The organism is Bacillus paramobilis (assembly GCF_038096195.1).
GTDB lineage: Bacteria > Bacillota > Bacilli > Bacillales > Bacillaceae_G > Bacillus_A > Bacillus_A mobilis.
On record NZ_CP151108.1, the window covers coordinates 1118884 to 1176554 of the forward strand.

Consider the following 57671-nt stretch of genomic DNA (forward strand, 5'->3'; position numbering starts at 1 on the left):
TTGTGAAAATTTACCGTTTATTCGCTTCGTTTTCGGGCAAACGCCTTTACTTCTTGTAGCTCTATACTGCGCGAGTATTGTTAGTATATTGATGGTTTGGGAAAGGCGAGTGTCGAAGAAAATTATGTTCATAGCTTCGGGTATATTTCTTTTTGTTTGTACATGTCATTATGTATATCCGTATTTTCGAGAAAGTGGGAGTGTGACATTTCTTGATGTTGGACAGGGAGACGCAATATTAATTCGCCTCCCGTATGACAAAGAGATTTATCTTATTGATACTGGTGGAACAATTCGTGTAAATAAGGAAGAATGGCAGCGGAAAAAGCATGAATTTTCTGTTGGAAATGATATTTTAATCCCTTATTTACAAAAGGAAGGGATTAAAACAATCGATAAATTAATTATAACGCATGGAGATGCGGATCATATAGGTGCTGCGCAAGAGTTATTATCAAATATAACTGTAAAAGAAGTTGTATTTGGCCGAAAAGAACAAGAGGCGGTATTAGAAAAAGTGTTAAAGAAACAGGCATTAGAAAAGGAAGTGAAAATAAGTGAAATGGGGGAAGGGGAGAGTTGGAGCGTAAATGAGGCGGAATTTTTTGTGTTAGCTCCAACAGGAAAAGCAAGGAGTGAAAATAACGCTTCAATTGTAATATGGGCAAAATTAGGAGGGTTAACGTGGCTGTTTACAGGTGATTTAGAAGAAGAAGGAGAGAAGTTTTTAATAGCGACGTATCCAGATTTACGGGCGGATGTTTTAAAGGTTGCTCATCATGGGAGTAATACGTCATCTATAGCGCCTTTTTTGAGCGCTATACAGCCTGATGTAGCGATTATTTCTGCCGGTGAGCGTAATAGGTATGGGCATCCTCATAAGGAAGTTATAGAGCGCTTTGAGAAGATGGGGATTGAAATATGGCGTACGGATAAACAAGGCGCTATTTCCTATGTTTTTAAAGCGGAACACGGAACCTTTCGTAGCAAAATCACATATGATGAAACACATAATAGATAAAAAAGAAGACTGCCAGTAAGCAGCAGTCTTTAAGAACCGATAAATTTAATAACAGTTGCAATGATGAAAAGTGTTGCGAAAAAACCAAATGAGACGATAAATCCTACCCCTGAATCAATAGCGTCATTGCGTTTACTTTGAACGTTTTGTTCAAAATCATTCATTTAGAATCCCTCCCCAACATTCCACTTTAGTATAAAATATTGTCAGAAAAAAATCTACAATTTCCAGTGTGAAGAGAAATCGAGCGTTCTTACTACTTTTAGATCATGAAGGAACGTGAGTTTTTTGTTTCCAAGCATGTTAACAGTTGGCACTTATACTCGAATTTTTATTGTGAATAATAAAGGGAAGGTGATTACCGCACACCAATAGGAAACCCGGGACTTATTGCGTGGCGTTTAATATAAATAAAGGGACGGGTTATACAGCCTGTTCCTTTGTACTTGTAAAACGAAAGCTAGGGCATTAGTATAAATATATATTGCCAAGTTAGGGAGTAGGAAAAAGTATGAGTGATGTACATAAAAAGATTAAAAAGAAGCAGTTTGCTCCGTTGTATTTAGTGTATGGAACGGAAGCGTTTTTTATAAATGAAACGATAAAGCTTATTACAACAGAAGCGCTTGAAGAGGAAGATCGCGAGTTTAATGTTGTGACATATGATTTAGAAGAAGCGTATTTAGAAGATGTGATTGAGGATGCGCGTACGCTTCCTTTTTTTGGAGAACGTAAAGTGTTATTAATAAAATCACCACTATTTTTAACTTCACAAAAAGAAAAATTAGAGCAAAATATAAAAATTTTGGAAGAATATATTGGGGAGCCTTCTCCATTTTCTATTCTTGTTTTTGTTGCGCCTTACGAAAAACTGGATGAACGAAAAAAAATTACAAAACTATTAAAGAAAACAGCGGACGTAGTAGAAGCGAATGCAATGCAAGTGCAGGATGTTCAGAAGTGGATTGTTGCTCGTGCAGATGAAGTGCATGTGCATATTGATAATGCAGCTGTTAGTTTGTTGTTAGAGCTTGTGGGAAGTAATGTAACGATGTTGGCGAAGGAGATGGACAAGTTAACGTTATACGTCGGTATGGGCGGAGAGATTAGCCCAAAACTTGTTGTAGAGCTTGTGCCAAAATCGGTTGAACAAAACGTGTTTGCTTTGACAGAAAAAGTGGTAAAAAAAGATATCGCGGGTGCGATGCAAATTTTGGATGGATTATTTACGCAGCAAGAGGAACCCATTAAATTGCTTGCATTATTAGTAAGTCAATTCCGCTTGCTGCATCAAGTGAAAGAGTTACAGCAGCGTGGTTATGGACAAAATCAAATTGCGTCTCATATTGGTGTGCATCCATATCGTGTAAAGTTAGCGATGAATCAAACGAAGTTTTTCTCTTTTGAAGAATTAAAAAAAGTGATTATAGAATTAGCAGAAGCTGATTATAGTATGAAGACTGGAAAAATGGATAAGAAACTTGTGCTTGAATTTTTCTTAATGCGGTTAAATCATATGTGATGAAACAAAAAAGTTCACGTGCTTAGCACGTGAACTTTTTTGTATATAAAAAAACGATCCAAATGGATCGTTTTTTAAACGCCTTACGCGTTTACTTGTTTCGCTAAGCGAGATTTTTGACGAGCTGCAGCGTTTTGGTGGATAAGACCTTTACGAGCTGCTTTGTCAAGTTTTTTAGAAGCAGTTTTGAAAGCTTCTTTAGCATTTTCAAGATCGTTATTAGTAACTAAAGCTTCTACAGTTTTAACAGCAGAACGCATGTCAGACTTGATAGAAGCGTTATGTGAACGACGCTCTTCGCTAAGTTTAGCGCGTTTGATAGCAGATTTGATGTTTGCCATACTTTTCACCTCCCTGGTGCAATCGAATGACTCGATTCTTAACATAGAACAAGTGATATTCTATCAAACGGTGAAGAGAATTGCAATAGTATATCAATGAAATTTCACGTAAAGGAAAGAATGACCTTAAATAACTTTGGGAAATCTAACGATATTTACTATGAATTACGGAGGAGATACGATGAAAGAACCATTAGATTTAAGTAAATATAGTGTTAGAACTGACCTTGCTGTAGAGGCACATCAAATGCTGCAAGAGAGTCAAGAAGAACAAAAGGGGATACAAGGGGTTATTGTAAAAGAGAGGGAAGAAGAAGGTATTACCATTACGAAAGTAACGATTGATGAAATTGCCTCTGAATCGATGGGTAAAAAACCTGGGAGTTATTTAACGCTTGAAGTACAAGGTATACGTCAACAAAATACGGAACTGCAACAAAAAGTAGAGCGTATTTTTGCAAAAGAATTTTCTTATTTCTTAGAAGAGGTTGGTGTTACGAAAGAAGCGAGTTGTTTAATTGTTGGTCTGGGGAATTGGAATGTAACGCCAGATGCGCTTGGGCCGATCGTTGTAGAAAATGTATTGGTAACGAGACATTTGTTTCAATTGCAGCCTGAAAGTGTAGAAGAAGGGTTTAGACCTGTTAGTGCAATTCGGCCGGGGGTAATGGGAATTACAGGAATCGAAACGAGCGATGTCATTTATGGAATCATTGAGAAGACGAAGCCAGACTTTGTCATTGCAATTGATGCATTAGCTGCCCGTTCTATTGAACGAGTAAATAGCACGATACAAATTTCTGATACGGGAATTCATCCTGGATCGGGTGTTGGGAATAAGCGTAAGGAACTTAGTAAAGAAACATTGGGTATTCCTGTTATTGCGATTGGTGTTCCGACTGTGGTAGATGCCGTTTCGATTACAAGCGATACAATTGATTTTATTTTGAAACATTTTGGACGGGAGATGAAGGAAGGAAACAAACCTTCCCGATCCTTGTTACCAGCTGGATTTACATTTGGAGAAAAGAAAAAGTTAACAGAAGAAGATATGCCGGATGAAAAGAGCCGAAATATGTTTTTAGGTGCTGTAGGTACACTGGAAGATGAAGAGAAGAGAAAATTAATTTATGAAGTGTTATCTCCTCTTGGCCATAATTTAATGGTGACTCCGAAAGAAGTGGATGCTTTCATAGAGGATATGGCAAATGTAATAGCGAGTGGTTTAAATGCAGCCTTGCATCATCAAATTGACCAAGATAATACAGGAGCATATACACATTGATGGGAAGAGACGATAATCATTTAAGCCGCTTTTCGCTTTTGTGTATATGTAGTGCGGCCATATGTTTACTTATGATAATAGCAGGGGTGGCACTTGCTAATCATGGTTTGAAAAGTATGAAAGGTTATCAGCAAATGTCGTATGAACAAATCGCTCATATGACAGGAACAGAGGGTGCGGGTGCAGAATCAGAAATTTTGGGAGGTTCGTTTTCCGTTACCGAAAAACAAAAGCAATTAGAAAGCTTAAAGAGTTTTAATGTTGTAGAAGGAATTGGTATGGCAATAGCAAGTGCTACTTATGAAGTAACAAAGTTTGGAACGGATATAGTTATTGGGAAAGTGAAAGAGATTTTTAGTTAAGGGTAGCAAGAAGAACGGTTGTCTTACCATTTTGTACGACAGCCGTTTTTTAATTTGAAAAAGGTTTGTCTCTTATGGTTTGTTCGCATAAGATATAGATAGAATGATTTGTATTGTAAGCAGCACGAGTTTTCATTGAATCTTTGCTGCTCTATTGATATAATCAGTGCTAGTGTATATTGGCGAGACTATTAGGAGTTGAGAACATAGATGAACAAAGAAGAAAGAGCAAAAAGACAGTCCAAAATCCGTAATTTCTCTATCATTGCTCATATTGACCACGGAAAATCAACGTTAGCAGACCGTATTTTAGAGAAAACAAACGCGTTAACACAACGTGAAATGAAAGCTCAATTGCTTGACTCTATGGATTTAGAGCGTGAGCGTGGTATTACAATTAAATTAAACGCAGTACAGTTAACGTATAAAGCAAAAGACGGTGAAGAATATATTCTTCACTTAATTGATACACCAGGACACGTCGACTTTACGTACGAAGTATCTCGTAGTTTAGCGGCTTGTGAAGGTGCAATTCTTGTAGTGGATGCAGCGCAAGGTATTGAGGCGCAAACGTTAGCGAACGTATACTTAGCGCTTGATAACAATTTAGAAATTTTACCGGTTATTAATAAAATCGACTTACCAAGTGCAGACCCAGAACGTGTACGTCAAGAGGTAGAAGATGTAATAGGTTTAGATGCATCAGAAGCTGTACTTGCTTCTGCAAAAGCTGGTATTGGTATTGAAGATATTTTAGAACAAATCGTTGAAAAAGTACCAGCACCAACAGGTGATTCAGAAGAGCCGTTACAATGTATGATCTTTGACTCTTTATATGATCCGTACCGTGGTGTAATTGCTTATATCCGTGTTGTAAATGGAACGGTAAAAGTTGGCGATAAAGTACGTATGATGGCAACTGGTAAAGAATTTGAAGTAACAGAAGTAGGTGTATTTACACCGAAGACTACGCAACGTGATGAGTTAACTGTAGGTGATGTAGGATTCTTAGCAGCATCGATTAAAAATGTTGGTGACACACGCGTTGGTGATACGATTACACATGCGAAGCGTCAAGCTGCAGAGCCGTTAGCAGGTTATCGTAAATTAAACCCAATGGTATTCTGTGGTTTATATCCAATTGATTCTGCGCGTTACAACGACTTACGTGATGCGTTAGAAAAATTAGAGTTAAACGATTCTGCACTTGAGTTTGAACCAGAAACATCTCAAGCACTAGGATTTGGTTTCCGTTGTGGATTCTTAGGACTTCTTCACATGGAAATCATTCAAGAACGTATTGAACGTGAATTTAAAATTGACTTAATTACAACAGCGCCAAGCGTTATCTATAAAGTGTATTTAACAAATGGTGAAGATGTAATTGTTGATAATCCATCTAATATGCCAGATCCACAGTCTATCGATCGCGTAGAAGAGCCGTTTGTGAAGGCTTCAATTATGGTTCCGAATGACTATGTTGGAGCTGTAATGGAAATTTGCCAAGGTAAACGTGGAACGTTTATTGATATGCAATATTTAGATGAAACACGTGTTACATTAACATATGAAATCCCATTATCAGAAATCGTATATGATTTCTTCGATCAATTGAAATCAAATACAAAAGGGTATGCATCATTTGATTACGAGTTAATTGGTTATAAACCATCTAAACTTGTGAAAATGGATATTCTTTTAAATAATGAACAAGTGGATGCTTTATCATTTATCGTACACCGTGATTCAGCGTATGACCGTGGTAAAGTAATCGTAGAGAAATTAAAAGAATTAATTCCGAGACAACAGTTCGAAGTGCCAATTCAGGCAACTATCGGAAACAAAGTTGTAGCACGTTCTACAATTAAGGCGATGCGTAAAAACGTACTTGCAAAATGTTACGGTGGTGACATTTCTCGTAAGCGTAAACTTCTTGATAAGCAAAAAGAAGGTAAAAAACGTATGAAGTCTGTTGGTTCTGTAGAAGTACCGCAAGAAGCATTCATGGCTGTACTGAAAATGGATGACAACTAATAATTGATTGTTATTTCATGCGAATTGATATAAGAAAAGAAGTCGTCTATACGGCTTCTTTTTTATGTCATTACTTTTTAGACAACGTAGCTTCTCTCATTTACAATAGTGAGAGAGCTTTTTAGTTTATATAGAGTTAGGAGTTTGTTAATGTCCGAAAATATTCGAAAAGATATTCACGAGAAAATACAAAATGGCAATTTTAATTGTGAAAAGGAATTGACGCTTTCTATTATTAGCGGGAAGTGGAAAGTTGTGATACTGTGGCATCTTGGTGTGGAAGGGCCTCATCGTTTTAGTGAATTGCAACGATTATTCCCAAGCATTTCTCATAAAGTTTTGTCGAATCAATTAAAAGAGTTAATGGAAGATGGGATTGTTGACAGAACAGTATACCCAGAAATTCCTCCGCGAGTGGAGTATTATATGACGGAATTAGGCATGTCGCTTTTACCAATCGTTGAAATGATGTATGATTGGGGAAAAATGCGAATGGAGCAAATTCGTAATACGTTAGAGAAGTAAAGAAGCCTCCCGAGCGCGGAGGTTTTCTTTTTAGAAAGGTAGGAGTTATATTTGGTGCAAGCTGCATATATTCATATTCCGTTTTGTCAGCATATTTGTCACTATTGTGATTTTAATAAAGTATTTATTGAACGCCAACCGGTCGATCAATATTTAGAGTATTTAGAGAAAGAAATAATAAATACAGTCCAAAAGGTACCGTTTGATAGTATGAAAACGATTTTTGTTGGTGGAGGAACTCCGACAGCGTTAAATATGGAGCAGACAAAAAAGTTACTTGATATTATAAACCGTCGCTTACGTCCATTTGCTCCGAATTGTGAATTAACATTTGAAGCGAATCCAGGTGATTTACCGAAAGAGAAGTTAAATGTATTGCTAGAAGGTGGAGTGAACCGAATTAGTTTTGGTGTGCAAACATTTCGAGATGAATTGCTTGAGAAAATTGGGCGCAAGCATACGAGGAAAGATGCGTTTGTAGCAATTAGAGAAGCGCAGGAAGTGGGCTTCAAAAATATAAATGTAGATATTATCTATGCTCTGCCAGGGCAGACGATAGAAGATGTGAAAGAAACGTTAGATATTGCTTTTACGCTCGGTGTACAACATTTCTCGGCCTATTCATTAATTGTGGAACCGAAGACTGTATTTTATAACTTAATGAATAAAGGGAAATTAAGACTTCCAGGTGAAGACCATGAAGCGAAAATGTACGAAATGGTAATGGATGAAATGGAGAAACACGGCTATACCCAGTATGAAATTAGCAATTTCTCAAAAGGTAATAATGAAAGTAGACATAATCTCACATACTGGAATAATGAAGAGTATTATGGGTTTGGAGCTGGAGCGCATAGTTATGTAAATGGAGAACGTATCCAAAATGTAGGACCGCTCAAGCAATATTTCAATAAAATCGATGAAACTGGATTTCCGTATTTAGATGTTCACGGGGTGACGGAGAAAGAAAGAATGGAAGAAGAGTTATTCTTAGGACTTCGAAAAACAAAAGGTGTATCTAAAATAGGGTTTCAAAAGAAATTTAATATGGAAATGGATCAAGTTTTCGCGAAGCAGTTACAAAACAACGAAGAACAAGGGTTGCTTGAAGAGAGCGATGGATATATTCGTTTAACGCGAAAAGGAAAATTATTAGGGAATGAAGTATTCCAATCATTTTTGATTGACTAATTAAATGTTCCATTAACGTGAAAAAGTTTCATTATTTCGTGACGTTTCCGTTGACAATTGAATGTCAATTTTGGTAAGTTATTAATAGATTTAGCACTCGAAGACAAAGAGTGCTAACAGAGGTGATGATGAGATGCTTACGGAACGTCAGCTCTTAATTTTACAAACAATTATTGATGACTTTATTGGATCAGCGCAACCTGTTGGGTCGAGGACGTTGGCTAAGAAAGATGAAATTACGTTTAGTTCAGCTACTATTCGAAATGAAATGGCTGATTTAGAAGAACTAGGATTTATTGAAAAAACGCATAGTTCTTCAGGACGTGTTCCTTCTGAAAAAGGATATCGTTTTTATGTAGACCATCTTTTAGCGCCGCAAAACTTACCGAACGATGAAATTGTACAAATTAAAGATTTATTTGCTGAAAGAATTTTTGAAGCGGAAAAGATTGCACAGCAATCGGCTCAAATTTTATCAGAGCTTACGAATTATACGGCCATTGTTCTTGGACCGAAGTTAAGCACAAATAAACTAAAAAACGTACAAATTGTACCGCTTGATCGTCAAACTGCAGTCGCAATTATTGTAACGGATACAGGGCATGTACAAAGCAAAACGATTACCGTTCCGGAATCTGTTGATTTATCAGATTTAGAAAAAATGGTTAATATTTTAAATGAAAAGCTGTCGGGCGTACCAATGGCAGAACTGCATAACAAAATCTTTAAAGAGATTGTTACAGTTTTACGTGGGTATGTTCATAATTACGATAGTGCAATAAAAATGTTAGATGGTACATTTCAAGTTCCTTTATCGGAAAAGATATACTTTGGAGGAAAAGCAAATATGCTTTCGCAACCAGAGTTCCATGACATTCACAAAGTAAGATCCTTACTGACGATGATTGATAATGAAGCCGAGTTTTATGACATTTTGCGTCATAAACAAGTAGGTATTCAAGTGAAAATTGGTAGGGAAAACTCTGCGACGGCCATGGAAGATTGTAGTTTAATTTCTGCAACCTATTCGATTGGAGAAGAGCAACTTGGAACAATTGCTATTTTAGGTCCGACAAGAATGCAATACTCTCGGGTAATTAGTTTGTTACAGTTATTTACGAGACAATTTACTGATGGACTTAAAAAGTAAATGAGAGTAATACATTCGCTCAAGTAATGAAATTTTCATTGCTGTGTGTAATATATAATGCTTAGGTAATTGTGTTCAGCATAATACCTAATACCTTTTAAGGAGGTGAATATTGTGGAAGAGCGTAACGAACAAGTGGTAGAAGAAGTAAAAGAAGCGCAAGTTGAAGAAGCTGTCACAACAGAAAACAGTGAAAAAACTGTAGAAGAAAAAAGTGAGGCTGCTCTTTTACAAGAAAAAGTAGATGAGTTACAAGCGAAACTAACGGAAACGGAAGGTCGCACATTACGTCTACAAGCTGATTTTGAAAATTATAAGCGTCGTGTCCAAATGGATAAACAGGCTGCTGAAAAATATAGAGCACAAAGTCTAGTTTCAGATATTTTGCCAGCTCTTGATAATTTTGAAAGAGCGATGCAAGTGGAAGCAACTGATGAGCAAACGAAATCCTTGTTACAAGGTATGGAAATGGTGCATCGTCAATTGTTAGAAGCGCTGACTAAAGAAGGTGTTGAAGTGATTGAATCTGTTGGTAAACAGTTCGATCCTAATGAACACCAAGCTATTATGCAAGTGGAAGATAGTGAATTTGAATCAAACGCGGTAGTTGAAGAATTCCAAAAAGGTTATAAACTAAAAGACCGTGTGATTCGCCCGTCAATGGTAAAAGTAAATCAATAATTTACATAAAAGTAGGAGGATTCGCCATGAGTAAAATTATCGGTATTGACTTAGGTACAACAAACTCTTGTGTAGCTGTTATGGAAGGTGGAGAACCAAAGGTTATCCCAAATCCAGAAGGAAACCGTACAACACCTTCTGTTGTAGCTTTCAAAAATGAAGAGCGTCAAGTTGGGGAAGTTGCAAAGCGTCAAGCAATTACAAACCCAAATACAATCATGTCTGTTAAACGTCATATGGGTACAGACTACAAAGTAGAAGTTGAAGGTAAAGATTATACACCTCAAGAAATTTCTGCAATCATTTTACAAAACTTAAAAGCTTCTGCTGAAGCATACTTAGGTGAAACAGTTACGAAAGCTGTTATTACAGTCCCTGCATACTTCAACGATGCAGAACGTCAAGCAACAAAAGATGCTGGTCGTATCGCTGGCTTAGAAGTTGAGCGTATCATTAACGAACCAACAGCAGCAGCGCTTGCTTACGGTTTAGAAAAACAAGATGAAGAGCAAAAAATCTTAGTATATGACTTAGGTGGCGGTACATTTGACGTATCTATCCTTGAGTTAGCAGACGGAACATTCGAAGTTATTTCAACTGCTGGTGACAATCGTCTTGGTGGAGATGACTTTGACCAAGTTATTATTGACCACTTAGTAGCTGAGTTCAAAAAAGAAAATAACATTGATTTAAGCCAAGATAAAATGGCACTTCAACGTTTGAAAGATGCAGCTGAAAAAGCGAAAAAAGATCTTTCTGGCGTAACACAAACACAAATTTCATTACCATTCATTAGTGCTGGAGCTGCTGGTCCATTACACTTAGAATTAACATTAACAAGAGCGAAATTCGAAGAGCTTTCAGCAGGTCTTGTTGAAAGAACGTTAGAGCCAACTCGTCGTGCATTAAAAGACGCTGGTTTTGCTCCAAGCGAATTGGATAAAGTTATCCTTGTTGGTGGATCTACTCGTATTCCAGCTGTACAAGAAGCTATTAAACGTGAAACTGGTAAAGAACCATATAAAGGTGTAAACCCTGATGAAGTTGTAGCGTTAGGTGCTGCAGTTCAAGGTGGCGTACTTACTGGTGATGTAGAAGGCGTACTATTATTAGACGTAACTCCACTTTCTTTAGGTATTGAAACTATGGGTGGTGTGTTCACGAAATTAATCGAGCGTAACACTACAATTCCAACAAGTAAGTCACAAGTATTCTCAACAGCTGCTGATAACCAGCCGGCAGTAGACATTCACGTATTACAAGGTGAGCGTCCAATGTCAGCTGACAACAAAACATTAGGTCGTTTCCAATTAACAGACCTTCCACCAGCACCACGTGGTATTCCACAAATCGAAGTAACATTCGATATTGATGCGAACGGTATTGTTAACGTACGTGCAAAAGACTTAGGAACGAGCAAAGAGCAAGCTATTACAATCCAATCTTCTTCGGGTCTTTCTGATGAAGAAGTAGATCGTATGGTACAAGAAGCAGAAGCAAATGCTGACGCTGACCAAAAACGTAAGGAAGAAGTTGAACTTCGTAACGAAGCTGACCAACTTGTATTCCAAACGGACAAAGTTGTAAAAGATTTAGAAGGTAAGGTGGATGCGGCTGAAGTTGCAAAAGCAACAGAAGCGAAAGAGGCACTACAAGCTGCGATCGAGAAGAACGAGCTTGAGGAAATTCGTGCGAAAAAAGACGCTTTACAAGAAATCGTACAACAATTAAGTGTTAAATTATACGAGCAAGCTCAAGCAGCTGCAGGGCAAGCAGAAGGTGCACAAGGAGCACAAGATGCTGGCGCGAAGAAAGACAATGTAGTAGACGCTGAGTTTGAAGAAGTAAAAGAAGATAAGTAATATAAATAAGTAAGATGACAAAAAGTCAAAGTCAAGCGTGCCTTGGCTTTGGCTTTTTTCATGAATGAGAAGAAAAGTGTGAGGTTCTTAAGTTTTTTACTTTGCATACTGTAAGTGAGGAAACTTTGTTGCAAAGCACTTTCTTTCGGTGTTAAAATTACGTTTATGTGAAAGATTCGGGGGTTGTAAATTTATGAGTAAACGAGACTATTATGAGGTCCTTGGGCTTAGCCAGGGTGCTTCAAAAGATGAAATAAAAAAAGCGTATCGTCGTTTGGCTAAAAAATACCATCCAGACGTAAGTAAAGAAGAAAATGCAATTGAAAAGTTTAAAGAAGTACAAGAAGCATACGAGGTATTAAGCGACGACCAAAAGCGCGCACAATACGATCAATTTGGTCATGCTGGTGCAAATCAAGGTTTCGGTGGCTTTGGCGGCGGAGGAGACTTCGGCGGTGGCTTCGGTTTCGAAGATATCTTTAGTTCGTTCTTTGGCGGCGGTGGCGGTAGACGTCGTGATCCAAATGCTCCGCGTCAAGGTGCTGACTTACAATATCAAGTTACTTTAGAGTTTGAAGAAGCTATTTTTGGTAAAGAATTAAATGTTGAGATTCCAGTAGAAGATCCATGTGATACTTGTAAAGGTAGTGGAGCGAAACCAGGAACTTCAAAAGAAACATGTAAACATTGTTCAGGGTCAGGGCAAGTAAGTGTAGAACAAAATACACCATTTGGTCGTATCGTAAATCGTCAAGCTTGTGGTCATTGTTCAGGAACTGGTCAAATGATTAAAGAGAAATGTACGACATGTCACGGTTCTGGTAAAGTACGTAAACGTAAAAAAATCAACGTTAAAATTCCAGCAGGTATCGATAATGGTCAACAAATCCGTGTATCTGGAAAAGGTGAAGCGGGTGTAAATGGCGGACCGGCAGGAGATTTATATGTTGTTGTTCATGTAAGAAATCATGAATTCTTTGAGCGTGAAGGAGATCACATTATTTGCGAAATGCCATTAACATTTGCGCAAATGGCACTTGGTGCTGAAGTGGAAGTTCCTACTGTTCACGGGAAAGTGAAGCTGAAAATTCCAGCAGGAACACAAACAGGAACAGAATTCCGCTTAAAAGGAAAAGGTGCTCCGAACGTACGTGGATACGGTCAAGGAGATCAATATGTAGTCGTTCGTGTTGTTGTACCGACGAAATTAACTTCACATCAAAAAGAGTTATTACGTGAATTTGCGGGACAAGAAGAGCAGGATGATAGCTTATTTGGAAAGCTTAAACGTGCTTTCAAAGGGGAATAATGGAAATAAAAAATGGAGTTGGTAAATTGTGAAATGGTCAGAAGTTAGTATTCATACAACAGAAGAAGCAGTAGAAGCTGTCTCTCATATTTTACATGAAGCTGGTGCTAGTGGAGTTGCGATTGAGGATCCAGCGGAGTTGACGAAAGAGCGCGAGCAACAATATGGTGAAATTTATGCATTGAACCCAGATGAATATCCGGCGGAAGGTGTATTAATAAAAGCATATTTCCCGCAAACGGATTCTTTACAGGAAACGATTGCGGGTGTAAAATCATCTATTGATATGCTTCCATCTTACGACATCGAAATTGGTACTGGAAATATTACCGTTAACGAAGTCAATGAAGAAGATTGGGCTACTGCTTGGAAAAAATATTACCATCCAGTACAAATTTCTGATACATTCACAATTGTGCCGACGTGGGAAGAGTATACACCAGCTTCTCCGGAAGAAAAAATTATTGAATTAGATCCAGGTATGGCGTTTGGGACAGGAACTCATCCGACAACAACGATGTGTATTCGTGCTTTAGAAAAAACAGTTCAGCCAGGTGATACTATCATTGATGTAGGAACAGGTTCTGGTGTACTTAGTATTGCAGCCGCAAAGTTAGGTGCGTCTTCTGTTCAAGCGTATGATTTAGATCCGGTTGCAGTGGAAAGTGCAGAAATGAATGTACGTTTAAATAAAACAGATGATATCGTGTCTGTTGGGCAAAATAGTCTTTTAGAAGGCATTGAAGGTCCTGTTGATTTAATCGTAGCTAACTTATTAGCAGAAATTATTCTTTTATTCCCTGAGGATGCAGCAAGAGTTGTGAAGTCGGGCGGATTATTTATTACATCGGGCATTATCGCAGCGAAGGAAAAGATAATTTCTGAAGCGCTAGAAAAAGCTGGATTTACAATTGAAGAAGTATTACGAATGGAAGATTGGGTAGCAATTATTGCACGAAATGCGTAATATAGATTTTAGTCTATAATGAAAAGGGGAGTCTCTCACTATAAAGTGAGGGACTTGCCGTTTGTTATATGAAAAATGATAACGTTTCGTTCTTTTCGTAAGTATTGACTTACGAAAGGAACGAAACTCTACTAAGGTGATTATATGCAACGTTATTTTGTAGAAGAGAAATATGTAAATGAGACAAGTATTCGCATTGTAGGTGATGACGTACATCATATCGCAAGAGTGATGCGTATGTCAGCTGGTGATCACATTTATTGCTGTGTAAACGGAAAAACAGCTGTATGTTCAATTGATGAAATTACCAGTGAATTTATTAATACGGCTATTGTAGAATGGGTAGAGGCGTCAAGTGAACTTCCTGTTTTCGTGACGATTGCAAGTGGACTGCCGAAAGGAGACAAGCTAGAGTTAATTTTTCAAAAAGGAACTGAGCTTGGGGCAGCTGCATTCTTACCATTTCAAGCATCTCGCTCTATTGTAAAATGGGATGCGAAAAAAGCTGATAAAAAAGTTGAGCGTTTAAGAAAAATTGTGAAAGAAGCTGCGGAACAATCACATAGAAGTGAAGTTCCAGAAGTACATGCTCCGGCATCATTTAAACAATTGCTTTCGATGAGTGGTGAGTATGATCTTTGTCTTGTTGCTTACGAAGAGGAAGCAAAACAAGGCGAGAAATCTAACTTTGCGAAAGCTTTAACGACGATGAAACCAGGTCAAAAGCTATTGATTGTATTTGGCCCAGAAGGCGGTTTAGCTGAGGAAGAGATTACAACGCTTCGTGAACATAAATTTGTACCATGTAGTTTAGGACCAAGAATTTTAAGAACAGAAACGGCGCCGTTATACGCGTTAAGTGCTGCTTCGTATCATTTTGAATTGATGGGGTGATGATCAATGTCAACTGTTGCGTTCCATACGTTAGGTTGTAAAGTAAACCACTATGAAACAGAAGCCATTTGGCAATTGTTTAAACAAGGTGGATATGAAAGAACTGAATATGAAAAGAAATCTGATGTATACGTTATTAATACGTGTACAGTAACGAATACGGGAGATAAGAAAAGCCGTCAAGTTATTAGACGTGCTGTTCGCCAAAACCCAGATGCGGTTATTTGTGTAACTGGATGTTATGCACAAACATCTCCAGCGGAAATTATGGCGATTCCAGGTGTAGATATTGTAGTTGGTACACAGGATCGTGAAAAGATGTTAGGATACATCGAAGAATTCCGCAAAGAGCGTCAGCCAATTAATGCTGTCCGCAATATTATGAAAACACGTGTATACGAAGAACTGGATGTACCTTATTTCACGGATCGTACACGTGCATCTTTAAAAATACAAGAAGGTTGTAATAACTTCTGTACATTCTGTATTATTCCTTGGGCGCGTGGTTTAATGCGCTCTCGTGATGGGAAAGAAGTTATTAAACAAGCGCAGCAATTAGTAGATGCAGGCTATAAGGAAATCGTATTAACAGGTATTCATACAGGTGGGTACGGTGAAGATATTAAAGATTATAACTTAGCTGGATTACTTCGTGATATGGAAGCGGAAGTAGACGGATTAAAACGTCTTCGTATTTCTTCTATTGAAGCGAGTCAGATTTCAGATGAAGTAATTGAAGTGTTAGATAAGTCTGAAGTAGTTGTACGTCACTTACACATTCCGTTGCAATCTGGATCTAATACAGTATTAAAACGTATGCGTCGTAAGTATACGATGGAATTTTTCCAAGAGCGTTTAGATCGTTTGAAAGAAGCGTTACCAGGTCTTGCAATTACATCGGACGTAATCGTTGGTTTCCCAGGTGAAACAGAAGAAGAATTCATGGAAACATACAATTTCATTAAAGAGAATCGCTTCTCTGAGTTACATGTATTCCCTTATTCAAAGCGTACAGGAACACCTGCAGCGCGTATGGAAGATCAAGTTCCTGAAGATGTGAAGAACGATCGCGTTCACCGTTTAATTGAACTATCTAATCAATTAGCGAAAGAGTATGCGTCACAGTTTGAAGGCGAAGTACTTGAAATCATTCCAGAAGAGCAATTTAAAGAGGGCGACCGCGAAGGGTTATATGTAGGTTATACAGATAACTACTTGAAAATTGTATTTGAAGGATCAGAAGAATTAATTGGTAAACTAGTGAAAGTGAAAATTACGAAAGCTGGTTATCCATATAACGAAGCGCAATTTGTTCGTGTTCTTGAAGATGATGTAAAAAAAGAATCAGCAAGCGCATAAAGTGAAAATTTAATCAGCGGGGTAAAAAAAAGCATGCAAACGGAAAAGATTTGCATGCTTTTTTTTCGTGGAGGAGTTAAGTACTGAAAAGGCAGGTACGTTGAATGAGTAGTTATTTAATGTTTTCTTGTATTAAAAAAGGTGTAAAGATAAAAATATAGTTGTCTTCAGGGGAAAAGGATAATAGCTATCTACATAGCTTTTGAACAGGGAAGGGCATCTATTCTTCTTTTATTCTGCCAAATAGTTGACCTGAAGTGATAAAATGTATTATAATCGTAAAAGACATGCTGAAGAAGGGTTTCTTTTTGCATGCTGAAATTAGTATGTAAGTGTGATGTTTCGGAGGGAGGGAAAGAGAATGTCAAAAACAGTCGTTCGTAAAAACGAGTCTTTGGAGGATGCACTTCGCCGTTTTAAAAGATCGGTTTCTAAAACTGGTACACTTGCTGAAGCAAGAAAGCGCGAGTTTTATGAAAAGCCAAGTGTAAAACGTAAGAAGAAATCTGAAGCGGCAAGAAAGCGTAAATTCTAAGAGAGGGTGTAAGTTATGAGTCTTCTCGGTCGTTTAAACGATGATATGAAACAAGCGATGAAGAATAAACAAAAAGAAAAATTAACCGTTATTCGTATGGTTAAGGCTGCTTTACAAAATGAAGGTATTAAACTGCAACATACTCTTACTGAAGAAGAGGAATTAACAGTTTTAGCTCGTGAAGTAAAACAGTATAAGGACTCCCTCCTTGAATTTAAAAAAGCTGGTCGTGAAGACCTTGTTAATAAACTGCAAAGTGAAATTCAGATTTTAAGCGCATATTTGCCGGAGCAATTAACAGAAGAAGAACTAGCGAATGTAATTAAGCAAGTTATTTCTGAAGTTGGTGCGACTTCTAAAGCAGATATGGGTAAGGTGATGACTGCTGTTATGCCGAAAGTAAAAGGTAAAACAGACGGATCACTTGTGAATAAGTTGGTTATCCAGCTATTAGCATAAAAAAACGTCTCATTTCGTATGAGACGTTTTTTTATGCTTTTTTTCAGTTTGGACGTGATATTACAAGCTCTTTTTTCATACATATGGGATGAGAGGGGGTCTTTTGAGATGAAAAAGTTAGAACAAATGAAGAATTGGTTAACAAAGCAAATAGACCTGCCAGTGGATGTGCTAATGGATCTACCTCGGATCACGCTTGTTGGGCAAGTGCATATCTATATAGAAAATCATCGGGGTTTATTAGTGTTTTCAGATAAAGAAGTAAGATTGTTATTAAAGCACGGTCAATTATTAATTAAAGGGCAATCCTTTATTATTAAAACAATCCTTCCAGAAGAACTTTTACTTGAAGGAATAATTGAGCAAGTGACGTTTTTAGAAAACGAAAAAAAAGAGGAGTGAGGGAAACTTCCATATGTGAAGTTTTTCTTCGTTATTTTCGTGATTCGACCTTACTATTCATTTTATCTCGCTATTTATGGGTGGTAAAACTCTTTATTTCATTTTCGTACGAGCTATTTTGCTAATTAAAGCGAAAAAAGTAGTGTGTATACTTTTGGAAAGGTAGTGGAGATAGTAGATGAAAAATAAATGGTTTATAAAGTGGCTTGGATATGTAAAAGTACGAATTGAAGGTAGAGGAGCGGAACGGTTTGTTAACGAATGTGTGCGTAGAAAATTATTAGTTTGGGATGTTAAGAAGATTGCTGATGAAACATTAGTTTTTTGTATGTTATTACGAGATGTGAATAAAATAAAACCAATTTATAGAAAAAATGAATGTAAACTATATTTTATTGGGCGTTACGGTTTTCCTTTTTTGAATAAGCGTTTAATTAAAAATAGTGGATTCTTAATTGGTTTTTTAATTTTCTTTTTTGGCATGATTGCATTATCCAATATGGTTTGGAAAATTGAAATTACAGGAGCGAAACCTGAAACAGAATATATATTGATGAAAGAATTGGACAAAATGGGTATTAAAAAAGGGAAATTACAATTCCAGATGCCTAATGTAGAAGATGTACAGCGTCACTTGACAGACAATATTAATGCGATTACTTGGGCGGGACTAGAAATAAGAGGAACGACGTACCATTTTAAAATTGTTGAAAAGAACGAGCCGAAAAAAGAAAAGGAACAAAGGCCGCAAAATTTAGTAGCAAAAAAAGAAGCGATTGTGACAAAAACATTTGTTGAAGTAGGAAAACCAGTTGTCTTGAAAAATGACCATGTCGAAAAAGGGCAGCTTCTCGTATCAGGGATATACGGTAATGAGGAGAGTCCGACAATTGTTTCGGCCCAAGGTATTGTATATGGAGAAACGTGGTACACATCTGAGGTGAATGTGCCACTAAAGACGCAATTTCAAGTATATACTGGCAATGCATATAATGAGCATTACCTTACATTTGGGAGTACGAAAATAAAAATATGGGGATTTCAACATGATAAGTATAAACGCTCTCGTACTGAAAGTGTAAAACACGATGTGAAACTATTTGGTTTTACACTGCCGATTGCGTACGAAAAAGATATCGTGCGAGAAGAGGAAGAAGCGAATCGGGAATATACAGAAAAACAGGCAATGAAAGTAGCGAAAGAGATGGCTGAAAAAGAACTAAAGAAAAAATTGGATGAACATGCTATGATTGTAAGTGATAAGATTTTGAGTAAACAGGTTGAGGCGGATCAACTAAAAGTCACATTGCATTATACTGTGATCGAAAATATTGCAGAGCCACAACCAATATCTGAATCCGATATTCAAGGAGACTGAGTAATGGCAGAACAATTAGTAGAAATGAACCAACAATTGGAAAATACTAACGAAGCAATCGCTCTTTTTGGAGTCAATGATGCTCATTTGAAAGTAATTGAACGGGAACTGAATGTATCGATTATAACTAGAGGTGAAACTGTTCATGCATCTGGAGCAGTTGAAACTGTCACGCTCGTAGAAAAAATCTTACAGCAATTACTTGTTGTTATTCGAAAAGGTGTATCAATTACAGAAAGAGATGTTGCGTATGCAATTCAGCTCGCACAACAAGGAAATATTGCTCAATTTGAAGAGTTATATGAAGAAGAAATCTTTAAAACGGCAAAAGGTAAATCCATTCGTGTAAAAACAATGGGGCAAAGAAGATATATTCATGCAATGAAGAAGAATGATGTTGTATTTGGAATAGGACCTGCTGGGACTGGGAAAACATACTTAGCTGTAGTAATGGCTGTAAGAGCTTTAAAGCAAGGGTATGTAAAGAAAATCATTTTAACGAGACCGGCTGTAGAAGCTGGAGAAAGTTTAGGGTTTTTACCAGGTGATTTGAAAGAGAAAGTAGATCCATATTTACGTCCATTGTATGATGCGTTGCACGATATTCTTGGACAAGAATATACACAGCGTATGATGGAGCGAGGTGTAATTGAAATCGCGCCTCTAGCTTATATGAGAGGGCGTACGCTCGATGATTCATTTGTTATTTTAGATGAAGCGCAAAATACAACGGGTGCACAAATAAAAATGTTTTTAACTAGATTAGGTTTTAGTTCTAAAATGGTTATTACGGGAGACCCTTCACAAGTAGACTTACCAAAAGGGGTAAAATCAGGGCTTTCGCTAGCTTCTAACATTTTATCTGGTGTATCAGGTCTTTCGTTCATTACATTAGAACAAACGGACGTTGTGAGACATCCGCTGGTGCAACGTATTATTGAGGCATATGATAAAATGGAATGATCCTATTTGTCAGGATCATTTCTTTTTGTATTAAGGTTGGCGAACGGCATATTTTTTACTATCATAAAAGATAAGAGAAATAAACTATAGGTACTGGTGTATCAAAATGTTACCTAAAAGTATTGTTGGCTAGAAGAAATGAAAGCTATAAATAGTTTCACTTTATTTCTGGAGAGGAGAAGGTATTGAAATCATGTTAAGAGCTCAAGAAATTTCTAAGTGGTTTCGTAATTTACAACATTCGAAAAAACTAAGTTGGATTTCTTACGTTTTGTTAGGAGCAGTGCTGTTTTTTGCACTTATGAATAATGTAAAACCAGAGCAATTAGATGTTGATATGTATTCTATTGCGAAAAAAACAATTCATTCTCCTATTAAAATTGAAGATAAGGTTATAACGGACAGAAAAAAACAAGAGGCCGCTCAAAAAGTCGGGGATCAATATACATATAGAAGTGAATATAAACAAAATAGAGTAGATATTGTAAATGATGTTTTTGCTAAGGTAAATGAAGTGATTCAAGAGATGAAAGCTGCTGGACCTGAAGAGCAAAAAAAGATGACCGATGCAAATAAATTAGAAAAGTTGAAGAAGAAGTTACCATCTAATTTAACAAAAGAATTATCTGATGAGAATTTATTATACTTTATTAATGCAGAACCGGATCAATTAGAATTAGCAAAGAACGCGGCTCTAACATCTGTTAGTGTTATTATGGGTGGAAATATTAAAATGTCCGAAGAAATAGCAGCAAAAGAGCGATTTGTTAATGAAATGAAAAGCCTCAATGTGAATAGTGGATTGAAGGAAGCTGTGAATGCGCTAGGATCATATGCGATTACAGCCAATTATTTTTATGATCCGGCTGTAACGAAAGAGAAGAAGAAAGCGGAAGAAGATCTAGTTCCACCTGTTTATATTCTTCAAGGACAAGTTATTGTTAGAGAAGGTGAAACAATTTCAAGTGATATGTATAATCAGTTGAAATTAGTCGGTTTATTAGAGAAAGGTAATAGTTTTCAGCCTTATGTTGGATTAGCGGTGCTCATTGGTGTGTTACTGTACTTTATGCATAAGCAGTTTGAAGTATTTTTACAGCGTAAAAGAGAAGACAGACCGTACATTTTAGCGTATATTACAATATTGTCTATCACGATTGTTTTAATGAAAATTATTAGTTTGTTTCAAAAGCTTGAATATGCAGGAATTGCGTATGTTGTCCCTGTTGCGATGGGAACAATACTTGTAAAACTAATGATTGGTGATCGATTTGTATTTTTAACAAGTATGATCTTTTCTGTGTGCGGAAGTATTATGTTTAATGAAGGGGTAACAAGTACACTGAATTATAGTGTAGGTATTTATGTGTTACTTAGTTCATTGTCTGTGAGTATTTTCTTACGAGAAAAAAATCGTCGTACGATGATTTTGCAAGCTGGTATACTCGTTTCTATCTTAAATGTAGTCGTCTTGGCGGCGTTATTATTATTACGTAATGGGAATTTTTCACCTCTTGAAATTGGTACGCAATTATTGATGGCTTCCGTTTCAGGAATTATCTCATCTGTTTTAGCTATGGGAATATTACCATATTTAGAAAGTGGACTTGGAATTGTATCAAGCATGAAGCTTATGGAGCTATCAAGTCCGAATCATCCGCTTTTGCGTAGAATTTTGTTAGAAGCGCCAGGAACATATCACCACAGTGTAATGGTAGCAAATCTTTCTGAGGCAGCTTGTGAAGCGGTTGGAGCAAATGGTGTGTTAGCACGTGTAGGGGCATATTATCATGATGTAGGAAAAACAGTACAACCGCAATTCTTTATTGAAAACCAGATGGGAATTGAAAATCCACATGATAAATTAGATCCTGTGACGAGTAAAGATATTATCATTGCTCATGTAACAGATGGAGTCAGAATGCTCGAAGAATACCATATTCCGCAAGAAATTATCGATATTGCGGGACAACACCATGGTACAACATTACTTAAATATTTTTATTATAAGGCGATTAAAGAAGATAAAGAAAAATATACAGAAGAGATGTTCCGCTATCCGGGATCAAAAGCGACTTCTAAAGAGTCGGCAATTGTTGGTATTGCTGATAGTGTTGAGGCGGCGGTACGTTCTATGAATCACCCAACGCCAGATCAAATAAATAATTTAGTACAAAGTATTATTAAAGATCGCTTGCAAGATGGGCAATTTAGTGAATGTGATTTGACGTTTAAGGAACTACAAATCGTTGGAAAAACGTTATGTGAAACGTTAAATGGTATTTTCCATTCGCGTATTACATATCCGGAACTACCGGAAGAGAAGGAGAAAGAATGAGTTTATTAATTGATTTCATTGATGAAACAGAATATGTGAAAGAAGAATATGTGAATTTAATTCGTGAGATATTAGAAAAAGCAGCTCAAATGGAAAAAATAGAAGATGGTGCGGAGTTATCAGTGACATTTGTAGATAACGAACGCATTCGCGAGATTAATCGTGATTACCGAGATAAGGATCAGCCTACGGATGTCATTTCCTTTGCTATGGAAGAAATGGGAGAAGGAGAAATGGAGATTGTAGGTGCAGAGATGCCTCGTATGTTAGGTGACCTTATTATTTCTATTCCGAGAGCGAAAGAACAAGCTGAAGAGTATGGACATTCTTTTGATCGTGAACTTGGCTTTTTAGCGTTACATGGCTTTTTACATTTACTTGGTTATGACCACATGACAGAAGAGGATGAAAAAGAAATGTTTGGAAGACAAAAAGAAATTTTAGAGGCATTTGGATTAGGTCGATGAAAAAAGGAAAACTTATAAATAGTTTTGGATATGCTATAGCAGGTATATTCTTTTGTCTTCGTCATGAACGAAATATGAAAATTCATTATTTAGCCGCAGTCATTGTTATATGCTGCGGCTTTTATTTCCATATTACGAAAGTAGAGTGGATGGTATTACTTATTGTAATAGGAATTGTAATGAGTTTAGAGATGGTAAATACGGCTGTGGAAAAAACAGTAGATTTAGCGACTACCGATATACATCCTTTTGCGAAAATTGCAAAGGATGTCGCAGCTGGAGCGGTTTTATTGTTTGCGATAATAGCCGTTATAATTGGTGCTATTATCTTTTTACCGTATGTGGTATAGTTGCATTCCAAAGCTTTTATTAAGCTTTGGAAGTGCCGTAAAGGCCTTTAATCAGAGAGTGTATCTATTCACAGCTGTGGACAGGAAGGATGCGGGAATATGAATAGTAAACAATTAATTCAAGAAGCAATCGAAGCGCGTAAACAAGCGTACGTACCATATTCTAAATTTCAAGTAGGTGCAGCATTATTAACACAGGATGGAAAAGTATATCGTGGATGTAATGTTGAGAATGCATCATATGGCTTATGTAACTGTGCAGAAAGAACAGCTTTATTTAAGGCGGTTTCTGAAGGAGATAAAGAGTTTGTAGCTATTGCGATTGTGGCGGATACAAAGCGCCCAGTACCTCCTTGTGGAGCATGTCGACAAGTTATGGTAGAATTATGTAAACAGGATACGAAAGTATACCTATCAAATTTACATGGTGACGTTCAAGAGACGACAGTTGGAGAATTGTTGCCAGGAGCATTTTTAGCGGAGGATTTACATGAATAGAAAAGGTTATAAATCAGGTTTTGTCTCTATTATTGGCAGACCGAATGTTGGGAAATCTACATTTTTAAATCGTATTATCGGCCAGAAAATTGCCATTATGAGTGACAAGCCACAAACAACTCGTAATAAAATTCAAGGCGTATATACAGAAAATGATTCACAAGTAATTTTCATTGATACACCAGGAATACATAAACCTAAACATAAATTAGGCGACTTCATGGTGAAGATGGCTCAAACGACATTAAAAGAAGTTGATATTGTTCTGTTTATGGTCAATGCAGTTGAAGGATTTGGTCGTGGTGAAGAATTTATCATTGAGAAATTAAAAGAAACGAAACAACCAGTATTTTTAGTAATTAATAAAATCGACCAACTTCATCCAGAGCAATTATTAGAGTTAATTGATCAATACCGCAAACTACATGATTTTGCAGAAATTGTACCGATTTCTGCATTAGACGGTAATAATGTGGACGCTTTAATTGGAACAATTAAAAAGTATTTACCAGAAGGACCACAATACTACCCAGATAATCAAGTAACGGATCATCCAGAGAGATTTATTATTGCAGAGCTTATTCGTGAGAAAGTACTACATTTAACACGTGAAGAAGTGCCGCATTCTGTGGCTGTTGTTATCGATGCAATTCAAAAACGCGAAGGCGGGGCAGTTTATATCAATGCAACGATTGTTGTGGAACGTCCATCGCAAAAAGGGATTATTATCGGAAAACAAGGGAAGATGTTAAAAGAAGTTGGTAAGCGAGCTCGTTTTGATATTGAAGCATTACTTGGTTCTAAAGTATTTTTAGAAGTATGGGTAAAAGTGCAAAAAGATTGGCGTAATAAAATGTCTCAGCTTCGTGACCTTGGTTTCCGCGAAGACGAGTACTAAAATAGAGTAAAGCTGTAATCAGCGGATGTTTTGTTCATCCGCTGATTATTGGTTTTTATGAGTTTTGATAAATTAGGAAAAATTTTTCTCACATGAAAATGGACAAAATGGGTCAATTTAATAACAACAAAGGAAATTGGTTTATAGGCTACGCTTATTGAGAAAGGTGGATTCTTATGCTAGATTTTACCTGGAAGTTTTTCTCCAAAACAGGAAGCATTGAAACGTACTTGCTTTTGAAAGAAATGGAAAAAGACGTAAACGATGAGATGGATCAACATGAAGAGGAGCTAGCGCATCTAGACTCTCCAATTTCTTGACCCGTTTTGTTCAAACCTTGGATGGTGACGAACATGTTTCAAAAAGTTGAGGGCATCGTTATCCGTACGACAGATTACGGAGAAACGAACAAGATTGTTACAATATTCTCAAGAGAATTGGGTAAGGTAAGTGCAATGGCAAGAGGAGCGAAAAAACCGAAAAGTCGGTTGGCATCTGTTTCGCAACTTATGACACATGGTAATTTTCTTATTCAAATGGGATCTGGACTTGGAACTTTACAACAAGGCGAGATTATTTCAACTATGAAAGAAATTCGCGAGGATATATTTTTAACTGCTTATGCATCATTTATTGTTGAGTTAACTGATAAAGCAACAGAAGATAAAAAACATAATCCATATTTATTTGAAATGTTATATCAAACGTTGCATTATATGTGTGAGGGTGTTGATTCAGAAGTATTATCACTAATTTATCAAACGAAAATGCTTCCGGTATTAGGGATGCGCCCGTATTTTGATACATGTGCGATTTGTCATCAAGAAACAGATTTTGTCGCCTTCTCTGTTCGGGAAGGCGGTTTTCTGTGCTCACGTCATGCTGAGCAAGACCAGTATCGTATACCAGTGGGGGAAGCTGTTCATAAATTATTACGTCTTTTCTACCACTTCGATTTACATAGACTTGGCAATGTATCAGTGAAGGATAGCACAAAAAAACAAATGCGTTTAGTATTGAATACATATTATGATGAATATTGCGGGATTTATTTGAAATCAAGACGTTTCTTAGAACAACTTGATAAGTTTCAAATATAATTTTGGGCCGTATACGGTCCTTTTTACATCCTATCTTTTTCAAATAGCATATTTAGTATATAATATTTAAGAGATAGTATAACTTTTTTCGTTGTGCACTGAAGGTGGTGATTATCATAGAGCTGAATAAACGGCAAGAACATATCATTCAGATTGTAAAAGATCACGGTCCTATTACAGGGGAGTCAATTGCTGCGCAATTAGGATTAACACGTGCAACGCTAAGACCAGACTTAGCAATTTTAACGATGGCTGGTTATTTAGAAGCGCGTCCACGCGTAGGTTATTTTTATACGGGTAAAACTGGGGGGCAGCTATTATCTGAAGCTGTTAAGAAAATTAAAGTACAAGATTATCAATCTAGACCGGCTGTAATTGATAAAAATGTATCAGTATACGATGCGATTTGTACGATGTTTTTAGAGGACGTAGGTACATTATTTGTTGTAGATCAATCGACTCTATTAGTTGGTGTTGTATCTCGTAAAGATTTATTACGAGCTAGCCTAGGAAAGCAGGATTTAACCTCTCTTCCGGTTAATATTATCATGACAAGGATGCCAAACATTGCGATGTGTCGTAGAGAAGATTCTTTATATGATATTGCGATGGAATTAATAGAAAGACAGATTGATGCGATGCCAGTTGTAAAAGATACGAAACAAGGTCTAGAAGTGATTGGACGAATTACAAAAACAAATATTACACGTGCGTTTGTAAACTTAGTAAATAACGAATAAGTGTAATTTGTTTAAAGTGAGGTAATGTAATGGATAATAAAATCGTATATGTCGTGTCTGACTCTGTTGGAGAAACGGCTGATTTGGTTGTTCGAGCAGCGATGGGGCAATTCCCATTCGCTCCTGATATTAGACGTGTACCGTATGTAGAAGATACAGGGACATTAAAAGAAGTGATTTCAATTGCTAAGAGCAATCAAGCGCTTATTTGTTTCACGTTAGTAAAGCCTGACATGCGCCAGTATTTAGTGACAGAAGCCGCGAAAGAAGGCGTAGAGGCATATGATATTATCGGTCCTCTTATCGATCAAATTGAAGAAATTACAGGGCAAGTACCAAGATATGAGCCGGGTGTTGTTCGTAGATTAGATGAAGAATACTTTAAAAAGATTGAAGCGATTGAGTTTGCTGTAAAGTATGATGATGGTAGAGACGCACGTGGTATTTTAAAAGCAGATATCGTGTTGATTGGGATTTCACGTACATCAAAAACACCACTTTCTCAATATTTAGCTCATAACAAACGTTTAAAAGTTGCCAATGTACCGCTCGTACCAGAAGTAGATCCACCTGAAGAATTATATCAAGTGGCTAAAGAAAAATGCTTCGGCTTGAAAATTACGCCAGATAAGTTGAATCATATTCGAAAAGAGCGATTGAAATCACTTGGATTAAGTGACGGTGCAACATATGCCAATATTAATCGTATTAAAGAAGAAATTGATCACTTTGAGAATGTAGTCGGTAAAATAGATTGTCAAGTAATTGATGTATCGAATAAAGCGATTGAAGAAACAGCTAACATTATTGTGAATGCAGTGCAAAACCAAAAATTGTTTTAGCACATTTACCAAAGGTGAATGTGCTTTTTTCGCTCATGAAAAACACAATGCCTGTTGATTTCGTAATAGATTATAGCGGAGTGGTTATACTTATATTCTTCTGTCTTTTTATTATGCTAAAGGCAGGGTTTCGTTATCCTGAAATAGAAGATGAAAAAATAAAGGGATATGTAGCGCAGTTGAAGAAAATATATTATAATAAAAAATTGTGATAAAAACCTATATTTTACGTTTAGACTTTAATTTTTCAGAATAAACTAGGGATAGGATTTACGAAAAGACATGTAATTACGTTAAATCGACAAAATCTATACAAGAAAACGCACATTATGGAAGGATTCGCAGAAGGGATGTAGAATACAGAAATATGCAAAACATCAATATCGTATTAGTTGATGCAGATGCATATCCTGTGAATGCTGAAAATTGTGCAAGTTGGAACGAAAGTTCATGTCGAAATTTTGCTTGTCACATCATATGCTCATCGTTTAAGGAAGTAGCAAGAAAAATTGGATCTATGTAGATGCTGAATAGGCTAAAGTTGATTTTTTATATGTATCAACATGCAAAAAACAGATCTCGTGATCACATAGGATATGGTGCTTGCTAGTCTTCTTGTAAAAAAGTGTATATGTATTGTCTCCAGGAGGTACATTTGTAACAGGTGAGCAAATGGATACAATTTTATATAGTAGGTACGTGTCTGCGAAATTACGCAGAAAAGGGCCTGCAAAATCGTTTGATAACGTGATCGACAACACTTTCTAATAAGTTTAGAAAAAATATTGTCGAATTATAAAGGAATTTTTTAATTTATATCGAATACAAAATACGACACGGAGATGGATTTATGGGGAACAGAATTCCCGAAGAAGTTGTTGAACAGATTCGGACGTCATCGGATATTGTAGAAGTGATTGGTGAATACGTTCAACTTAGAAAACAGGGACGTAACTATTTCGGCCTTTGTCCATTTCATGGTGAGAATTCTCCTTCATTCTCTGTTTCATCGGATAAGCAAATTTTTCATTGCTTCGGATGTGGAGAAGGTGGAAATGTATTTTCCTTTCTAATGAAAATGGAAGGATTGGCTTTTACTGAAGCTGTTCAAAAGCTAGGTGAAAGAAATGGAATTGCGGTTGCAGAGTATACATCAGGGCAAGGACAACAAGAGGACATATCTGATGACACTGTCATCATGCAACAGGCTCATGAACTTTTGAAAAAGTATTATCATCATTTATTAGTAAATACAGAAGAAGGAAATGAAGCACTTTCGTATTTGTTACAACGTGGTATTACGAAAGAGATGATTGAGAAGTTTGAAATTGGTTATGCGTCACCTGCTTGGGATGCAGCAACGAAAATTTTACAAAAAAGAGGTTTATCGCTGTCTAGTATGGAACAAGCTGGTCTTCTCATAAGAAGCGAGAAGGATGGTAGTCATTATGATCGCTTCCGTGGAAGGGTTATGTTTCCAATCTATACGTTACAAGGTAAAGTGATAGCGTTTAGTGGAAGGGCGCTAGGAGATGATACTCCGAAATATTTAAATAGCCCTGAAACACCAATTTTTCATAAAAGTAAATTGTTGTATAACTTCCACCAAGCGAGGCCGTTTATTAGAAAACGTGGGCAAGTGGTCCTTTTTGAAGGGTATGCCGACGTACTAGCTGCGGTAAAAAGTGGTGTGGAAGAAGCTGTTGCGACAATGGGAACAGCTTTAACTGAAGAACAAGCAAAACTTCTGCGACGTAACGTTGAAACTGTTGTTCTTTGCTATGATGGTGATAAAGCAGGGCGAGAAGCAACGATGAAAGCAGGGCAATTATTGCTAAAAGTTGGTTGCCAAGTGAAAGTTACATCCTTGCCAGATAAGCTTGACCCTGATGAATATGTGCAACAATATGGGACAACTGCTTTTGAAAATCTTGTGAAATCAAGTATAAGTTTTGTTGGTTTTAAAATAAATTATTTGCGTTTAGGGAAAAATTTGCAAGATGAGTCTGGCAAAGAAGAATATGTGAAAAGTGTTTTAAAAGAGTTATCGTTGCTACAGGATGCGATGCAGGCAGAATCATATTTGAAGTCATTATCGCAAGAATTTTCGTATTCAATGGAAACACTTTTGAATCAATTGCACCAATATCGCAAAGAACAAAAGGTACAGCAAAAACAAGTAAAGCAGGTTTCTAAGCCGTCTCAAATTGTTCAAACAAAACCGAAGTTAACAGGTTTTGAAAGGGCAGAAAGAGAAATTATTTACCATATGTTGCAAAGTCCAGAAGTGGCTGTTCGTATGGAATCCCACATAGAAGATTTTCACACAGAAGAACATAAAGGGATTTTATATGAACTATACGCATATTATGAAAAGGGAAATGAACCTTCAGTCGGAACATTTTTAAGTTGGCTCTCTGATGAGAAGTTGAAAAATATTATCACTGATATTTCGACGGATGAATTTATTAATCCAGAATACACAGAAGAAGTGTTACAAGGCCATTTGGAGACGCTTAGACGTCATCAAGAAAAACTTGAAAAGACGGAGATCATCTTTAAGATAAAACAAATGGAAAAAACAGATCCTGTAGAGGCTGCTAAATATTATGTAGCATATTTACAAAATCAAAAAGCGAGAAAATAGCTTTTTTGATAAATTTTTAGTATAATGAATGTTTGTATCTCGCGTAAGGAGGGGAACAGATGGCTGACAAACCAGCTCGTTCTAAACAAATTGAAACTGAAATGACCCTTGAGCAAGTGAAAGAACAACTCACTGAGCTCGGAAAAAAACGTGGCGTTCTTACATATGAAGAGATTGCAGAACGCATGAATGGATTTGAAATAGAATCCGATCAAATGGATGAATACTATGAATATTTAGGTGAACAAGGGATTGACTTAGTTGGTGACAATGACAACGAAGAAGGTCCTAATAATCGCCAAATTTCAAAAACAGAAGAAGAATTCGACCTTAATGATTTAAGTGTACCACCTGGGGTTAAAATCAATGATCCTGTTCGTATGTATTTAAAAGAAATTGGTCGTGTAGATTTACTATCTGCAGAAGAAGAAATTCGACTTGCAACGCGTATTGAAGATGGCGATGAAGAAGCGAAACGTCGTCTTGCAGAAGCAAACTTACGTCTTGTAGTAAGTATTGCAAAGCGCTACGTGGGCCGTGGTATGCTTTTCTTAGACTTAATCCAAGAAGGGAATATGGGTCTAATTAAAGCGGTTGAAAAGTTCGATTATCGTAAAGGTTTCAAATTTAGTACGTATGCAACTTGGTGGATTCGCCAAGCGATTACACGTGCGATTGCAGACCAAGCACGAACAATTCGTATCCCAGTTCATATGGTTGAAACGATTAATAAGTTAATTCGTGTGCAACGTCAATTATTACAGGATTTAGGACGCGAACCATCTCCTGAAGAGATTGGTGAAGAAATGGATCTTGCTCCAGAAAAAGTACGCGAAATCTTAAAAATTGCACAGGAGCCAGTTTCTCTTGAAACACCGATTGGTGAAGAAGATGACTCCCATTTAGGTGATTTCATTGAAGACCAAGAAGCAACATCGCCTGCGGACCATGCAGCGTATGAATTGCTAAAAGAACAATTAGAAGATGTGTTAGATACACTAACAGATCGTGAAGAAAATGTTCTACGTCTTCGTTTTGGTTTAGATGATGGACGAACTCGTACGCTTGAAGAAGTTGGGAAAGTATTCGGCGTAACGAGAGAACGTATCCGTCAAATTGAAGCAAAAGCACTTCGTAAATTAAGACATCCAAGCCGTAGTAAGCGTCTTAAGGATTTCTTAGAATAGGTTCTTTTTAAGTTTACTTCACCTTTGTGAAGTAAACTTTTTTATTTTGTTAACTTTTGTTAAACTTTAGCTATCGGCAACGATTACAATTTCTTGTAATTTATTTTACAGAATTGTCTTTTGATTTGCAAATGCTCATTTTTCGATTTTTCGATTAATTTTGTTTATTCTATACAAAAATATATGTAGAAAAGTGAAAAATATGATGAGAAACGTTAATAATTATCGAAATAATAAGCGATATAACAATAAAAAACAATAAACTGAATTTATGGAATATTTTCAACGATTAGTAGTTTACTCTTTTCTGATAGAGTGTTTTCAAGTACAATGGAAATGACTGAATCATCTAACTATTTAGGGGTATAGAGGGGGGAGAAGAGATATGAAACGTAATCCGCTGATTCCGTTCGCTCTTATTGCAGCATTAGGTATTATCGTTATGTTTGTATTTTCATTTCAGGGGCTAAATAAATCTAAAGAGTTAGCTGATGCAAAAAATGGTGGAAAGCCAGCGCAAACAGCATCGAAGCCAGAGGATATTGTGAAGCAAAGCTGTACGAGCTGCCACGGTGACCAGTTACAAGGGGCAGTAGGGCCTAATTTACAAAAGGTTGGTGGGAAACTTTCGAAAGAAGAGATTCAAGAAGTTATTTCGAAAGGAAAAGGAAATATGCCACCAAATATAGTTCCAGCTGATCAAGCGGCTAAAGTAGCTGATTGGTTGTCGAAGAAAAAATAAAGTTCCGTATGACAAGCCTTTTGCTTATGCAAGGGGCTTGTTTTTCTATATTTTCTAAAATACGATGAGTGATAGAGAAGTGAATTGTTGTTATGGGCTTGCAACAACTACTACAAATTCATTATCATGGAGACAGACTGACAAGAGAAGGAGTAATGGAAATACATGAATGAAGTAAAGCTTTCAAAACGATTAGAAGAAGTTGTGCGTGAAATACCAGTAGGATCTACAGTTGCTGATATTGGATCGGATCATGCGTATTTACCGTGTTATACAATTATAAATAATATTGCTACAAAAGCAGTTGCAGGAGAGGTTGTAGATGGACCATTTCGCTCTGCACAAGCAACTGTAGCTGAAAGTGGCTTACAAGATAAAGTGGATGTGCGTAAAGGGAATGGATTAGCTGTTATCGCGCCAGGAGAAGTGGATGTAATTACGGTTGCCGGAATGGGCGGAGCGTTAATTCGTGACATTTTAGAAAGTGGTAAAGAAAAATTAGAAGGTGTAACGCGTTTAATTTTACAACCGAATATTGCAGCGCATCACATCCGTGAATGGTTTATTGAAAATGGATGGGAGCTTATCCATGAAAAAATCGTAAAAGAAGATGGGAAAATTTACGAGATCTTAGTAGGAGAGCGTGGAAACATCGTAATGCCTTACTCTGAAAATAAGCAAGCTGAATTGTTTATGGGTCCATTTTTAATAAAAGAAAAAGGTGAAGCTTTCGTTGAGAAATGGGAAGGAGAATTAAAAAACTTCCAAAATATTTTAAAACAGTTAGAGCGTGCGGCTGATTCTGAAGAAACAAAAGCGAAACGCGCAGAAGTAGAAGCGAAAATGAAAATGATAGGGGAGATTTTATCATGAGTAAAATTCCAAATGGCTATGAAATTATTTCTTTATTTGAAAGTATGTATCCTAAGCATTTGGCGATGGAAGGAGATAAAATTGGTCTGCAGATTGGAGCGCTTAATAAATCTGTACAGCACGTATTGATTGCGTTAGATGTAACGGAGGAAGTGGTGGAGGAAGCGATTCAATTAGGAGCGAATGTCATTATTGCGCATCATCCTTTGATTTTTAATCCGTTAAAAGCGATTCATACAGATAAAGCGTACGGAAGAATTATTGAAACGTGTATTAAAAATGATATTGCTATTTATGCAGCGCATACAAATGTGGATGTTGCCAAGGGTGGGGTAAATGATTTACTTGCTGAGGCGTTAGGATTGCAAAATACAGAAGTTTTGGCACCGACATATGCAGAAGAAATGAAAAAAGTTGTTGTGTTTGTGCCAGTAACTCATGCAGAAGAAGTACGAAAAGCATTAGGAGACGCAGGTGCTGGTCATATCGGCAATTATAGCCACTGTACGTTTAGTAGCGAGGGTACAGGTACGTTTGTACCTCAAGAGGGGACAAATCCTTATATCGGGGAAACTGGACAGTTAGAGCGCGTAGAAGAAGTGCGAATCGAAACGATTATTCCAGCTTCACTACAGCGAAAAGTGATTAAAGCAATGGTAACAGCACATCCGTATGAAGAAGTAGCGTATGATGTGTATCCACTTGATAACAAAGGCGAAACATTAGGGCTTGGGAAAATAGGATACTTACAAGAAGAAATGACACTTGGACAGTTTGCAGAACATGTAAAGCAATCATTAGATGTAAAGGGTGCACGAGTTGTTGGGAAATTAGATGATAAAGTGCGCAAAGTAGCTGTACTTGGTGGCGATGGTAATAAATACATCAATCAAGCTAAATTTAAAGGAGCGGATGTATATGTAACAGGTGACATGTATTATCATGTTGCTCATGATGCGATGATGCTCGGTTTAAATATAGTTGACCCAGGACATAACGTTGAAAAGGTAATGAAGCAAGGTGTGCAAAAGCAATTACAAGAAAAAGTGGATGCAAAGAAACTCAATGTACACATTCATGCTTCGCAATTACATACAGATCCATTTACATTTGTATAAGAAAAATAAAAACCGTTGCTCATATAGGCAACGGTTTTTATTATTGTTCTTTTTTCACTTTTACACGAGGTAATATTTTTTGTAACGGTACTTTTCGGACTCTCTCCCACGTAGCGGGATTCATTGGGTCATATTGATCTAAGAAAGCGATAACTTCTTTCGTAATTGGAGTTGGAGTAGAAGCCCCTGCTGTAACAGCTACGTTTTCTACACCTTGTAGCCACTCTAATTTAATCTCACTTACGTCTGCAACGCGGTATGCTTTCGTACCAGCGATTTCTTGTGATACTTGTGCTAAACGGTTTGAGTTGTTACTTTTCGGATCACCGACAACAATTGTTAAGTCTGCAACATCAGCTTGTTTAGCGACCGCTTCTTGGCGCACTTGAGTTGCTAAACAAATTTCCTTATGGAATTCTGCTGTTGGGAATTTCTTCTGAATGTCCTCCATTAAATGCTGAACATCCCATTGGCTCATCGTTGTTTGATTTGTAACTAAAATTTTATCCGTTGGAATTTCTAATGTTTTTAAATCATCAGCTCTTTCGATAAGGTGAACGATGTCAGGTGCAATACCAACTGCGCCTTCTGGTTCTGGATGATTTTTTTTGCCGATATAAATGACATGGTAACCTTCAGCTTTCTTTGCTTCAATAAGGTCATGTGTTTTTGTAACATCTGGACAAGTGGCATCGATTGTCGTTAAACCTTTTTCTTTTGCACGTTGTTTAACTTCTGGAGAAACACCGTGTGCAGTGAAAATAACAGTACCAGATTCGATTTTATCTAAAATGTCTAATCGACTTGGACCGTCTAATGTAATGATGCCATCTTCTTCGAATGCATCTGTTACATGTTTGTTGTGAACAATCATACCTAAAATATAAATAGGTCTTGGTAATGATGTATCTAATGCGGCGTTACGTGCAATAACCATCGCGTCCACAACACCGTAGCAATAACCACGAGGGGAAATTTTAACAATTTTCATATGAGTAATCCTCTCCTTCTAAACAAGGGATACTTTTGTGCATAGTCTTTTACATTATAAAGGAGGAGTGGATAGAAAACAAAGGATTGTTACACATATAGTTTTGGTTTTGTTGCTATTTTTTGAACAGGCTCCTCTCGTAATTCTTTTTCTATGACAGGCTCAATCACTATTTTTTTTCTTTTTCTTTTTTTTTGTGGAGGAGGCGGAGTTGCTACTTCAACTTTTTCTGCTATGTCTTCAGCTTGATCTTCAGTTGGATTTTCATCCGTACTTTTTCCAGAGGTGAGGATTTTAACAATGCTTGGTAGGTTACGCATAATAGGACTGTACTGTTCGACGACAGGGCTTACAGATTGAACGACTTGGGATACTTTCTCAATATTGTTTATCATATTAGTTGGATTCGAAATTAAATTCGCAAAAAAACTGCCGATGCCGCTACTTGCTGCTGTAGTTGCTGCACCACCGCGCGTTTCATTTGATTCATACATTTGAGGGGGAATCATTTGCTCTGGATGTTGCTGCATGTATGGTTGATATTGTTGTGAGTATTGTTGTGAGTATTGCTGCGGGTATTGTTGTTGGTATTGGTATTGTTGTTGATATTGGGGGGGCGGTTGCTGGTGCATCATTGGCGGCGGTCCTTCCATTTGTCGATAAGGTGGAACCATTTGCATGAAAGGCTCGGTTGGATCGTGTTTTTTAAAGAGTTTAGCAAGGAACCCTTTCTTTTTTTGTGCCATCGGTGGTAGCTGTGGAATTGGATATGGTGTATAAGGTTGCTGTCCTGGATTCGGATACATTTGCCTTGTAGGGGATTTTGGAAACATGTGAGAAATCCTCCTTTCTTCAGTTAGGTATATACACATACAATATGCAATAAGAGGGAAGAAGGTTAGTTTTTGAAGGAAAAACCTAAACTAAAGATGGATTTTACTTGTAGATTTCGATATAATGTAGACTTGACTGATTTGTGCGCGCAGTAGAAATTTAGAAAGAAGGTGTAACTTATGACACAACAAACTTTTACACAGTATGATTTTAAACCATTTTTAATAGATGCAGTTCGTGAACTACGCTTTACAGAGCCGACAGGAATTCAAAAGAAAATTTTCCCGGTCGTGAAAAAAGGTGTAAGTGTAATTGGACAATCCCAAACAGGTTCTGGGAAAACACATGCATACTTACTTCCTACATTGAACAGAATTAATGCAAGTCGTGAAGAAGTACAACTTGTTATTACAGCGCCTACTCGTGAGTTAGCACAACAAATTTACGAAGAAATCGTGAAATTAACAAAGTTTTGTGCGGAAGATCAAATGATTACAGCACGCTGTTTAATTGGTGGAACTGATAAACAACGATCAATTGAAAAGTTGAAAAAACAACCTCATATTGTAGTTGGAACACCAGGACGTATTAAAGATTTAGTAGAAGAGCAAGCGCTATTTGTTCATAAAGCAAATACGATTATTGTCGATGAAGCAGACTTAATGCTTGATATGGGATTCATTCATGATGTAGACAAAATTGCAGCACGCATGCCTAGAAACTTGCAAATGCTAGTTTTCTCTGCAACAATTCCTCAAAAACTAAAACCGTTTCTGAAGAAATATATGGAGAATCCAGAGCATATTCATATCAATCCAAAACAAGTTGCGGCTGGGAATATTGAACATTATTTAGTACCTTCTAAACATCGTAACAAAATCGATTTAGTGAACAAAATGTTGCTACAATTTAAACCGTATTTAGCAGTTGTTTTCACGAATACGAAGAAGATGGCGGATCAGGTTGCTGACGGATTAATGGAACGTGGTTTAAAAGTTGGACGAATTCACGGAGATTTATCACCGCGTGATCGTAAAAAAATGATGAAACAGATTCGTGACCTTGAATTCCAATATATTGTTGCAACTGATTTAGCGGCACGTGGTATTGATATTGAAGGAATTAGTCATGTTATTAACTACGAACTTCCATCAGACTTAGATTTCTTCGTTCACCGTGTTGGAAGAACAGCACGTGCAGGGCATTCAGGTATTGCAGTGACGATTTATGATCCAGCAAACGAAGAAGCGTTAGATAGTTTAGAAAAACAACGTCATATTGAGTTCAAGCATGTAGATTTACGCGGAGATGAGTGGGCGGATTTAGGTGAACGTCGTCGTCGTAAGAGCCGTAAGAAACCAAATGATGAACTTGACGTTATGGCAACAAAAGTTATTAAAAAGCCGAAAAAAGTAAAACCAAACTATAAACGTAAACTTGCAACAGAACGTGATAAAGTGAAGAAAAAATATAGCAATAAAAAAAGATAAGGGGAGCCCCCTTATCTTTTTTTATCTGGCTATTTGCGGGATAATAATCAGTGGGGACTGGAAAAAACACTGATTAAAGTTTCGTTGTAGCTAGTTACAATTTGCGTAGTGTTTTAGGAACAAACAATTCACTACATATTTCTACAAATTATGCTATCATTATATCTATTGTATATTGAAGAGGTGATTGTATGTTAAAGATTGGATCTCATGTTTCCATGAGTGGTAAGAAAATGTTATTAGCAGCAAGTGAAGAGGCTGTTTCATACGGTGCAACGACGTTTATGATTTATACAGGTGCGCCGCAAAATACACGAAGAAAACCAATTGAAGAATTGAATATAGAAGCAGGAAGAAAACATATGGAACTAAACGGTATTGAGGAAATTATCGTACATGCGCCATATATTATTAATGTTGGGAATACGACGAAGCCAGAAACATTCCAATTAGGTGTAGACTTCCTTCGCATGGAAATTGAAAGAACATCGGCATTAGGTGTGGCGAAACAAATCGTTCTTCACCCAGGTGCGCACGTTGGGGCAGGAGCGGATGCTGGTATTCAACAAATTATTAAAGGGCTTAATGAAGTGTTAACGCCAGAACAGACGGTTAACATTGCGTTAGAAACAATGGCAGGAAAAGGAACAGAATGTGGTCGTAGCTTTGAAGAAATTGCAAAGATTATTGATGGTGTAAAATATAATGAGAAATTATCAGTATGCTTTGATACGTGTCATACGCACGATGCAGGATATGATATTGTAAATGATTTTGACGGCGTATTAAACGAATTCGATAAGATTGTTGGTATTGATCGTTTGCAGGTACTTCATATTAATGATAGTAAAAATGTACGCGGTGCAGGAAAGGACCGTCATGAAAATATCGGCTTCGGTCATATCGGTTATAAAGCATTACATCATATTGTGCATCATCCGCAGTTAATGCACGTACCAAAAATTCTTGAAACGCCATATGTAGGTGAAGATAAAAAAGATAAGAAGCCACCATATAAATTAGAAATCGAAATGCTGAAAAATGGTACTTTTGATGAAGGAATTCTTGAGAAAATTAAAGCGCAATAAGCAATAAGGAGGGGATTTTCCCCTCCTTATTTTAGTAGTTGTTGAAATAAGGTATTTACTTGTTGGGCAGTAGCGGGGGAGGTTACTTTTGCTATTTGTTTTAAGAGCTCTAGTCGTTCGTCATTATCGTAAATGTTAATATTCTTTCCTTTCATAAGTAAAACAATTTGATCAGCTTGGGCAGTCGTAATAGAGACTTCATATTCTTTACTATATTTCAATAACTCTTTTGTAGAAATATGATTTAATTTTTTATTTACAAGTTGTTTAATGAGATTCATCGAGTTATCCTCCTTCACACGTTCTTCTATCGAAATATATGAGTACGTAGCTTGTACATATTCGTATAGAGTTTCTTTTTTCATGTGAAAAAGAAGCGTATGTTATAATATAAGGACAAAACTATAGAAAAAGAGTATAGGGAGGATTTATGGAGCAGAAGCAACATCGAAAAGAAAGCGTTATCCATCTTATTTATCGTTTAGTTATGATTATTTTTGGAGCAGCATGCGCAGCGGTAGCGATTGAACTATTTTTAATGCCAAATAAAATTATTGATGGTGGAATTATTGGTATTTCTCTTATATTAGATTATCTTACTCCTAATATTTGGTGGTTAAGTTTCTCTACTTTGGTCGTTATTCTCAATATCCCATTTATGTATTCAGGTTATAAGCAAATCGGGAAAACGTTCATGCTATCTTCGGCGTTCGGTATTGTAGCTTTAGCGTTTATTGAATCAACGTTACATGCTGTTCCGCCATTTACAACAGAGCCAATTTTAGCAACAGTGTTTGGTGGTCTTATTTTAGGTCTTGGTGTAGGGCTCGTTATTCGCCATGGTGGATCAATGGACGGAACAGAAATTATGGGTATTTTATTAACGAAGAAATTACCTTTCTCTGTTGGCGAATTTGTAATGTTTGTGAACTTATTCATTTTTGCATGGGCAGCATTTGTATTTGGTGTTGAACAAGCTATGTATTCTGTTATGACGTACTATATTGCATTCAAAACAATTGATACAGTCATTCAAGGTTTAGATGAAACGAAAGCAGTTTTAATTGTATCAGATCAATATGAAGAAGTATCAAATGCGATTTTACATCGTCTTGGTCGTGGAACTACAAAGCTTGTAGCAAAAGGTGGTTACACGGATAAAGAAAAAGAAGTTATTTATGCAGTTGTAACGCGTCTGGAAGTGACAAAGCTAAAATCAATTGTGTATGAAATTGATGCGAATGCATTTGTTACGATTATGAGTACGCAAGAGACAAATGGTGGTAAGTTTAAATCGGCTATTCACTAAAATACGTATCCCGCTATTTGAGGGTAAATAATCAGTAGGGGATGGCCTCATCTGATTAAGGTTTCATTTTATCCCGCGTTAACGGACAGTAAACTCCCACCTCAAAATTCAGTTGGAGCAAAGAAGTTAGGTGGGAGATCAACTGTCCGTAAACGTCCGATTGGTTCAACTAATAATCAGTGGGGGATGAAGAAAACCCCCACTGATTAAAGTTTCACTTTATAGGAATATTTTTCGAAAGCAGAGAATTTTTCTCTGCTTTTTGTTATAATAGTAAGGTTTCTTGAAAAAATTGATATATTTTAGGCAGATTGGTTTACAACTATAATAAGCTGTACTATAATTCAAATAGATATAAATCGGAATCATTCTGAATTAAAATAGGTGAGATGCTATGAATAATATATTAGAAATAGAAGGATTGTCGTTTCGATATGAAGATCGAAATGTGTTAGAAGATATTAATTTGCAAGTTCCGAAGGGAGCTTTTTTAGGTTTAGTTGGGCCAAATGGTTCTGGGAAATCAACTTTGTTAAAATGTTTATTAGGCGTTTTAAAGCCAAAACAGGGAAGTATTCGTTTGTTTGGTGTTGATAGTAAGAAGTTTAAAGAATGGAACAAAGTTGGTTATGTGTCGCAAAAGGCGAATAGCTTTAATTCTGGTTTTCCGGCAACTGTTTTTGAAGTTGTATCAATGGGACTCGTTTCGAAAAAAGGGCTGTTTCGTTTTTTCACGAAAAGCGATAAGGAAAAGGTAGAAAAAGCGATTGCTGATGTAGGGATGAGTGAGTTTCAAGGGCGCAATATCGGAGAACTTTCTGGTGGACAACAACAGCGTGTATTTATTGCTCGTGCGCTCGTTAGTGATCCTGAATTACTTATTTTGGACGAGCCCACTGTTGGAATTGATGTGAAGAATGTAGAAAGTTTTTATGAGATATTAGAGGATTTAAACAAAAGGTTAGGAATCACATTAATTCTCGTTACTCATGATATGGGAGCTGTTACGGAAAAGGTAACACATGTTGCATGCTTAAACCAACATCTACATTTTCATGGAAATGTAGAGAAGTTCCGAGAGTTAGAAGATGCAGAAATGTCCGTCTTATATGGACATCATGTTCATCGTTTAGAGCACGAGCATGAGCATGAGCATCACGGGAGGATATAATGATACAAGATTTTTTACAATATGACTTTTTACGTAACTCTTTATATGCAGGAATTTTAATAGGACTTGTTGCACCGCTTATCGGTGTGTTTGTTGTCATTCGCCGTATGTCGCTTATTGCGGATGCATTAAGTCACGTGACATTATCGGGTATTGCTGCAAGTTTACTACTAGAAAAAACAATTTTTACAGGAGGATTTTTAAATCCTTTATATATGGGGATGGTTTTTTCTATTGGTGGGGCGTTACTAATTGAAAAATTACGTACTGTATATAAACATTATCAAGAATTAGCAATTCCGATTATTCTTTCAGCGGGAATGGGGATTGGGGTTATTTTTATATCACTTGCAAATGGATTTAACACAGATTTATTTAGTTATTTATTTGGGAGTGTAAGTGCTGTAACAAGTACGGATTTAATCATTATTGGCATTGTAGCAATTGCTGTTATTGTAACGATTACTTTATTATACAAAGAGTTATTTTTACTATCGTTTGATGAAGAATACGCTGTATCAACTGGTTTGAGTGCAAAGTGGATTCACTTCATTTTCATTATATTGGTTGCTCTTGTCATTGCAGTATCAATGCGTGTAGTAGGGGTTCTTCTCGTATCATCATTAATGACATTACCAGTTGCAGCAAGTATTCGTATTGCAAATGGATTTAAACAAACAATTTTCTTTTCCATTTTATTTGGTGAAATTGCAGTAATTGGTGGAATGTTTGCTTCATATCAACTTAATCTAGCACCAGGTGGTACAATTGTTATGATAGCAGTTCTTATTTTAATTGGTGCGATTTTATGGAAAAAGAAAAAAACTGCATAAAGTAGGGATAGATATGAATCTAACAGAAGCTTTACGCCTAATGAAAGATAAAGGATACAAACATACTGGGAAAAGAGAAGAAATGCTCAGGTTATTTGCAGCTCACAATCGTTATTTAACGGCGAAAGACGTTTTAGAGCATATGAAGGATGATTATCCGGGTCTTAGCTTTGATACGATTTATCGTAACTTAACGGTGTTTGCTGAAATCGGTGTTTTAGAACAAACGGAATTAAATGGTGAAAAACATTTTCGTTTTACATGTTCTATTATGGAGCATCATCATCATTTTATTTGTTTAGATTGCGGGGGGACGAAAGAGATTACTTCCTGCCCGATGGATTTTATGAATAAAGATTTTAACGGTTATGAAGTAACAGGTCATAAGTTTGAAATATACGGTCGTTGTCCAAAATGTGCAAAGTAAAAGCTCGTCAGTTATATAACTGACGAGCTTTTTTTACGTAGAAAAGAAGGTTGCTCACAAATATTGTGGGCAACCTTCTTTTTATTGTTCTTGTGTTTCTTTTTCTTTTTCTCGTTCAGCAGCCATTTCAGCAGCGATTACGTCGATTTCTTTTTTCAGTTCTTCTACCATGATTTCTTCTGGTACTTTACGAACAACTTGCCCTTTACGGAATAATAATCCTTCTCCACGTGCGCCGGCAATACCGATATCAGCTTCACGAGCTTCACCAGGACCATTTACAGCGCAACCAAGTACTGCAACTTTAATTGGTACTTTTAGTGTAGAGATATATTCTTCTACCTCGTTAGCGATGCTAATTAAATCAATTTCAATACGACCGCAAGTTGGACAAGAAATAAGTGTTGCTGCATTAGATGCAAGACCGAATGACTTTAATAGTTCACGGGCAACTTTTACTTCTTCAACTGGGTCAGCACTTAATGAAATACGTAGTGTATTTCCGATGCCTTTATTTAAGATTGCTCCAAGACCAGCGGCACTTTTTACAGTTCCGGCAAATAATGTTCCAGATTCTGTAATACCTAAATGTAATGGATAATCAAAAGCACGTGCAGCTTTTTCGTATGCTTCAATTGCTAAATTAACATCAGAGGCTTTCATAGATACGATAATATCGTGGAAATCTAAGTCCTCTAAAATTTTAATGTGATGTAAGGCACTCTCGACCATACCATCTGCAGTTGGGTATCCGTACTTTTCTAAGATGTGACGCTCTAATGAACCTGCGTTTACACCGATACGGATTGGAATACCGCGTTCTTTTGCTGCATTTACAACAGCTTCTACTTTATGGCGACGACCAATGTTACCTGGATTGATACGTACTTTATCAATGCCACCTTCAATTGCTTTTAAAGCAAGGCGATAATCAAAATGAATATCAGCAACAAGTGGAATGTTGATTTGTTTTTTAATATCAGCAATAGCATTTGCTGCGCGTTCGTCTGGAACAGCAACACGCACGACTTGACAGCCAGCTTCTTCTAAACGTTTAATTTCAGCAACTGTTGCTTCAACATCATGTGTTTTTGTTGTTGTCATACTTTGTATAATTAATTCATTATTACCGCCAATTGTTAAATTACCGACTTTAACTGGACGTGTTTTTGTACGATGAGTCATTTCATTCACGAATAGATCGCTCTCCTTATGAAAGAAGTTTCTTATTTAGTCCCTCATATCAATGATAGTATACGTGATACAGGGCTATAGAAACCGAAGTGCTCGGTTTCACTTTTACTATTGTATCAGCGCCTTTATGTAATTGACAAGGATTAAGTGATCGCTTATTGATATAACGGGAATTTATAAGACTTTCCAATTTGTATTTTTGTAGCAGATGTATTTTTATTTAATTGTTTAAAATCATCAATTACTTTTTCGATAGAAGGAATTTTCTTCTTATTAATCGCTTCTGTAATGGAAAGAACCGTATCACCTGTTTTGACTTCTATTGTTTTATAAGTGACATCTGTTTCTTTTTTTGTTTCTGTTTTGTTCTCTTTATTTTGTTTTGTATCTGTACTTTCTTGTTTTAACGTTTGGGCCGCATTAGTTTTTTTATATGAACTTAACATCGGTAAAGTGCCGATTTTTATATCGTAATAAAATATATAACCAAGAACAAGCACGAATAAGAATATACCCAATCTCTTCATATTCTTCACTCCTTTGCTAGGAATATATGCTTGTCCAAAAAAAAAATGCCTATTTAGGCATTTTTTTCGTTCTTATTTTTCTTTCGGTTTTGGAACTTCTTTAATCGTTAAGTATAGAACAATTAAAACAACTGCGATATAAATGAATGTTGAACCAGGTACAACGATTTTGAATAAATCCATAATCATAAAGAAGATTGTTGGAATTGTGTAGCTGTAAGCAGTTAATGTCCATACTTGCTTATAAGATAATTTACGTTGACCACTCATAGCAGAACCTATAAACGCAAGTAAAGTAATTCCTAAGAAAGTAATAAATAATTGGAATAGGTATACTAACACACCGATAACGGCTAGTAAAATTGGATAAATACTATCGAATACAGAAATAAAATCTTGCAAATCTTTCTTCTCAAGAGATGTCCCTAATAAATCATTATAGGAGTATGTTTGTGTTTGACCATTTCCTATAGAAACTACTTTATCTTTTAAAATAAATAAACCAGTTTTATTTTGATATTGTTCTATATCTGTTGTATTGGGATCAAATACGAAAAGAGCATCTCCCTCTTCCTTTTGAATAGGTTGTTCAATATCAGCTTTTAGTTCACCATTTTCGATTTTGAAATCAGGTAAATCTTTTTCAATAGCTTGATTTACCATAGTAACACTATCTTGGATAAAGCTACCGTAAAAGAATGTTCTTGGAATAGTAGTGATTAGACAAAGTAGCATAATATACAAAATGGTTTTTCCGATTTTTTGAAAACGGAATAGCGCCATATCTTTAGGCGAATATACGCTTTTTGCTAATTGGGTAAATATGGACATAGATTCACTTCCTTTATGTATGTATAAAATCATTGTAACGTAGGAATCTAGAGAATCTCAAGATATATTATATTTACATATAGTAGAGATAACTAAATTTCTTTTTATTAATTTTCTTCTTTCACATGAGAAAAATACAATTGACACTTTTCTTTTCTATATGGTAAATTTATCTTACATTTCTTAAAGGATATATCCGATAGGAATTCCTTTATTTGATATATTGTTACATACATAATTGTGGACCCTTAGCTCAGCTGGTTAGAGCAGACGGCTCATAACCGTCCGGTCGTAGGTTCGAGTCCTACAGGGTCCATATCCATTTCACATGTTTATTACGTCAGTAGGAAGCTTCCTTGTAGAAGGGAGCTTTTTTTACGGAATATATGAGCATTTTAATTGAAAAGAAGTGGGAATTTTGCTACGTTAATGATAGCAAGACAATGTGATTTATTTGTTTGCACCCTATGGCAATTAGGGTAGAATGAAGTTGTATGTCACTTAAGTGGCAATACATAAACTGGGAGGAATATAACAATGGCAAAACACGAATTACCAAATTTACCTTACGCGTATGATGCTTTAGAGCCTCACTTTGACAAAGAAACAATGAACATCCATCATACAAAACACCATAACACGTACATTACAAACTTAAACGCTGCTTTAGAAGGTCATGCAGAATTAGCTGACAAAAGCGTAGAAGAATTAGTTGCAAACTTAAACGAAGTACCAGAAGCAATCCGTACAGCAGTACGTAACAATGGTGGCGGACATGCTAACCATACATTCTTCTGGACAATCTTATCTCCAAACGGCGGCGGACAACCAGTAGGCGAACTTGCAACTGCAATTGAAGCGAAATTCGGTAGCTTCGATGCATTCAAAGAAGAATTCGCAAAAGCTGGCGCAACTCGTTTCGGTTCTGGTTGGGCTTGGTTAGTAGTAAACAATGGTGAGTTAGAAGTAACAAGCACACCAAACCAAGATTCTCCTCTAACTGAAGGTAAAACTCCAGTTGTTGGTTTAGATGTTTGGGAACATGCTTACTACCTAAATTACCAAAACCGTCGTCCGGACTACATCGGTGCATTCTGGAACGTTGTAGATTGGAACGCTGCTGAAAAACGTTACCAAGAAGCAAAATAATTGTAATAACGATAGAAAAAAGCTAGGAGAATGCTCCTAGCTTTTTTTCTATGCTTTCCTTTTACATAATTGGGCTTGTCTTTGGAAGACTAGAACATGAAGTAAAGGAGAGTTGTGTATGAAGTTGAAACATATAATTGGTGACGTTGAAGTGAATCGGGATTTAGTGTTATTGCTCCTTATTGGAGGCTTATACACGCTCGCAATTTCTTTATCGAATACGTTTGTTAATATTTATTTATGGAAACAAACACAAAATTATGTGAATCTTGGCTTGTATAATTTGGCCAGCGTTGTATTACAGCCTCTCACATTTCTTATAGGTGGGAAATTAGCGAAACGTATTGATCGCTCAATCTTGTTACGAATAGGCGTAGGCACGTTAGCAATTTTTTTTATCGTTGTTTTAGTAGCGGGAAAAAGCGCTTCTCACTATATTTTATTAATGGGGGCTCTTTTAGGAGTCGGATATGGTTTTTACTGGCTCGCGTTTAACTTATTAACATTTGAGATTACAGAACCAGAAACAAGAGATTTCTTTAATGGGTTTCTTGGACTTCTTACATCCTTCTCTGGCATGATTGGACCGATAGCAGCTGGATACACAATTTCACGTATGGAAAAATGGAGTGGCTATACAGTCATATTCTTTCTTTCGTTACTGTTATTTGCAATTGCTGTCATTTTAAGCTTTTTTGTATCTAAGAGAGAATGTGAAGGACGGTATGAAATTGTACAAGTATTGAAAGAGCGGCAGATTGATAAAAATTGGGGGAGAATTACACGTGCTCATTTTTTTCAAGGGCTGAGAGAGGGAACATTTATTTTTGTGATTTCCGTGTACGTGTATTTAGCAACTGATAGTGAGCTCGCATTAGGGAAGTATAGCTTAGTAAATTCGGCTGTATCATTTGTGTGTTACTATTTAGTTACTCGTATGTTAAAGAAAGAATGGCGAAAAAAAGCAATTTTGCTTGGAGGCATTATTTTATATGCTGTCGTATTTTTAGTTATATTCAATGTTACATACGCCAAATTACTTATTTATGCAGCGTGTATTGCGATTGCATACCCCATTTTGCTCGTTCCGTACGGGTCCATGACATATGATGTAATTGGCAGAGCGAAAAATGCGAGAGAGTGGCGTGTAGAGTATGTAGTTGTCCGGGAATTATGGTTAAATGCAGGAAGAATTTGCTCGATTTTAAGTTTTTTATGTGCTGTACTATTCTTTCCGCCTGAAAAAAGTTTACCTTACTTATTATGTATTTTAGGTGCAGGACATTTTCTTATTTATTTTGCAGTTAAAAATGTCAAATATGATGAGGGAAATGCGAGTAAAACAAGTGTTGTAACGCAAGCGACTGCGCAGAATCAAACAGAACCAGAAGGTTAACTTCTCGGTTGTTTTATGCTAGAATAGAAAAAGATGTAAGACAGCAGTGAGGACACCTGTATGAAGGTGTCCCTTTCACATTACATAGCTGTTGGTAGAGGGGGTTTGTATGAGCAAGAAGCAGAAACAACAAAAGAAAAAGACTCACGTTCCTTTTCGGTTAAACGTGCTGTTTTTCTGCGTGTTTTTAATGTTCTCCGCGGTTATTGTAAGGCTTGGTTATGTACAAATTGTTCGCGGTGAGGAATATAAGAATGAAGTGGAGAGGAAAGAAAACTCGACGATAAGTAATCCTGTACCACGTGGGAAAATATTTGACCGTTATGGGCGAGCTGTAGTAGATAATGCAGCTGTACGTACGATTACATTTACAAAAATGAAAGGATCAACTGCAGAGGCTCGCTTAGAAACAGCGGAAAAGCTAGCAGATTTGATTGAAGTACCGACAGATAAATTAACAGATCGCGATAAAAAAGATTATTGGCTTGCTATGCATAAAGAGGAAGCTAAAGAAAAAATTACAAATAAAGATCGTCAAGAGTTAAAAGATAAAAAAATTGACGATAAAGAATTAGATGAGCGTCAACGAAATCGCGTGACAGAAGAAGAAGTGAATCAATTATCCGCAAAAGATTTAGAAGTGCTAGCAATTAAAAGCAAAATGGACGGCGGATATGCGATGACGCCACAAGTCATTAAAAAGGATGCTACAGAACAAGAATACGCGATTATTAGTGAAAATCTAGCAACATTACCGGGTGTAGATACGAATGTTGATTGGGATCGAAAGTATATTTATGATGATTTATTCCGAAGTGTACTTGGCGGGGTGTCAACGTCCGATGAAGGTTTACCTAGAGAAAGACTAGATTACTATCTTGTTCGTGATTATAATCGAAATGACCGCGTAGGAAAAAGTTATCTTGAGCAGCAATATGAAGATAGTTTGCACGGTAATAAAGCAGAAGTGAAAAATATTACAGATAAAAACGGTAATATTTTAGAAACGATTAATGTATCAAAAGGGCAAAGTGGTAATAATCTGAATTTAACAATTGATATGGAATTACAAAAGCGTGTAGAAGAAATTATCACTAAAAATTTATTGAGATATAAAGGGGGACAACCTCTTTTAGATCGTGCATTCGTTGTAATGATGAATCCAAAAAATGGTGAAGTTTTATCTATGGCAGGGAAACAGTTAGTGGAAGAAAATGGCGAAACGAAAGTGCAAGATTTCGCATTAGGAACGATGACAAGCTCTTATCCGATGGGATCAACTGTAAAAGGTGCGACAGTACTTACAGGATATCAAACAGGTGCAATTCAACCGGGTTCAGTTCAGCTTGATGAACCAATCAGATTAAAGGGAACGCCACAAAAATCTTCGTGGAAGACGATGGGATATATTAATGATTTAACAGCATTAAAAATGTCTTCTAACGTATATATGTTTAAAACAGCGATGAATCTCGCAGGTGTTCCATATGTGAGAGGTGGTACGTTAGATATACCACAAAAAGCATTTGATACGATGCGTTATTATTTCGGACAGTTTGGACTTGGCGTAAAAACAGGTATTGATTTACCGAATGAATCTGCTGGTCAAACAGGTAGAGGAAATCAGCCAGGTTTCCTATTAGATTTATCAATTGGACAGTATGACACGTATACACCACTTCAATTAGCACAGTATGTTTCGACAATTGCAAATGGTGGTTATCGTATGCAGCCGCAAGTTGTAAAGGAAATTAGTCAACCGGCAGTGAAACCAGAAGAAACTGGAAAAGTTGTTCATTCAATGGAACCGAAAGTACTAAACCGTATCGATATGCCTGAATCACAAATTAAACGTGTTCAGGAAGGATTTAGACAAGTATTTAATGAGTCTGGTGGTACAGCTGCGAAATACTTTACAGGCGCACCATATAAAGCTGCTGGTAAGACAGGTACAGCTCAAACTGTGTATGGCGGAGATAAAGAGATTGGTAGAAAAGCAAACGGTGAGCGTAAAGAAACATATAACTTAACATTAGTAGGTTATGCGCCACTTGAAGACCCTGAAGTAGCATTTTCTGTTGTTGTACCTTGGGTAGATGATAAATCAGGTATTAACGGATATATTAGCCGTGACATTATGGATGCGTACTTTGATTTGAAAAAAATAGAAAATGGTGAAGCTACAAAAGAGGAAATAGATAATAAAAAGAAAAATAAAGAGCAAGATGATGAATAAAAAAGTTGTAAAAAAAGCACACTATCTGAAAAGATAGTGTGCTTTTTTTTATGGTTCATGCATACGTTTTAATAAAGTGGACAAGCATATCATATCGGAAAATCAAGGACCTTATAAATGATACTTATGCATCTTTCTCTAGGATAACGGTTTTATGGACCAATCATCAGTGAAAATGAACAATGGCTACGGATTAAATTTTTACTTAATGTTGATTCTTGTGGAACTTTACAAAACTTTTACAAACAATTAAAACCGAATTAATAGTTTAGCAGTATTCTTATATCTGTAATCCTGTTATTTCCGGTTACTTCTAGGAGGAAGAACACGTGAAATGGATAAGTGCATCGATTAAAGTTTTCATACTGTCGACATGTTTCCTTTATGTTGGCACGTCTACTGCATTTGCTGTGAATGAAATGGGGGAAGTGAGAGTTGATGGATCCTCAACAGTTTTTCCTATTATAGAAGCGGTAGCGGAGGAATATACAAAGGTGCATCCAAACGTGAAAATTTCCATCAGTGTTTCTGGAACAGGAGGAGGATTTAATCGTTTCAGTAAAGGAGAAGTAGATATAAATAATGCTTCGAGAGCAATGAAACAAGTGGAAGAAAATGAAATGAAGAAAAACTCCATTCAGTTTACACCGTTTGAAGTCGCTTACGATGGCCTTACGATTGTTGTAAATTGCCAAAATACTTGGGTAGACAATATGACGGTAGACGAGTTACGTCTATTATGGAGTGAAGATGGAAGCGAAAAGCGATGGTCACAAATTCATTCATCATGGCCACGTGAACAGGTGAAGTTTTATGCGCCAGGTGTAGACTCTGGTACGTATGATTATTTTCAAAATGTCATCTTACAAAATAGTCGCATTGTAAAAAAAGTCTCTTTGTCTGAAGATGATCAAGTTATTATGCAAGGGGTAATGAATGATAAAAATGCCATTGCTTTTGTAGGATATGCTTATTATATGGCCAATCGAGATAAGGTGAGAGCAATAAAAGTGAATGGTGTACTTCCGACGAAAGATACCATTCAATCAGGTAAGTATAAGCCATTATCTAGGCCGCTATTTGTTTATGTGAATAATGCATCTATCCGAAATAAAATGAATGTAGCAAATTATATTGAGTTTATGATTCAGCATGTAGGTAATCTTGCTGAAGAGGTTGGATATGTAAAATTACCAAAAGAAAAATACAATGAACAGCTGCGGATGTTAACAGAAATAAAAAGGTAATGTCAGGGTGGAAAGGGGTTTTCATCTTTGGCTCATAATGACAAAAGTCAAATTGCATTTTCTGTACAACATTTGATTGAAAGAAATACAAAACAAAGAAAAAAAACGCAGCGAATCAATCGAATCGTTCCTTTATTACTAAAAATAATTGCTAGCGTGTCTATTGTAACGACACTAGGAATTATTTTTACATTGGCAAATGAAACATTGATGTTTTTTCAAAAAATACCATTACTCTCCTTTTTGACGGGAAAAGAATGGTTACCTTTTTTTGAAGATCCTAAATTCGGTATATTACCACTTATATGTGGAACGTTCCTTGTAACAGTAATTGCCATGCTCTTAGCAATCCCTATCGGTTTAGCCTGTGCCGTATTTTTAAGCGAATATGCTTCGAACGGTGCAAGGAAAGTATTAAAACCGATGTTAGAACTATTAGCAGGTATTCCAACAATTGTATATGGTTTTTTTGCATTAACAGTTGTCACACCGCTTTTACAACGGATTATACCAGATTTACAGTTTTTTAATGCAATCAGTCCAGGTATTGTTATTGGCTTTATGATGATACCTATAATTGCGTCTCTATCTGAAGACGCGATGAGAGCTGTAGCGAAAGGAACGAAAGAAGCTTCGTTAGCACTTGGAGCAACTCGGTTTGAGATGGTAAAACAAGTCGTGTTTCCTTCAGCTTTTACAGGGATTATGGCAGCGATCATATTAGCTGCTTCCAGAGCAATTGGTGAAACGATGATCGTTGTAATTGCAGCGGGATCTACACCGAATGTATCGCTCGATCCGACACACTCTATTCAAACGCTAACGGCCTATATTGTGCAAGTGAGTTTAGGTGATGCTCCGCATGGAACAATTACTTATTACAGCATGTATGCTGTAGGCGCAACTTTATTCTTGTTTACTTTTATCATGAACATCATTTCGCAGTTTATTATGCGCCGCTTTAGGAGGATGACATAATATGCGAATGTTGAATCATAAAAAAATAAAAGAGAATATGGCATCACGTTTTTTTAAGGACCGAGTTTACAAATTGTTATTTTATATAGCAATTTTGTTTTCAATAGTAATACTGCTTATTTTACTTTTTCAAATTTTTGAAAAAGGTATAAGTTATCTTTCGTTAGATTTTTTTACAAACTTCGCTTCGCGTAATCCGAAAGAAGCTGGGATTGCTGCAGCTTTGTCAGGAACAATATTATTTATGAGTATTGTTATACCAGTCTCCTTTATATTTGGAGTCGGAACTGCTCTTTATTTAGAGCAATATGCGAAGGAATCTATATTTAAAAAAGTAATAGAAATTAATAATCAAACGTTAGCAGGAGTACCTTCCGTTGTATTTGGATTACTCGGCTTAACTATTTTTGTATATGCTCTTCATTTAGGTGAGAGTATTATTGCGGCGGCACTGACGATGAGTTTACTTGTTTTACCGACAGTTGTTGTAGCGAGTCAAGAAGCGATACGATCTGTGCCAAGTTCATTATTAGAAGCTTCTTACGGATTAGGTGCTACGAAGTGGCAAACGATGTATCGAATTGTATTGCCATATGCTTTCCCAGGAATTATAACGGGTTGTACGCTAGCGATATCAAGAGCGATTGGAGAAGCGGCACCGTTATTAGTTATCGGAGCACTTGCATTTGCAAATTATGTTCCATTTAGTATGTTTGATAGATTTACAGTTTTACCAATTCAAATTTTTAATTGGATGAGTAGACCGCAAGAAGAATTTCAGTATGTAGCTGCTGCTGGGATGATTGTTTTGTTAGGTTTGTTGCTCTTTATCAATATATTTGTCTTATGGTTACGAAATCGAAAATAAGTTGGAAATGGATGAAAGGGGAATTCAAATGGTAGCAACAGTAGTAAATGTACAGGTGAAAAACGAGGAGAAAATCGAGACTGCACCAAAGAAAGTAGTATTTGATACGAAAAACTTAAATTTATGGTACGGAGAAGACCATGCTTTAAAAGATATTAACTTAAGCATTCATGAGAATGAAGTTACAGCAATTATCGGGCCAAGTGGTTGTGGTAAATCAACGTACTTAAAAACATTAAATCGTATGGTAGAGTTAGTACCAATCGTGCGAACTACAGGTGTAATTGAATATAGAGAGCGCAATATATTTGATAAATCATACCCAGTTGAAGAATTAAGAACTCATGTGGGAATGGTGTTCCAAAAGCCAAATCCATTTCCAAAATCTATTTATGAAAATGTAGCATATGGACCGAAAATTCATGGTATTCGTGATAAGAAAACATTGGATGAAATTGTTGAAAAAAGTTTACGTGGAGCAGCGATTTGGGATGAGTTAAAAGATCGTTTGCATGATAATGCATACGGTTTATCTGGTGGACAGCAACAGCGTCTATGTATCGCACGTTGTTTAGCGATTGAACCAGACGTTATTTTAATGGATGAGCCAACATCGGCACTAGATCCAATTTCAACATTAAAAGTAGAAGAATTAATTCAAGAGTTAAAGAAAGACTTTAGTATTGTTATCGTAACGCATAATATGCAACAAGCCGCACGTATTTCAGACAAAACTGCTTTCTTCTTAAGTGGAGAAGTTGTGGAGTATACAGATACAAATAAATTATTTACGACACCTTCAGATAAGCGTACAGAAGATTATATTACAGGACGATTTGGTTGATATCGTTGCAAGGCTAAGAGCAAATACCCTCTTAACAGAGGGTATTTCTTATTTTGCTGAGAAGGAATACTTCTCCTATTTTAAGGCTGATTACAGAGATAAGAGGCCTTAAAATAGGAGATTTATATATATAATGGCACATAATATTGAGGGGGAAGAAACGATGGTAAGAGAACAGTTTCAATGTGATTTAAAAACGTTACAGCAAAAGGTGATTGAGCTTGGAGAGCTAGCGAGGGAAGCTTTATTGCTTGCTATGGAAGGTCTTCATAAAAGGGATGTAGAGAAAGCGTTAGAGGTAATAGATGGTGATTATCGTATGGATAATTTAGAAGAGGAAATAAATGATCTTGCGCTTATGCTTATTACGAAGCAGCAACCTGTAGCAAGTGATTTAAGAAGGATTTTCATTTCAATTAAAACAGCGACAGATTTAGAGCGTATTGCAGATCATGCCGTTAATATTGCGAAATCAACAATTCGTCTTGGGGAAAAAGAAGTGGTTGTTAGTTTGCACAATCTTGATGAAATGTTTGCAATTGCAGATAAAATGTTACAGTTAGCATTGGAAGCATATGAGCAAGAAAATTTAACTTTTGCCAAACAAATTGCCGAAATGGATGATTCAGTTGATGAAATATATGGGAAAGCGATTCGTGAATTTATATCTTCAGTTCCAGAACAACCAGAAGCAATTACACAAATTACACAATTATCCTTTGTGGCGAGATATATCGAGCGTGTAGCAGATCATATTACAAATATTGCTGAAAATGTTTTTTATTTAGTAAAAGGAAAGCATTACTTATTAAATGAATAAAGAAAAAAGGCAGGTGAAACATCACCTGCTTTTTTTAGTCAAAACATGACAAAAAAAGCTCGTTGTTTCCTTTAGTTTATGATGATAAGATGTATCATAATATAATGGAAAAAATAGGACATATATGTTATTCATTTCATAAGTAATATTTTACTGAGTTAATGGTAAGCGCTTTCTTTCGTGTTGTTTAAAAGGTACATGTATATAGGGTATTTTACTGTCTGTAAAAGCCTGAGTGGTCAGGGCTAATAATCAGTGGGAGATGCAGCAAAATCCCTATTAATTAAAGTTTCATTTTATACTGCTAGTTAATGCGGGGTAGATAATATACATATCGTATATGAAGTTACTGAACATTATATAAGTGGAGGCTGAAGTATATGAAGGGGGTTATTTTAGCTGGAGGAAAAGGACGACGCCTTAGACCATTAACATGTAATACTCCAAAGCCAATGTTACCATTATTAGAAAAGCCAGTTTTGGAATACAATATTGAATTATTACGTCAGCATGGTATTCGTGAAATTGCAATTACTGTTCAGTATATGAGCACAGCTATTAAGCAATATTTTGGTGACGGTAGCAAATGGGGCGTCAATTTGTACTACTTTGAAGATTCTCCACCGCTTGGAACCGCAGGGAGTATTAAACAAGCGGAAACATTCTTAGATGAAACGTTTGTTGTGATAAGTGGGGATGCGTTAACTGATTTTCAATTATCAGAAGGAATTACGTTTCATGAACAAAAGAAAAGAATGGTAACTATGTTTGTAAAGGAAGTAGAAAACCCACTCTCATTTGGTTTAGTTGTAATGAACAAAGAACAAGAGGTTACACGATATATAGAAAAACCGAGTTGGAATGAAGTAGTCTCTAATATTGTGAATACAGGTATATATATTATGGAGCCAGAAATTTTTTCTTACATACCGCCCCAAGAATTTTTTGATTTCAGTCAAGATGTTTTTCCATTATTGGCAAATAAGAACGCATTATTTGCATATTTGTCAGAAGGCTATTGGTTAGATATCGGTACATTTGATCAATATCGACAAGCACAATTTGATTTGTTAACGAAAAAATTACAAGTACCTATTCCTTATACGGAAGTATTGCCGATGGTATGGATGGGGGAAGGTGTGGCGATTGGAAAAGGAACGAAAATTCACGGTCCTTCTTTTATTGGAGAAGGAGCAAAGATTGGTGCTGGAGCTGTAATTGAGCCGTACTCCATTATCGGTAAAAATAGTATTATTTCAAGTTATTCTCATCTTCAAAAAAGTATTGTTTTTGCAAATGCGCACATTGGGCAGTATTGCGAGCTATTAGAAACGACAATAGGAGAGCATACAATGGTGGAAGATGACGTTACACTGTTTCAAAAAAGCATTGTAGCGGATCATTGTCATATAGGGAAAAGTACGGTAATTAAGCAAAAGGGAAAACTATGGCCATATAAGGCGATTGACAGCTATTCGGTAGTAGGATCGGCTGGTGTTCAAGAAAGTGAAAAGAGTGCAGGGTGGTTGCAAAAAAGCCGCATTGTAGGAAGAGGTAATGTTGAGATCACTCCTCAATTTATTGTGAAGGTTGCGATGGCGTATGGATCTCTTTTTGCTAAAGGAGAAAGTATATTAATCGGGAGTCAAGAGTATATAGAAACGACTTCTTATAAAAATCTCTTTCTTCATGCGATTCATGGTATCGGGGTTCATACAATGGAATGCAAAGACATGAACGAGTCGCTTTTTCAGTATAGTATTCAGGATTTGCAATGTGTAGGTGGGGTTTTCATTCAAGTGGAAAATGAAAAAGAGGTTGTAATAAAGTTGTATGGTAAGGATGGGGTACAATTAACGTATAAGCAGCAAAAAGCGATAGAACAAGTATATATGTCTGAGTCGTTTTATTACGTATGTGAGAAGGAAATGGGACGGAATAAGCTAGTCCACGTTTCTTTACATGATTATATAGAGGCTGTATTAGAACGCATTGATATTGAAAAAATACAAAAACAGAAGTTTCACCTTCTTATTAATAAAAGAAATGATATGTTACAACATTTACTTATGCTCTTTTTGCAAAGGCTCGGATGCACAGTTACATGGATTTATGCAGGTGAACAAAAGGATCATGTGAAAGCCTTGATGAAATCAAGTAAAGCAAATATGGCACTTATGTTTTCGGAGCAAGGAAATTATTTCGAGTTATATGATAATCATAGTAATATTTACCAAGGTACAGATTTTGAGGAGGTAGATATTCCGGATTTATTGCTTGAATCGACAGGGAATATTTACCCAATGTCTTTGAAATTAGGAGAATGTTACCTTCTATTTTATACGCAGGATGAAAAGAAGTCATTTCAAGCGAGATGGAAGAGAGATATTTTATATCGAATAGGAAAATTATTTGAGCTAATAGCATTGCAGGGAAAAACATTTCTCAGCATAGTAGAGCAATCGCCTCCACTTTATTTACTGTGTGATGAAGTTGTATGTTCATGGAATGAAAAAGGGAAAGTAATGAGGAAATTATTAGCTGATATGGAAAGAAAAGAAGAAGGTATATTTGAAGGAGTACAGTTCAAATATACCGAAAAAGAGTGGTCTTATATCGTTTCTGACACAAAACAACCGAAATTTTTAGTGTATTCGCATGCTAGAAATCCAGTAATAGCAAGGGAAAACATGAAAAATCTTATAGAAAAAATTAGACAATATCAAAAGGTGTAGAATTTTTATTTTAAAAGTGGTATTATAGTATAGTCTGATTTAAGTTATTAGTACTGGAGGGAAATAAGAATGCGTGTGAATATTACTCTAGCATGTACAGAATGCGGAGATCGTAACTATATCTCAAAGAAAAACAAACGTAACAACGCTGAGCGTATCGAGCTTAAAAAGTATTGCAAGCGTGACAAGAAGTCTACGTTACACCGTGAAACAAAGTAAGCAGTAGGAATATTTTCCTACTGTTTCTTTTTTTTATTCGATTCCTCTGTTAAAAGTGATACACTATCATCGTAGAGAAAAGTATCACTTTGAGGGGGAAAATGTGTGAGAGAAGAGAAACTACGTTTACGTAAACAAATAATAGAGCACATGAATTCTTTATCAGAAGAACGGTATACAACTTTATCAGAACAAATTGCATTCTCGTTGTATGCGCAAAAAGAGTGGGCTGAAGCTAAAACAATCGGAATCACTCTCTCAATGGAAAATGAAGTGAATACATATCCTATTATCGAAAAAGCTTGGGAAGAGGGAAAGAAAGTTGTTGTCCCGAAGTGTAATAAAGGAACACGAACAATGTCCTTCCGACAAATTAGTAATTTTGATCAATTGGAAACAGTGTATATGAATTTACGTGAACCAATTCCAGCGCTTACGGAAGAA

Annotated in this window: 58 protein-coding genes and 1 tRNA gene (2 of these 59 only partly in view); 51 read left to right on the forward strand and 8 right to left on the reverse strand. The window is 36.4% G+C overall.

What is annotated here, in order from left to right:
* Positions 1 to 1021 carry the 3' end of a DNA internalization-related competence protein ComEC/Rec2 gene (locus AABL52_RS05825; RefSeq protein WP_341519045.1) on the forward strand. It extends 1301 nt beyond the left edge of the window, so only the last 1021 of its 2322 coding nucleotides appear in the window; its start codon lies beyond the left edge, outside the window; the stop codon is at positions 1019 to 1021.
* 29 nt (positions 1022 to 1050) lie between these two features.
* Here the strand turns inward: AABL52_RS05825 and AABL52_RS05830 are convergent, their stop codons facing one another.
* Positions 1051 to 1185: a YqzM family protein gene (locus AABL52_RS05830; protein ID WP_000997609.1), complete on the reverse strand. Its 135-nt coding sequence runs from the start codon at positions 1183 to 1185 to the stop codon at positions 1051 to 1053.
* A 347-nt stretch (positions 1186 to 1532) separates the two neighbouring features.
* On the opposite strand from AABL52_RS05830, the gene holA reads away from it, so the two are divergent.
* Positions 1533 to 2543: a DNA polymerase III subunit delta gene (holA, locus tag AABL52_RS05835; RefSeq protein ID WP_341519046.1), complete on the forward strand. Its 1011-nt coding sequence runs from the start codon at positions 1533 to 1535 to the stop codon at positions 2541 to 2543.
* A gap of 83 nt (positions 2544 to 2626) precedes the next feature.
* Here holA and rpsT read toward each other — a convergent pair whose 3' ends face one another.
* Positions 2627 to 2884, reverse strand: a complete 258-nt coding sequence (gene rpsT / locus AABL52_RS05840; RefSeq protein ID WP_001274014.1) for a 30S ribosomal protein S20 — start codon at positions 2882 to 2884, stop codon at positions 2627 to 2629.
* A gap of 181 nt (positions 2885 to 3065) precedes the next feature.
* Here rpsT and gpr point away from each other — a divergent pair, with 181 nt between their 5' ends.
* From gpr to AABL52_RS05995, 31 genes are all read left to right on the forward strand, one after another.
* Positions 3066 to 4169 carry a GPR endopeptidase gene (gene gpr / locus AABL52_RS05845; RefSeq protein ID WP_341519047.1) on the forward strand — a complete coding sequence of 368 codons (1104 nt, stop codon included), beginning with the start codon at positions 3066 to 3068 and terminating at the stop codon, positions 4167 to 4169.
* Positions 4169 to 4531: a DUF3679 domain-containing protein gene (locus AABL52_RS05850; RefSeq protein WP_141524218.1), complete on the forward strand. Its 363-nt coding sequence runs from the start codon at positions 4169 to 4171 to the stop codon at positions 4529 to 4531. Before gpr ends, AABL52_RS05850 begins: the two co-directional genes overlap by 1 nt.
* A gap of 210 nt (positions 4532 to 4741) precedes the next feature.
* On the forward strand, positions 4742 to 6565 hold the full coding sequence (gene lepA / locus AABL52_RS05855; RefSeq protein ID WP_001030962.1) for an elongation factor 4: 1824 nt from the start codon (positions 4742 to 4744) through the stop codon (positions 6563 to 6565).
* Between the two features lie 150 nt (positions 6566 to 6715).
* Positions 6716 to 7090: a winged helix-turn-helix transcriptional regulator gene (locus tag AABL52_RS05860; protein ID WP_001293536.1), complete on the forward strand. Its 375-nt coding sequence runs from the start codon at positions 6716 to 6718 to the stop codon at positions 7088 to 7090.
* A 51-nt stretch (positions 7091 to 7141) separates the two neighbouring features.
* A complete protein-coding gene (hemW, locus tag AABL52_RS05865) occupies positions 7142 to 8281 on the forward strand; it encodes a radical SAM family heme chaperone HemW (RefSeq protein ID WP_341519048.1) in 1140 nt (379 codons plus the stop codon).
* A 133-nt stretch (positions 8282 to 8414) separates the two neighbouring features.
* Positions 8415 to 9431, forward strand: a complete 1017-nt coding sequence (gene hrcA, locus AABL52_RS05870) for a heat-inducible transcriptional repressor HrcA (protein WP_000954946.1) — start codon at positions 8415 to 8417, stop codon at positions 9429 to 9431.
* Between the two features lie 114 nt (positions 9432 to 9545).
* Positions 9546 to 10112: a nucleotide exchange factor GrpE gene (gene grpE / locus AABL52_RS05875; RefSeq protein WP_000392717.1), complete on the forward strand. Its 567-nt coding sequence runs from the start codon at positions 9546 to 9548 to the stop codon at positions 10110 to 10112.
* A gap of 26 nt (positions 10113 to 10138) precedes the next feature.
* Entirely contained in the window at positions 10139 to 11974 is a 1836-nt protein-coding gene (dnaK, locus tag AABL52_RS05880; RefSeq protein ID WP_000034698.1) for a chaperone protein DnaK, read from the forward strand.
* Between the two features lie 193 nt (positions 11975 to 12167).
* The gene (gene dnaJ / locus AABL52_RS05885; RefSeq protein ID WP_000043954.1) at positions 12168 to 13283 is read left to right on the forward strand and encodes a chaperone protein DnaJ; all 1116 of its coding nucleotides are present in this window, start codon (positions 12168 to 12170) and stop codon (positions 13281 to 13283) included.
* A gap of 28 nt (positions 13284 to 13311) precedes the next feature.
* On the forward strand, positions 13312 to 14250 hold the full coding sequence (gene prmA, locus AABL52_RS05890; protein WP_000872119.1) for a 50S ribosomal protein L11 methyltransferase: 939 nt from the start codon (positions 13312 to 13314) through the stop codon (positions 14248 to 14250).
* A 144-nt stretch (positions 14251 to 14394) separates the two neighbouring features.
* Positions 14395 to 15144: a 16S rRNA (uracil(1498)-N(3))-methyltransferase gene (locus tag AABL52_RS05895; RefSeq protein ID WP_341519049.1), complete on the forward strand. Its 750-nt coding sequence runs from the start codon at positions 14395 to 14397 to the stop codon at positions 15142 to 15144.
* Between the two features lie 6 nt (positions 15145 to 15150).
* Complete coding sequence (gene mtaB / locus AABL52_RS05900) at positions 15151 to 16503, forward strand: tRNA (N(6)-L-threonylcarbamoyladenosine(37)-C(2))-methylthiotransferase MtaB (RefSeq protein WP_341519050.1); 1353 nt, start codon at positions 15151 to 15153, stop codon at positions 16501 to 16503.
* 361 nt (positions 16504 to 16864) lie between these two features.
* A complete protein-coding gene (gene rpsU, locus AABL52_RS05905) occupies positions 16865 to 17038 on the forward strand; it encodes a 30S ribosomal protein S21 (protein ID WP_000048061.1) in 174 nt (57 codons plus the stop codon).
* Between the two features lie 15 nt (positions 17039 to 17053).
* On the forward strand, positions 17054 to 17497 hold the full coding sequence (locus tag AABL52_RS05910; protein WP_000054579.1) for a GatB/YqeY domain-containing protein: 444 nt from the start codon (positions 17054 to 17056) through the stop codon (positions 17495 to 17497).
* Positions 17498 to 17605: 108 nt separating this feature from the next.
* A complete protein-coding gene (gene yqfC / locus AABL52_RS05915; RefSeq protein ID WP_000732264.1) occupies positions 17606 to 17899 on the forward strand; it encodes a sporulation protein YqfC in 294 nt (97 codons plus the stop codon).
* 178 nt (positions 17900 to 18077) lie between these two features.
* Positions 18078 to 19277, forward strand: coding sequence for a sporulation protein YqfD (gene yqfD, locus AABL52_RS05920; protein WP_341519051.1), 1200 nt, complete (start codon positions 18078 to 18080; stop codon positions 19275 to 19277).
* 3 nt (positions 19278 to 19280) lie between these two features.
* Positions 19281 to 20240 (forward strand): PhoH family protein, encoded by a 960-nt coding sequence (locus AABL52_RS05925; RefSeq protein WP_000840507.1) that lies wholly within the window; start codon positions 19281 to 19283, stop codon positions 20238 to 20240.
* 193 nt (positions 20241 to 20433) lie between these two features.
* Complete coding sequence (locus AABL52_RS05930) at positions 20434 to 22578, forward strand: HD family phosphohydrolase (RefSeq protein WP_000942638.1); 2145 nt, start codon at positions 20434 to 20436, stop codon at positions 22576 to 22578.
* Positions 22575 to 23045, forward strand: coding sequence for an rRNA maturation RNase YbeY (gene ybeY, locus AABL52_RS05935; RefSeq protein ID WP_000054696.1), 471 nt, complete (start codon positions 22575 to 22577; stop codon positions 23043 to 23045). The genes AABL52_RS05930 and ybeY overlap by 4 nt, the downstream gene beginning before the upstream one ends.
* Positions 23042 to 23395, forward strand: coding sequence for a diacylglycerol kinase family protein (locus AABL52_RS05940; protein ID WP_000715483.1), 354 nt, complete (start codon positions 23042 to 23044; stop codon positions 23393 to 23395). The genes ybeY and AABL52_RS05940 overlap by 4 nt, the downstream gene beginning before the upstream one ends.
* A gap of 99 nt (positions 23396 to 23494) precedes the next feature.
* Positions 23495 to 23893 (forward strand): cytidine deaminase, encoded by a 399-nt coding sequence (locus tag AABL52_RS05945; RefSeq protein WP_001086294.1) that lies wholly within the window; start codon positions 23495 to 23497, stop codon positions 23891 to 23893.
* Positions 23886 to 24791: a GTPase Era gene (gene era / locus AABL52_RS05950; protein ID WP_001080235.1), complete on the forward strand. Its 906-nt coding sequence runs from the start codon at positions 23886 to 23888 to the stop codon at positions 24789 to 24791. Before AABL52_RS05945 ends, era begins: the two co-directional genes overlap by 8 nt.
* A 176-nt stretch (positions 24792 to 24967) precedes the next feature.
* Positions 24968 to 25111 carry a YqzL family protein gene (locus AABL52_RS05955; protein ID WP_000883924.1) on the forward strand — a complete coding sequence of 48 codons (144 nt, stop codon included), beginning with the start codon at positions 24968 to 24970 and terminating at the stop codon, positions 25109 to 25111.
* Positions 25112 to 25144: 33 nt separating this feature from the next.
* Positions 25145 to 25891 carry a DNA repair protein RecO gene (gene recO / locus AABL52_RS05960; RefSeq protein ID WP_000487012.1) on the forward strand — a complete coding sequence of 249 codons (747 nt, stop codon included), beginning with the start codon at positions 25145 to 25147 and terminating at the stop codon, positions 25889 to 25891.
* Positions 25892 to 25998: 107 nt separating this feature from the next.
* Complete coding sequence (locus tag AABL52_RS05965; RefSeq protein ID WP_000583755.1) at positions 25999 to 26631, forward strand: helix-turn-helix transcriptional regulator; 633 nt, start codon at positions 25999 to 26001, stop codon at positions 26629 to 26631.
* A gap of 29 nt (positions 26632 to 26660) precedes the next feature.
* The gene (locus tag AABL52_RS05970; protein WP_000368939.1) at positions 26661 to 27473 is read left to right on the forward strand and encodes a pyruvate, water dikinase regulatory protein; all 813 of its coding nucleotides are present in this window, start codon (positions 26661 to 26663) and stop codon (positions 27471 to 27473) included.
* A gap of 850 nt (positions 27474 to 28323) precedes the next feature.
* Positions 28324 to 30120: a DNA primase gene (gene dnaG / locus AABL52_RS05975; RefSeq protein ID WP_000528226.1), complete on the forward strand. Its 1797-nt coding sequence runs from the start codon at positions 28324 to 28326 to the stop codon at positions 30118 to 30120.
* A gap of 59 nt (positions 30121 to 30179) precedes the next feature.
* On the forward strand, positions 30180 to 31307 hold the full coding sequence (gene rpoD / locus AABL52_RS05980) for an RNA polymerase sigma factor RpoD (protein ID WP_000764063.1): 1128 nt from the start codon (positions 30180 to 30182) through the stop codon (positions 31305 to 31307).
* A gap of 385 nt (positions 31308 to 31692) precedes the next feature.
* Positions 31693 to 32049, forward strand: coding sequence for a cytochrome c550 (gene cccA / locus AABL52_RS05985; protein ID WP_097843969.1), 357 nt, complete (start codon positions 31693 to 31695; stop codon positions 32047 to 32049).
* 165 nt (positions 32050 to 32214) lie between these two features.
* The gene (locus AABL52_RS05990) at positions 32215 to 32922 is read left to right on the forward strand and encodes a tRNA (adenine(22)-N(1))-methyltransferase (RefSeq protein ID WP_097843968.1); all 708 of its coding nucleotides are present in this window, start codon (positions 32215 to 32217) and stop codon (positions 32920 to 32922) included.
* Positions 32919 to 34040 carry a Nif3-like dinuclear metal center hexameric protein gene (locus tag AABL52_RS05995; RefSeq protein WP_000036261.1) on the forward strand — a complete coding sequence of 374 codons (1122 nt, stop codon included), beginning with the start codon at positions 32919 to 32921 and terminating at the stop codon, positions 34038 to 34040. The genes AABL52_RS05990 and AABL52_RS05995 overlap by 4 nt, the downstream gene beginning before the upstream one ends.
* Positions 34041 to 34080: 40 nt before the next feature.
* On the opposite strand, the gene AABL52_RS06000 is transcribed toward AABL52_RS05995, so the two are convergent.
* The gene (locus AABL52_RS06000; RefSeq protein ID WP_000706672.1) at positions 34081 to 35031 is read right to left on the reverse strand and encodes a 4-hydroxy-3-methylbut-2-enyl diphosphate reductase; all 951 of its coding nucleotides are present in this window, start codon (positions 35029 to 35031) and stop codon (positions 34081 to 34083) included.
* A gap of 89 nt (positions 35032 to 35120) precedes the next feature.
* On the reverse strand, positions 35121 to 35864 hold the full coding sequence (vrrA, locus tag AABL52_RS06005; protein ID WP_341519052.1) for a VrrA/YqfQ family protein: 744 nt from the start codon (positions 35862 to 35864) through the stop codon (positions 35121 to 35123).
* A gap of 180 nt (positions 35865 to 36044) precedes the next feature.
* Between vrrA and AABL52_RS06010 the strand changes: the two genes are divergently transcribed.
* Both AABL52_RS06010 and AABL52_RS06015 read left to right on the forward strand, forming a co-directional pair.
* Positions 36045 to 37355 (forward strand): DEAD/DEAH box helicase, encoded by a 1311-nt coding sequence (locus tag AABL52_RS06010; protein WP_000194013.1) that lies wholly within the window; start codon positions 36045 to 36047, stop codon positions 37353 to 37355.
* 191 nt (positions 37356 to 37546) lie between these two features.
* The gene (locus AABL52_RS06015) at positions 37547 to 38443 is read left to right on the forward strand and encodes a deoxyribonuclease IV (RefSeq protein ID WP_000912459.1); all 897 of its coding nucleotides are present in this window, start codon (positions 37547 to 37549) and stop codon (positions 38441 to 38443) included.
* A gap of 26 nt (positions 38444 to 38469) precedes the next feature.
* Here AABL52_RS06015 and AABL52_RS06020 read toward each other — a convergent pair whose 3' ends face one another.
* The gene (locus AABL52_RS06020; protein ID WP_001048965.1) at positions 38470 to 38724 is read right to left on the reverse strand and encodes a DUF2624 domain-containing protein; all 255 of its coding nucleotides are present in this window, start codon (positions 38722 to 38724) and stop codon (positions 38470 to 38472) included.
* Between the two features lie 149 nt (positions 38725 to 38873).
* Between AABL52_RS06020 and AABL52_RS06025 the strand changes: the two genes are divergently transcribed.
* The 4 genes from AABL52_RS06025 (at position 38874) to AABL52_RS06040 (ending at position 42183) form a co-directional block, all read left to right on the forward strand.
* Complete coding sequence (locus tag AABL52_RS06025) at positions 38874 to 39752, forward strand: YitT family protein (RefSeq protein WP_000435958.1); 879 nt, start codon at positions 38874 to 38876, stop codon at positions 39750 to 39752.
* Between the two features lie 394 nt (positions 39753 to 40146).
* Complete coding sequence (locus tag AABL52_RS06030; protein WP_341519053.1) at positions 40147 to 40923, forward strand: metal ABC transporter ATP-binding protein; 777 nt, start codon at positions 40147 to 40149, stop codon at positions 40921 to 40923.
* Complete coding sequence (locus tag AABL52_RS06035; protein WP_098258957.1) at positions 40923 to 41756, forward strand: metal ABC transporter permease; 834 nt, start codon at positions 40923 to 40925, stop codon at positions 41754 to 41756. The genes AABL52_RS06030 and AABL52_RS06035 overlap by 1 nt, the downstream gene beginning before the upstream one ends.
* Positions 41757 to 41769: 13 nt before the next feature.
* Entirely contained in the window at positions 41770 to 42183 is a 414-nt protein-coding gene (locus AABL52_RS06040) for a Fur family transcriptional regulator (RefSeq protein ID WP_001054512.1), read from the forward strand.
* Between the two features lie 81 nt (positions 42184 to 42264).
* Here the strand turns inward: AABL52_RS06040 and ispG are convergent, their stop codons facing one another.
* The 3 genes from ispG to AABL52_RS06055 all read right to left on the reverse strand — a co-directional run bounded on the left by ispG (position 42265) and on the right by AABL52_RS06055 (position 44735).
* Positions 42265 to 43368, reverse strand: coding sequence for a flavodoxin-dependent (E)-4-hydroxy-3-methylbut-2-enyl-diphosphate synthase (ispG, locus tag AABL52_RS06045; RefSeq protein ID WP_075308387.1), 1104 nt, complete (start codon positions 43366 to 43368; stop codon positions 42265 to 42267).
* Between the two features lie 164 nt (positions 43369 to 43532).
* Positions 43533 to 43904 carry a hypothetical protein gene (locus AABL52_RS06050; protein ID WP_000825411.1) on the reverse strand — a complete coding sequence of 124 codons (372 nt, stop codon included), beginning with the start codon at positions 43902 to 43904 and terminating at the stop codon, positions 43533 to 43535.
* A 72-nt stretch (positions 43905 to 43976) separates the two neighbouring features.
* Entirely contained in the window at positions 43977 to 44735 is a 759-nt protein-coding gene (locus AABL52_RS06055; RefSeq protein WP_000021904.1) for a DUF1189 domain-containing protein, read from the reverse strand.
* A 242-nt stretch (positions 44736 to 44977) separates the two neighbouring features.
* Between AABL52_RS06055 and AABL52_RS06060 the strand changes: the two genes are divergently transcribed.
* From AABL52_RS06060 to AABL52_RS06115, 12 genes are all read left to right on the forward strand, one after another.
* Positions 44978 to 45051 (forward strand) — tRNA-Ile (locus AABL52_RS06060).
* A 221-nt stretch (positions 45052 to 45272) separates the two neighbouring features.
* A complete protein-coding gene (sodA, locus tag AABL52_RS06065) occupies positions 45273 to 45884 on the forward strand; it encodes a superoxide dismutase [Mn] (protein ID WP_001052034.1) in 612 nt (203 codons plus the stop codon).
* Positions 45885 to 46002: 118 nt separating this feature from the next.
* The gene (locus tag AABL52_RS06070) at positions 46003 to 47280 is read left to right on the forward strand and encodes an MFS transporter (protein WP_061677338.1); all 1278 of its coding nucleotides are present in this window, start codon (positions 46003 to 46005) and stop codon (positions 47278 to 47280) included.
* Positions 47281 to 47389: 109 nt separating this feature from the next.
* Entirely contained in the window at positions 47390 to 49516 is a 2127-nt protein-coding gene (locus AABL52_RS06075; protein ID WP_341519054.1) for a peptidoglycan D,D-transpeptidase FtsI family protein, read from the forward strand.
* 329 nt (positions 49517 to 49845) lie between these two features.
* Positions 49846 to 50763, forward strand: a complete 918-nt coding sequence (gene phoX / locus AABL52_RS06080; RefSeq protein ID WP_341519055.1) for a phosphate ABC transporter substrate-binding protein PhoX — start codon at positions 49846 to 49848, stop codon at positions 50761 to 50763.
* A 27-nt stretch (positions 50764 to 50790) separates the two neighbouring features.
* Positions 50791 to 51741 carry a phosphate ABC transporter permease subunit PstC gene (gene pstC / locus AABL52_RS06085; RefSeq protein ID WP_341519056.1) on the forward strand — a complete coding sequence of 317 codons (951 nt, stop codon included), beginning with the start codon at positions 50791 to 50793 and terminating at the stop codon, positions 51739 to 51741.
* 1 nt (position 51742) lies between these two features.
* Complete coding sequence (gene pstA / locus AABL52_RS06090; protein WP_341519057.1) at positions 51743 to 52609, forward strand: phosphate ABC transporter permease PstA; 867 nt, start codon at positions 51743 to 51745, stop codon at positions 52607 to 52609.
* Positions 52610 to 52637: 28 nt separating this feature from the next.
* Positions 52638 to 53453 (forward strand): phosphate ABC transporter ATP-binding protein, encoded by an 816-nt coding sequence (gene pstB, locus AABL52_RS06095; protein ID WP_000226681.1) that lies wholly within the window; start codon positions 52638 to 52640, stop codon positions 53451 to 53453.
* Positions 53454 to 53616: 163 nt separating this feature from the next.
* Positions 53617 to 54273: a phosphate signaling complex protein PhoU gene (gene phoU, locus AABL52_RS06100; RefSeq protein WP_033656402.1), complete on the forward strand. Its 657-nt coding sequence runs from the start codon at positions 53617 to 53619 to the stop codon at positions 54271 to 54273.
* Between the two features lie 380 nt (positions 54274 to 54653).
* Positions 54654 to 57008 (forward strand): sugar phosphate nucleotidyltransferase, encoded by a 2355-nt coding sequence (locus AABL52_RS06105; protein WP_341519058.1) that lies wholly within the window; start codon positions 54654 to 54656, stop codon positions 57006 to 57008.
* 69 nt (positions 57009 to 57077) lie between these two features.
* Complete coding sequence (gene rpmG, locus AABL52_RS06110; protein WP_001265616.1) at positions 57078 to 57227, forward strand: 50S ribosomal protein L33; 150 nt, start codon at positions 57078 to 57080, stop codon at positions 57225 to 57227.
* A 105-nt stretch (positions 57228 to 57332) separates the two neighbouring features.
* Positions 57333 to 57671 carry the 5' portion of a 5-formyltetrahydrofolate cyclo-ligase gene (locus AABL52_RS06115; protein ID WP_097843958.1) on the forward strand. 240 nt of this gene lie beyond the right edge of the window, so 339 of the gene's 579 nt are visible here — the first part of the coding sequence; its start codon is at positions 57333 to 57335; its stop codon lies beyond the right edge, outside the window.

What these genes read in the sequence shown, in the direction of transcription:
- AABL52_RS05830 (WP_000997609.1), bottom strand. Translation starts at nt 1,185, where the DNA reads ATGAATGATTTTGAACAAAACGTTCAAAGTAAACGCAATGACGCTATT.
- holA (WP_341519046.1), top strand. Translation starts at nt 1,533, where the DNA reads ATGAGTGATGTACATAAAAAGATTAAAAAGAAGCAGTTTGCTCCGTTG.
- rpsT (WP_001274014.1), bottom strand. Translation starts at nt 2,884, where the DNA reads ATGGCAAACATCAAATCTGCTATCAAACGCGCTAAACTTAGCGAAGAG.
- gpr (WP_341519047.1), top strand. Translation starts at nt 3,066, where the DNA reads ATGAAAGAACCATTAGATTTAAGTAAATATAGTGTTAGAACTGACCTT.
- AABL52_RS05850 (WP_141524218.1), top strand. Translation starts at nt 4,169, where the DNA reads ATGGGAAGAGACGATAATCATTTAAGCCGCTTTTCGCTTTTGTGTATA.
- lepA (WP_001030962.1), top strand. Translation starts at nt 4,742, where the DNA reads ATGAACAAAGAAGAAAGAGCAAAAAGACAGTCCAAAATCCGTAATTTC.
- AABL52_RS05860 (WP_001293536.1), top strand. Translation starts at nt 6,716, where the DNA reads ATGTCCGAAAATATTCGAAAAGATATTCACGAGAAAATACAAAATGGC.
- hrcA (WP_000954946.1), top strand. Translation starts at nt 8,415, where the DNA reads ATGCTTACGGAACGTCAGCTCTTAATTTTACAAACAATTATTGATGAC.
- dnaK (WP_000034698.1), top strand. Translation starts at nt 10,139, where the DNA reads ATGAGTAAAATTATCGGTATTGACTTAGGTACAACAAACTCTTGTGTA.
- dnaJ (WP_000043954.1), top strand. Translation starts at nt 12,168, where the DNA reads ATGAGTAAACGAGACTATTATGAGGTCCTTGGGCTTAGCCAGGGTGCT.
- AABL52_RS05895 (WP_341519049.1), top strand. Translation starts at nt 14,395, where the DNA reads ATGCAACGTTATTTTGTAGAAGAGAAATATGTAAATGAGACAAGTATT.
- mtaB (WP_341519050.1), top strand. Translation starts at nt 15,151, where the DNA reads ATGTCAACTGTTGCGTTCCATACGTTAGGTTGTAAAGTAAACCACTAT.
- rpsU (WP_000048061.1), top strand. Translation starts at nt 16,865, where the DNA reads ATGTCAAAAACAGTCGTTCGTAAAAACGAGTCTTTGGAGGATGCACTT.
- AABL52_RS05910 (WP_000054579.1), top strand. Translation starts at nt 17,054, where the DNA reads ATGAGTCTTCTCGGTCGTTTAAACGATGATATGAAACAAGCGATGAAG.
- yqfC (WP_000732264.1), top strand. Translation starts at nt 17,606, where the DNA reads ATGAAAAAGTTAGAACAAATGAAGAATTGGTTAACAAAGCAAATAGAC.
- yqfD (WP_341519051.1), top strand. Translation starts at nt 18,078, where the DNA reads ATGAAAAATAAATGGTTTATAAAGTGGCTTGGATATGTAAAAGTACGA.
- AABL52_RS05925 (WP_000840507.1), top strand. Translation starts at nt 19,281, where the DNA reads ATGGCAGAACAATTAGTAGAAATGAACCAACAATTGGAAAATACTAAC.
- AABL52_RS05930 (WP_000942638.1), top strand. Translation starts at nt 20,434, where the DNA reads ATGTTAAGAGCTCAAGAAATTTCTAAGTGGTTTCGTAATTTACAACAT.
- ybeY (WP_000054696.1), top strand. Translation starts at nt 22,575, where the DNA reads ATGAGTTTATTAATTGATTTCATTGATGAAACAGAATATGTGAAAGAA.
- AABL52_RS05940 (WP_000715483.1), top strand. Translation starts at nt 23,042, where the DNA reads ATGAAAAAAGGAAAACTTATAAATAGTTTTGGATATGCTATAGCAGGT.
- AABL52_RS05945 (WP_001086294.1), top strand. Translation starts at nt 23,495, where the DNA reads ATGAATAGTAAACAATTAATTCAAGAAGCAATCGAAGCGCGTAAACAA.
- era (WP_001080235.1), top strand. Translation starts at nt 23,886, where the DNA reads ATGAATAGAAAAGGTTATAAATCAGGTTTTGTCTCTATTATTGGCAGA.
- AABL52_RS05955 (WP_000883924.1), top strand. Translation starts at nt 24,968, where the DNA reads ATGCTAGATTTTACCTGGAAGTTTTTCTCCAAAACAGGAAGCATTGAA.
- recO (WP_000487012.1), top strand. Translation starts at nt 25,145, where the DNA reads ATGTTTCAAAAAGTTGAGGGCATCGTTATCCGTACGACAGATTACGGA.
- AABL52_RS05970 (WP_000368939.1), top strand. Translation starts at nt 26,661, where the DNA reads ATGGATAATAAAATCGTATATGTCGTGTCTGACTCTGTTGGAGAAACG.
- dnaG (WP_000528226.1), top strand. Translation starts at nt 28,324, where the DNA reads ATGGGGAACAGAATTCCCGAAGAAGTTGTTGAACAGATTCGGACGTCA.
- rpoD (WP_000764063.1), top strand. Translation starts at nt 30,180, where the DNA reads ATGGCTGACAAACCAGCTCGTTCTAAACAAATTGAAACTGAAATGACC.
- cccA (WP_097843969.1), top strand. Translation starts at nt 31,693, where the DNA reads ATGAAACGTAATCCGCTGATTCCGTTCGCTCTTATTGCAGCATTAGGT.
- AABL52_RS05990 (WP_097843968.1), top strand. Translation starts at nt 32,215, where the DNA reads ATGAATGAAGTAAAGCTTTCAAAACGATTAGAAGAAGTTGTGCGTGAA.
- AABL52_RS05995 (WP_000036261.1), top strand. Translation starts at nt 32,919, where the DNA reads ATGAGTAAAATTCCAAATGGCTATGAAATTATTTCTTTATTTGAAAGT.
- AABL52_RS06000 (WP_000706672.1), bottom strand. Translation starts at nt 35,031, where the DNA reads ATGAAAATTGTTAAAATTTCCCCTCGTGGTTATTGCTACGGTGTTGTG.
- vrrA (WP_341519052.1), bottom strand. Translation starts at nt 35,864, where the DNA reads ATGTTTCCAAAATCCCCTACAAGGCAAATGTATCCGAATCCAGGACAG.
- AABL52_RS06010 (WP_000194013.1), top strand. Translation starts at nt 36,045, where the DNA reads ATGACACAACAAACTTTTACACAGTATGATTTTAAACCATTTTTAATA.
- AABL52_RS06015 (WP_000912459.1), top strand. Translation starts at nt 37,547, where the DNA reads ATGTTAAAGATTGGATCTCATGTTTCCATGAGTGGTAAGAAAATGTTA.
- AABL52_RS06020 (WP_001048965.1), bottom strand. Translation starts at nt 38,724, where the DNA reads ATGAATCTCATTAAACAACTTGTAAATAAAAAATTAAATCATATTTCT.
- AABL52_RS06025 (WP_000435958.1), top strand. Translation starts at nt 38,874, where the DNA reads ATGGAGCAGAAGCAACATCGAAAAGAAAGCGTTATCCATCTTATTTAT.
- AABL52_RS06030 (WP_341519053.1), top strand. Translation starts at nt 40,147, where the DNA reads ATGAATAATATATTAGAAATAGAAGGATTGTCGTTTCGATATGAAGAT.
- AABL52_RS06035 (WP_098258957.1), top strand. Translation starts at nt 40,923, where the DNA reads ATGATACAAGATTTTTTACAATATGACTTTTTACGTAACTCTTTATAT.
- AABL52_RS06040 (WP_001054512.1), top strand. Translation starts at nt 41,770, where the DNA reads ATGAATCTAACAGAAGCTTTACGCCTAATGAAAGATAAAGGATACAAA.
- ispG (WP_075308387.1), bottom strand. Translation starts at nt 43,368, where the DNA reads ATGACTCATCGTACAAAAACACGTCCAGTTAAAGTCGGTAATTTAACA.
- AABL52_RS06050 (WP_000825411.1), bottom strand. Translation starts at nt 43,904, where the DNA reads ATGAAGAGATTGGGTATATTCTTATTCGTGCTTGTTCTTGGTTATATA.
- AABL52_RS06055 (WP_000021904.1), bottom strand. Translation starts at nt 44,735, where the DNA reads ATGTCCATATTTACCCAATTAGCAAAAAGCGTATATTCGCCTAAAGAT.
- sodA (WP_001052034.1), top strand. Translation starts at nt 45,273, where the DNA reads ATGGCAAAACACGAATTACCAAATTTACCTTACGCGTATGATGCTTTA.
- AABL52_RS06070 (WP_061677338.1), top strand. Translation starts at nt 46,003, where the DNA reads ATGAAGTTGAAACATATAATTGGTGACGTTGAAGTGAATCGGGATTTA.
- AABL52_RS06075 (WP_341519054.1), top strand. Translation starts at nt 47,390, where the DNA reads ATGAGCAAGAAGCAGAAACAACAAAAGAAAAAGACTCACGTTCCTTTT.
- pstA (WP_341519057.1), top strand. Translation starts at nt 51,743, where the DNA reads ATGCGAATGTTGAATCATAAAAAAATAAAAGAGAATATGGCATCACGT.
- pstB (WP_000226681.1), top strand. Translation starts at nt 52,638, where the DNA reads ATGGTAGCAACAGTAGTAAATGTACAGGTGAAAAACGAGGAGAAAATC.
- phoU (WP_033656402.1), top strand. Translation starts at nt 53,617, where the DNA reads ATGGTAAGAGAACAGTTTCAATGTGATTTAAAAACGTTACAGCAAAAG.
- AABL52_RS06105 (WP_341519058.1), top strand. Translation starts at nt 54,654, where the DNA reads ATGAAGGGGGTTATTTTAGCTGGAGGAAAAGGACGACGCCTTAGACCA.
- rpmG (WP_001265616.1), top strand. Translation starts at nt 57,078, where the DNA reads ATGCGTGTGAATATTACTCTAGCATGTACAGAATGCGGAGATCGTAAC.